General features: G+C 66.8%; 49 protein-coding genes, 1 tRNA gene and 2 riboswitches (2 of these 52 running past the window's edge). Of the genes, 16 read left to right on the top strand and 34 right to left on the bottom strand.

Going from position 1 to position 56,948, the window contains the following annotated elements; genetic code table 11:
• Together ACYVGE_RS01290 and ACYVGE_RS01285 are read left to right on the top strand one after the other, a co-directional pair.
• Positions 1-664, top strand: partial view of an NmrA family NAD(P)-binding protein gene (locus ACYVGE_RS01290; RefSeq protein ID WP_460726349.1) — the 3' portion only. The gene continues 254 nt to the left of window position 1, outside the view; the window shows 664 of its 918 coding nt (coding positions 255-918); its start codon lies beyond the left edge, outside the window; the stop codon is at positions 662-664.
• Positions 665-727: 63 nt separating this feature from the next.
• Positions 728-1,165 carry a hypothetical protein gene (locus ACYVGE_RS01285; protein WP_460726347.1) on the top strand — a complete coding sequence of 146 codons (438 nt, stop codon included), beginning with the start codon at positions 728-730 and terminating at the stop codon, positions 1,163-1,165.
• Between the two features lie 53 nt (positions 1,166-1,218).
• Here the strand turns inward: ACYVGE_RS01285 and ACYVGE_RS01280 are convergent.
• The 19 genes from ACYVGE_RS01280 to aspS all read right to left on the bottom strand — a co-directional run bounded on the left by ACYVGE_RS01280 (position 1,219) and on the right by aspS (position 17,118).
• Positions 1,219-1,294: transfer RNA gene (locus ACYVGE_RS01280), tRNA-Lys, on the bottom strand.
• Positions 1,295-1,393: 99 nt separating this feature from the next.
• Complete coding sequence (queC, locus tag ACYVGE_RS01275) at positions 1,394-2,092, bottom strand: 7-cyano-7-deazaguanine synthase QueC (RefSeq protein WP_460726345.1); 699 nt, start codon at positions 2,090-2,092, stop codon at positions 1,394-1,396.
• 49 nt (positions 2,093-2,141) lie between these two features.
• A complete protein-coding gene (gene queE, locus ACYVGE_RS01270; RefSeq protein WP_310050955.1) occupies positions 2,142-2,828 on the bottom strand; it encodes a 7-carboxy-7-deazaguanine synthase QueE in 687 nt (228 codons plus the stop codon).
• A gap of 59 nt (positions 2,829-2,887) precedes the next feature.
• Positions 2,888-3,703 carry a tol-pal system protein YbgF gene (gene ybgF / locus ACYVGE_RS01265; protein ID WP_460726343.1) on the bottom strand — a complete coding sequence of 272 codons (816 nt, stop codon included), beginning with the start codon at positions 3,701-3,703 and terminating at the stop codon, positions 2,888-2,890.
• 88 nt (positions 3,704-3,791) lie between these two features.
• Entirely contained in the window at positions 3,792-4,307 is a 516-nt protein-coding gene (pal, locus tag ACYVGE_RS01260; RefSeq protein WP_310050950.1) for a peptidoglycan-associated lipoprotein Pal, read from the bottom strand.
• A 193-nt stretch (positions 4,308-4,500) separates the two neighbouring features.
• On the bottom strand, positions 4,501-5,817 hold the full coding sequence (tolB, locus tag ACYVGE_RS01255; RefSeq protein ID WP_460726340.1) for a Tol-Pal system beta propeller repeat protein TolB: 1,317 nt from the start codon (positions 5,815-5,817) through the stop codon (positions 4,501-4,503).
• A 169-nt stretch (positions 5,818-5,986) separates the two neighbouring features.
• Positions 5,987-6,904 (bottom strand): cell envelope integrity protein TolA, encoded by a 918-nt coding sequence (gene tolA / locus ACYVGE_RS01250; protein ID WP_460726338.1) that lies wholly within the window; start codon positions 6,902-6,904, stop codon positions 5,987-5,989.
• A complete protein-coding gene (gene tolR, locus ACYVGE_RS01245) occupies positions 6,901-7,344 on the bottom strand; it encodes a protein TolR (protein WP_460726336.1) in 444 nt (147 codons plus the stop codon). Before tolR ends, tolA begins: the two co-directional genes overlap by 4 nt.
• A 78-nt stretch (positions 7,345-7,422) precedes the next feature.
• On the bottom strand, positions 7,423-8,220 hold the full coding sequence (gene tolQ, locus ACYVGE_RS01240) for a protein TolQ (protein ID WP_460726334.1): 798 nt from the start codon (positions 8,218-8,220) through the stop codon (positions 7,423-7,425).
• The gene (ybgC, locus tag ACYVGE_RS01235) at positions 8,217-8,624 is read right to left on the bottom strand and encodes a tol-pal system-associated acyl-CoA thioesterase (protein ID WP_460726332.1); all 408 of its coding nucleotides are present in this window, start codon (positions 8,622-8,624) and stop codon (positions 8,217-8,219) included. The genes tolQ and ybgC overlap by 4 nt, the downstream gene beginning before the upstream one ends.
• Before the next feature lie 152 nt (positions 8,625-8,776).
• Positions 8,777-9,820, bottom strand: a complete 1,044-nt coding sequence (ruvB, locus tag ACYVGE_RS01230; RefSeq protein ID WP_310050937.1) for a Holliday junction branch migration DNA helicase RuvB — start codon at positions 9,818-9,820, stop codon at positions 8,777-8,779.
• Between the two features lie 99 nt (positions 9,821-9,919).
• Positions 9,920-11,764, bottom strand: coding sequence for a potassium transporter Kup (locus tag ACYVGE_RS01225; protein ID WP_460727259.1), 1,845 nt, complete (start codon positions 11,762-11,764; stop codon positions 9,920-9,922).
• A gap of 112 nt (positions 11,765-11,876) precedes the next feature.
• On the bottom strand, positions 11,877-12,467 hold the full coding sequence (gene ruvA / locus ACYVGE_RS01220) for a Holliday junction branch migration protein RuvA (protein WP_310050935.1): 591 nt from the start codon (positions 12,465-12,467) through the stop codon (positions 11,877-11,879).
• A gap of 29 nt (positions 12,468-12,496) precedes the next feature.
• On the bottom strand, positions 12,497-13,018 hold the full coding sequence (gene ruvC / locus ACYVGE_RS01215) for a crossover junction endodeoxyribonuclease RuvC (protein WP_460726330.1): 522 nt from the start codon (positions 13,016-13,018) through the stop codon (positions 12,497-12,499).
• Positions 13,019-13,035: 17 nt separating this feature from the next.
• Entirely contained in the window at positions 13,036-13,767 is a 732-nt protein-coding gene (locus ACYVGE_RS01210) for a YebC/PmpR family DNA-binding transcriptional regulator (protein WP_460726328.1), read from the bottom strand.
• Between the two features lie 90 nt (positions 13,768-13,857).
• Positions 13,858-14,478, bottom strand: coding sequence for an esterase/lipase family protein (locus tag ACYVGE_RS01205; protein WP_460726326.1), 621 nt, complete (start codon positions 14,476-14,478; stop codon positions 13,858-13,860).
• A 58-nt stretch (positions 14,479-14,536) separates the two neighbouring features.
• On the bottom strand, positions 14,537-15,052 hold the full coding sequence (locus ACYVGE_RS01200) for a GNAT family N-acetyltransferase (protein ID WP_460726324.1): 516 nt from the start codon (positions 15,050-15,052) through the stop codon (positions 14,537-14,539).
• A 2-nt stretch (positions 15,053-15,054) separates the two neighbouring features.
• Entirely contained in the window at positions 15,055-15,336 is a 282-nt protein-coding gene (locus ACYVGE_RS01195) for a DNA primase (RefSeq protein ID WP_460726322.1), read from the bottom strand.
• 6 nt (positions 15,337-15,342) lie between these two features.
• The gene (aspS, locus tag ACYVGE_RS01190) at positions 15,343-17,118 is read right to left on the bottom strand and encodes an aspartate--tRNA ligase (RefSeq protein WP_460726320.1); all 1,776 of its coding nucleotides are present in this window, start codon (positions 17,116-17,118) and stop codon (positions 15,343-15,345) included.
• 192 nt (positions 17,119-17,310) lie between these two features.
• Between aspS and ACYVGE_RS01185 the strand changes: the two genes are divergently transcribed.
• Positions 17,311-18,258 (top strand): DUF3011 domain-containing protein, encoded by a 948-nt coding sequence (locus ACYVGE_RS01185; protein WP_460726318.1) that lies wholly within the window; start codon positions 17,311-17,313, stop codon positions 18,256-18,258.
• 87 nt (positions 18,259-18,345) lie between these two features.
• On the opposite strand, the gene ACYVGE_RS01180 is transcribed toward ACYVGE_RS01185, so the two are convergent.
• Together ACYVGE_RS01180 and ACYVGE_RS01175 are read right to left on the bottom strand one after the other, a co-directional pair.
• A complete protein-coding gene (locus ACYVGE_RS01180; protein ID WP_460726316.1) occupies positions 18,346-18,663 on the bottom strand; it encodes an FmdB family zinc ribbon protein in 318 nt (105 codons plus the stop codon).
• A gap of 90 nt (positions 18,664-18,753) precedes the next feature.
• The gene (locus tag ACYVGE_RS01175; protein ID WP_460726314.1) at positions 18,754-20,604 is read right to left on the bottom strand and encodes an ABC-F family ATP-binding cassette domain-containing protein; all 1,851 of its coding nucleotides are present in this window, start codon (positions 20,602-20,604) and stop codon (positions 18,754-18,756) included.
• A 170-nt stretch (positions 20,605-20,774) separates the two neighbouring features.
• On the opposite strand from ACYVGE_RS01175, the gene ybaL reads away from it, so the two are divergent.
• Positions 20,775-22,454, top strand: a complete 1,680-nt coding sequence (ybaL, locus tag ACYVGE_RS01170; protein ID WP_460726312.1) for a YbaL family putative K(+) efflux transporter — start codon at positions 20,775-20,777, stop codon at positions 22,452-22,454.
• Positions 22,455-22,521: 67 nt separating this feature from the next.
• Here the strand turns inward: ybaL and btuB are convergent, their stop codons facing one another.
• Positions 22,522-24,408: a TonB-dependent vitamin B12 receptor gene (gene btuB, locus ACYVGE_RS01165; protein WP_460726310.1), complete on the bottom strand. Its 1,887-nt coding sequence runs from the start codon at positions 24,406-24,408 to the stop codon at positions 22,522-22,524.
• Between the two features lie 112 nt (positions 24,409-24,520).
• A riboswitch (cobalamin riboswitch) is annotated at positions 24,521-24,761 on the bottom strand.
• 158 nt (positions 24,762-24,919) lie between these two features.
• Positions 24,920-27,505 (bottom strand): ATP-dependent chaperone ClpB, encoded by a 2,586-nt coding sequence (gene clpB / locus ACYVGE_RS01160; protein ID WP_460726308.1) that lies wholly within the window; start codon positions 27,503-27,505, stop codon positions 24,920-24,922.
• A 131-nt stretch (positions 27,506-27,636) separates the two neighbouring features.
• Here clpB and otsB point away from each other — a divergent pair, with 131 nt between their 5' ends.
• The 3 genes from otsB to otsA are packed head-to-tail and all read left to right on the top strand — an operon-like array spanning position 27,637 to position 31,606.
• A complete protein-coding gene (gene otsB / locus ACYVGE_RS01155; protein WP_460726306.1) occupies positions 27,637-28,401 on the top strand; it encodes a trehalose-phosphatase in 765 nt (254 codons plus the stop codon).
• 51 nt (positions 28,402-28,452) lie between these two features.
• Positions 28,453-30,225, top strand: coding sequence for a glycoside hydrolase family 15 protein (locus tag ACYVGE_RS01150; RefSeq protein WP_460726304.1), 1,773 nt, complete (start codon positions 28,453-28,455; stop codon positions 30,223-30,225).
• Positions 30,226-30,241: 16 nt separating this feature from the next.
• Complete coding sequence (otsA, locus tag ACYVGE_RS01145; RefSeq protein ID WP_460726302.1) at positions 30,242-31,606, top strand: alpha,alpha-trehalose-phosphate synthase (UDP-forming); 1,365 nt, start codon at positions 30,242-30,244, stop codon at positions 31,604-31,606.
• Between the two features lie 13 nt (positions 31,607-31,619).
• Here otsA and ACYVGE_RS01140 read toward each other — a convergent pair whose 3' ends face one another.
• Genes ACYVGE_RS01140 through rluD form a run of 4 tightly spaced genes read right to left on the bottom strand, consistent with a single transcriptional unit; the run spans position 31,620 to position 34,292 of the window.
• Positions 31,620-32,033 (bottom strand): thiol-disulfide oxidoreductase DCC family protein, encoded by a 414-nt coding sequence (locus ACYVGE_RS01140; RefSeq protein WP_460726301.1) that lies wholly within the window; start codon positions 32,031-32,033, stop codon positions 31,620-31,622.
• Positions 32,023-32,559: a DUF4166 domain-containing protein gene (locus tag ACYVGE_RS01135; RefSeq protein ID WP_460726299.1), complete on the bottom strand. Its 537-nt coding sequence runs from the start codon at positions 32,557-32,559 to the stop codon at positions 32,023-32,025. Before ACYVGE_RS01135 ends, ACYVGE_RS01140 begins: the two co-directional genes overlap by 11 nt.
• Positions 32,556-33,314: a peptidoglycan editing factor PgeF gene (gene pgeF, locus ACYVGE_RS01130; protein ID WP_460726297.1), complete on the bottom strand. Its 759-nt coding sequence runs from the start codon at positions 33,312-33,314 to the stop codon at positions 32,556-32,558. Before pgeF ends, ACYVGE_RS01135 begins: the two co-directional genes overlap by 4 nt.
• 3 nt (positions 33,315-33,317) lie before the next feature.
• Positions 33,318-34,292 carry a 23S rRNA pseudouridine(1911/1915/1917) synthase RluD gene (rluD, locus tag ACYVGE_RS01125; protein WP_457095446.1) on the bottom strand — a complete coding sequence of 325 codons (975 nt, stop codon included), beginning with the start codon at positions 34,290-34,292 and terminating at the stop codon, positions 33,318-33,320.
• Between the two features lie 80 nt (positions 34,293-34,372).
• Between rluD and ACYVGE_RS01120 the strand changes: the two genes are divergently transcribed.
• Positions 34,373-35,239, top strand: a complete 867-nt coding sequence (locus ACYVGE_RS01120) for an outer membrane protein assembly factor BamD (RefSeq protein WP_460726295.1) — start codon at positions 34,373-34,375, stop codon at positions 35,237-35,239.
• A 95-nt stretch (positions 35,240-35,334) separates the two neighbouring features.
• Here the strand turns inward: ACYVGE_RS01120 and ACYVGE_RS01115 are convergent, their stop codons facing one another.
• The 5 genes from ACYVGE_RS01115 to sucC form a co-directional block, all read right to left on the bottom strand.
• A complete protein-coding gene (locus tag ACYVGE_RS01115) occupies positions 35,335-36,963 on the bottom strand; it encodes an NAD+ synthase (RefSeq protein ID WP_460726293.1) in 1,629 nt (542 codons plus the stop codon).
• A 160-nt stretch (positions 36,964-37,123) separates the two neighbouring features.
• Positions 37,124-38,143 (bottom strand): ribonucleotide-diphosphate reductase subunit beta, encoded by a 1,020-nt coding sequence (locus ACYVGE_RS01110; protein ID WP_460726291.1) that lies wholly within the window; start codon positions 38,141-38,143, stop codon positions 37,124-37,126.
• Positions 38,144-38,387: 244 nt separating this feature from the next.
• Positions 38,388-40,721 (bottom strand): ribonucleoside-diphosphate reductase subunit alpha, encoded by a 2,334-nt coding sequence (locus ACYVGE_RS01105; RefSeq protein WP_460727257.1) that lies wholly within the window; start codon positions 40,719-40,721, stop codon positions 38,388-38,390.
• A gap of 376 nt (positions 40,722-41,097) precedes the next feature.
• Positions 41,098-41,352: riboswitch (cobalamin riboswitch) on the bottom strand.
• A gap of 256 nt (positions 41,353-41,608) precedes the next feature.
• Entirely contained in the window at positions 41,609-42,484 is an 876-nt protein-coding gene (gene sucD, locus ACYVGE_RS01100) for a succinate--CoA ligase subunit alpha (protein ID WP_460726289.1), read from the bottom strand.
• Between the two features lie 129 nt (positions 42,485-42,613).
• Positions 42,614-43,780: an ADP-forming succinate--CoA ligase subunit beta gene (sucC, locus tag ACYVGE_RS01095; RefSeq protein ID WP_460726287.1), complete on the bottom strand. Its 1,167-nt coding sequence runs from the start codon at positions 43,778-43,780 to the stop codon at positions 42,614-42,616.
• Positions 43,781-44,040: 260 nt separating this feature from the next.
• On the opposite strand from sucC, the gene ACYVGE_RS01090 reads away from it, so the two are divergent.
• The 8 genes from ACYVGE_RS01090 to coaE all read left to right on the top strand — a co-directional run bounded on the left by ACYVGE_RS01090 (position 44,041) and on the right by coaE (position 53,718).
• The gene (locus ACYVGE_RS01090; RefSeq protein WP_460726285.1) at positions 44,041-45,645 is read left to right on the top strand and encodes a sensor histidine kinase; all 1,605 of its coding nucleotides are present in this window, start codon (positions 44,041-44,043) and stop codon (positions 45,643-45,645) included.
• A gap of 270 nt (positions 45,646-45,915) precedes the next feature.
• Positions 45,916-47,394, top strand: a complete 1,479-nt coding sequence (locus ACYVGE_RS01085) for a sigma-54-dependent transcriptional regulator (RefSeq protein WP_460726283.1) — start codon at positions 45,916-45,918, stop codon at positions 47,392-47,394.
• A 139-nt stretch (positions 47,395-47,533) separates the two neighbouring features.
• Complete coding sequence (locus ACYVGE_RS01080; protein WP_460726281.1) at positions 47,534-48,283, top strand: hypothetical protein; 750 nt, start codon at positions 47,534-47,536, stop codon at positions 48,281-48,283.
• A 245-nt stretch (positions 48,284-48,528) separates the two neighbouring features.
• Entirely contained in the window at positions 48,529-48,945 is a 417-nt protein-coding gene (locus tag ACYVGE_RS01075; protein WP_460726279.1) for a pilin, read from the top strand.
• A 151-nt stretch (positions 48,946-49,096) separates the two neighbouring features.
• On the top strand, positions 49,097-50,812 hold the full coding sequence (pilB, locus tag ACYVGE_RS01070) for a type IV-A pilus assembly ATPase PilB (RefSeq protein ID WP_460726277.1): 1,716 nt from the start codon (positions 49,097-49,099) through the stop codon (positions 50,810-50,812).
• Positions 50,813-50,815: 3 nt separating this feature from the next.
• Positions 50,816-52,072, top strand: a complete 1,257-nt coding sequence (locus tag ACYVGE_RS01065; RefSeq protein WP_460726275.1) for a type II secretion system F family protein — start codon at positions 50,816-50,818, stop codon at positions 52,070-52,072.
• Positions 52,073-52,095: 23 nt separating this feature from the next.
• The gene (locus ACYVGE_RS01060; RefSeq protein WP_460726273.1) at positions 52,096-52,959 is read left to right on the top strand and encodes a prepilin peptidase; all 864 of its coding nucleotides are present in this window, start codon (positions 52,096-52,098) and stop codon (positions 52,957-52,959) included.
• Between the two features lie 135 nt (positions 52,960-53,094).
• Positions 53,095-53,718 carry a dephospho-CoA kinase gene (gene coaE, locus ACYVGE_RS01055; RefSeq protein ID WP_460726272.1) on the top strand — a complete coding sequence of 208 codons (624 nt, stop codon included), beginning with the start codon at positions 53,095-53,097 and terminating at the stop codon, positions 53,716-53,718.
• Between the two features lie 72 nt (positions 53,719-53,790).
• On the opposite strand, the gene ACYVGE_RS01050 is transcribed toward coaE, so the two are convergent.
• Both ACYVGE_RS01050 and secA read right to left on the bottom strand, forming a co-directional pair.
• A complete protein-coding gene (locus ACYVGE_RS01050) occupies positions 53,791-54,789 on the bottom strand; it encodes a Nudix family hydrolase (protein ID WP_460726270.1) in 999 nt (332 codons plus the stop codon).
• Between the two features lie 51 nt (positions 54,790-54,840).
• Positions 54,841-56,948: the 3' portion of a preprotein translocase subunit SecA gene (gene secA, locus ACYVGE_RS01045; protein ID WP_460726268.1), read on the bottom strand. 622 nt of this gene lie beyond the right edge of the window; only the last 2,108 of its 2,730 coding nucleotides appear in the window; the start codon falls outside the window, past its right edge; its stop codon occupies positions 54,841-54,843.

Genomic DNA, 56,948 nt, shown 5'->3' with positions numbered 1-56,948 from the left:
CGCAGCCTATCTGGAGGCGACGGTCAACGTGGCCGCGGTCGCCCGCCACCATGGCGTAGAGGCCCTCGTCAACATGTCGCAGATGACCGTGTCGCAGATGGGCATCAACGACACCACCGACAGTCCGCAACACAAGCTTCACTGGCTGGCAGAACAGGTGTTGGCGTGGTCGGGCCTCCCGGTCGTCAACGTGCGTCCGACCGTTTTCCTGGAAGGCTTCTTCCTGCGCCTGGGCGCCACGGGCGTCCGCGAGAACGACGAACTCGCACTTCCGCTCGGACATGCCAGGACCTCCCCCATCTCCGCATACGACGTGGCACGCGTCGTCGCGACGATCCTCGACAACCCGGCGCCGCACATCGGGCAGATCTACAACCTCACCGGCCCGGAATCGGTCGACGTGGACCAGCACGCTCGCGCGTTCTCCGAGGCGCTCGGCCGCACGATCCGCTATCGCGACGTACCGGTGGCGCCGTGGACCGAGAAGCTACGCGAGTTCGGCGTTCCGCAGCATTTGATCAGCCACCTGGCGGTGATGGCCGACCTGCACACGCAAGGCCGCTACGACCGGGCGACCGACGACGTATTCAAACTCACAGGCAAGCCGGCGATGAGCACGGGCGAGTTCGCCAAGCTACATGCGGCGGAGTTCACGCGAGGCTGACGGCGCGATACGGCCGCAACTAGCCACATCCCCTGTCAGCCGATATCCATCCTGGTTTGAATCATGAAATTCACCGAAACCGCCCCCACGCTGCCCCGCCCCTCCGGCCCGCCGCCGTGGCTCGGGAAGATCGCGCAGAACGCAACGCTCGAAGGCGCCGTCCTCAAACGCCCCGTTCACGGCAAGGACAACATCCTTACCCTCCTTTCGCATGCACGCACCCTTTACGAATTCCAGGACTACACGCACTACGGCGACTTCGGCAGCGGGTTCTTCATGGAGTCGTATCGATCGAGCATCAACGGAATGCCCGTGGAGTGCTCCATCATCGTGCATACGAACGAAGACGGTGAAGCGGATTCCCTGCTGATCCACCACTACCCGCTCGACGCCACTTTGGAGTTCTCCCGGCTGATGGGGGAGAAGTTCGGCGGTCAATTCCCCGATCTGTACCTCAACGCCCCACAGGCCGATGCCCTGACCGAGGCCTCGCGCAAATAGCGCGCGCATGAAAGGCGGTTTTTCTCAGGCTTGGCGATAGCCGTAAGACTGGATGGTGGGTCGTGTCGGAATCGAACCGACGACCAGCGGATTAAAAGTCCGATGCTCTACCGACTGAGCTAACGACCCACGTGTTGCAGAACGGCTTCTTCGCCGCATCCCGGCCTTGCGCCGGGGTGCGCATTCTAGCGCAGGCCCGCGCTTTCCTGCAGGACCCGATGCGCGGCTTCAGGCATAGCGGGTGGGATCGGCGACGCCGGCCGCGGCGAAGCCTTCGGCGCGCAGGCGGCAGGCGTCGCAGTGGCCGCAGGCACGTCCTTCGGCGTCGGCCAGGTAGCACGACACGGTTTCGCTGAAATCCACGCCCAGGCGCAGGCCTTCACGCACGATGTCGGCCTTGCTCAGGAACTGCAGCGGCGCATGCACGCGGATGCCCGCGCCTTCGACGCCCGCCTTGGTCGCGAGGTTGGCCAGGCTCTGGAATGCGGCGATGAATTCGGGGCGGCAATCGGGATAACCCGAGTAATCCACGGCGTTCACGCCGCAGAAGATGTCGCTGGCACCCAGGACTTCGGCCCAGCCCAGCGCCATCGACAGCATGATCGTGTTGCGTGCCGGGACATAGGTGACGGGAATGGCGTCCTTGGCCGCGGCGGCACCGATGGCATGGCCATCGACGTCGGTGGGTACCTGGATCGCTTCGTCGGTCAGCGCGGAGCCGCCGATGCTGCGCAGGTCGACATTGACGGTCTTGTGCGCCACCGCGCCCAACGTGCGCGACACGCGATCGGCCGCGTCGAGTTCGGATGTGTGGCGCTGGCCGTAGCGCACGCTCAGCGCGTGCACGGCGAAGCCCTGTTCGCGTGCCATGGCGATGACGACGGCGGAGTCCATGCCTCCGGAAACGAGGACGACGGCTTTTTTCATGGCGTGCTGGTGGAAGTGGATTCGTTTGGCCAGGAACGTTCGACGCGGCCTACCGCCCGCGTTCGTCATTCCACAGGAGCTTGTGCAACTGCATCTGGAAGCGCACCGGCAGGCGATCGGCGACGATCCAGTCGGCCAGTTCGCGTGGCGTCACCTGTGCATAGCTCGGCGAGAACAGCACGTCACAGATCCCGGCCAGGCGGTGCTCGGCAACGATCGCCTTGGCCCAGTCGTAGTCCTCGCGCGAGCAGATCACGAACTTGACCTGGTCGTGCGGCGTCAGCAATGCCACGTTGGACCATAGGTTGCGATGCACTTCCAGCGAGCCGGGTGTCTTGATGTCGAGCACACGCGACACCCGCGGGTCGACCTCGGCGATGTCGATGGCACCGGAGGTTTCCAGCGATACCGCATGACCTGCATCGCACAGCTTCTGCAGCAGCTGGATGCAGCGCTTCTGCGAGAGCGGCTCGCCGCCGGTGACGCAGACATGGCGGACGCCTTGCCTGGCGACTTCCGCCAGGATGGCGTCGATGGTCCACCACTCGCCGCCATGGAAGGCGTAGGCGGTATCGCAGTACTGGCAGCGCAGCGGGCAACCGGTCAGGCGCACGAAGACGGTCGGCCAGCCCGCCTCGCGGGCCTCGCCCTGCAGCGAGAGGAAGATTTCGGTGATCTTGAGGCGTTCCGCGGAGGCAGCCGCCTCGCCGGGAATTTCGCTGACAACGGCGTTCATGCCGCCATTGTAACGTGCGGCCCCCGCGGCTCCGCCGGGAGCGGCCGGCCAGGTCGGCCTTACTTGTTGTTGCCGATCTGGCCCAGCTGGATGGCGTTCAGGCGATCGGCGGCGGTGCGGGCGGCGTCGGTGCCGGGATAGCGGCGGGTCACCTCGCCCAGCGTGCGTTCGGCGGCTTCGTACTGGCGCGCGCCGTATTGCGCGAGCCCGACCTTGAGCAGGGCGCCCGGCGCCTTGTCGTGGGTCGGATAGCGGTCCAGCAGCGATTGGAACTGTTCCTGCGCCAGCGGGTAGTTCTGGGTGACGTAGTAGCTCTCGCCCAGCCAATAGAGGGCATTGGGGGTGTAGCTGCCGTTCGGGTACCGCTCGAGGAAATCCTGGAACAACCCGGCCGACTGCACATACTGGCCGGCCTTGAGGGCATTGAACGCAGCGTCGTAGGCCGCGCGTTCCTCGGCGACCGCGCCCTTGTCGCCATAGACGACAGGCACCTTGTCCTGCACGGCGGGCGCCGTCGCCGCAGCGGCGGGCTTGGTGGAAGCGGGGGGCTTGGTGACCGCCGGCACGGCCGGTTTCGTCGCGACCGGCGCCGGCGCTTCGAGCCGGTTGAGACGGTCGTCGAGGTCGAGGTACTGCGCTTTCGACGTCGTCTGCAGTTGCTGGTTCTGCTGCTGCAGTTCTTCCACCTGCGACCGCAGTGCCTGCACTTCCGTGCGCAACTGGGTGAGCTGGTTCAGCAGGTCGACATTGCCCTGGTTGTTGTTGGCGCGGGCTTCGAGTGCAGCCACGCGGTCCGCCAGGCTTGCGCGCTGGGCGACGGCGGGAGCCGAGGCGACGCATGCAGCGAGCAGCAGGAATAGGAGTCTGGGACGCATGGAGTATTTGACCGGAGGAAACGGGAAAGTTCAGGTCTCGCCGCGACCCTCCCCCGTGCTGGGGGAGGGCGCGAGAGCCTGTCGGCCCTTACTTCGCGGTGTAGACGATCTCGACGCGACGGTTCTTGGCCCAGCAGTCCTCGGTCGAATCGGTGCAGGTCGGGCGTTCCTCGCCGTAGCTGACGACGTTGACCTGGCTGCCGGAACCGCCATTGGCCTGGATGGCCGACGAGACGGCATTGCCGCGGCGTTCGCCCAGGCCCTGGTTGTATTCACGGCTGCCACGCTCGTCGGCGTTGCCTTCCAGGTTCATGCGCGAGGACGGACGGTCGCGCAGGTACTTGGCGTGGCAGGCGACGATGGCCTGGAATTCCGGACGCAGCGCGTCCTGGTCGAAATCGAAGTAGACGACGCGCTGGCGCAGGCAGGCATCGGTGTCGAGGTCTTCGGGACCGAAACCGGTCTTTGCGACCGGGGGCGGGGTGACCGGCGGCTGTTCGACAGGAGTGGGTTCGACCGGCGGAACTTCCTTCACTTTCTTCGAGCAGGCAACGGCCGTGGCGCACAGGAGTGCGGCAACAAGAATGCGGGTGGTGCTGTTCATCGGGTTTCCTCGTCTATGAGCTTTGGAGCGGGTGTGCGGGAGATGTCTCGAGCATCCGGGAGGGATTTGAAACGATGCTGCATTAGCCTACCAGTCAACATGAACAGGGGAGCGTGACCGGTGTTGCGGGGTCGCGCTTGCGTCCGGGCGGGCGCAGCGCTTCCAATCTTTCAATCGCTTTTTCGGCAACGAATTACCTGCGAATACGGTATGGGCCCCAAGCCGGCTCGCGCACGTCGCCATCGGCAAGCACCAGGCGCTGGCGCACGCGGCCATCGGAGGAAACGGCATAGAGCACGTCGCGGTGTCCTTCGCGTGCGGCGTAGAGGATCATCATTCCGTTAGGGGCGAAGCTGGGCGATTCGTCCAGCGAGCCCGGCGAGAGGTTCGTCCACGAGCCACCGACACTGCGGTCCATTATCGCGATGCGATACCCGCCCCCGCTCTGCTGCGTGGTGGCCAGTTTCTTGCCATCGCTGGAGACGGTCGGATCGGCGTTGTAGCTGCCCTGGAAGGTGACGCGCGTGGCACCGCCACCGGTAGCCGGCGCCTGGTAGATCTGCGGCTTGCCGCCGCGGTCCGAGGTGAAGTACAGGGTGCTGCCGTCTGCGCTCCACACCGCCGACGTATCGATCGCGAAATGGTTGGTGACCTGGGTCAGCGCGCGGCTGCCGAGGTCCATCACGTAGATCTCGGGATTGCCGCCCTTCGACAGCGTCAGCGCCAGCTTGCGGCCGTCCGGGGAGAACGACGGCGCACCATTGATGCCGCGGAACTTGGCGATGACTTCGCGCGCGCCCGACGCAATCGTCTGCAGGTAGATCGACGAGTTGCCGCCCTCATAGCTGACGTAAGCGAGCTTGCCGCCATCGGGACTCCACGACGGCGACAGCAGCGGCTCGGCGGAGCGCACCACGGTCTGCGGGTTGTAGCCGTCGCTGTCGGCGATCATCAGTGCATAGCGCGACGCCTTGCCGGTGCCGGTTGCGGTGACGTAGGCGATGCGGGTGAAGAAGGCGCCACGGACGCCGGTGACCTTCTCGTACACGGCATCGGCGATCTGGTGGCCGACGTCGCGCATGGCGTTGGCGCGCGCGCTCAGGGCGAAGCCGAGCAGGCGTTCCTGGCGGGCGACATCGAACAGTTCGTATTCGACGCGATAACCGCCATCACCGGCATCGAGCACGCGGCCAACCAGGATGTAGTCCTGGTTGAGCGCGGCCCAGGTCGGGAAGCTGATCTCGCTGCCGCGCGAGGGGCGATCGACGATGTCCTTGTCGGCGAGGCTGCGGAACGCACCGGAGCGGTTGAGGTCCGACGCCACGACCTTGGCGACGTCGGTCTCCAGGGCCGGGCCCTGCATGGGGATCACGGCGATGGGCGCGGCGGACGCGTTGCCGCCGACGATGTCGATCTCCAGGCCTTGTTGCGCGCTGGCGGCGAAGGGAAGCAGGAACGCGAGCAGCACGGCCAGCCAGCGCGTCGAGGAGTAGGGCGTGGATCGATTCATCAGCGCTCCAGGGCGTGGGGAAACAAGGCGTGGGGAATAAGGCTGGAGAAACAGGGCTTGCGAGCGGTCCGCGGCTGCGGCCCGATTCAGTTTCACCATTCTTAACAACAGTTTGGTTAACGCCACCTCAAGCAGGGGTTGAGAGGCCTGAACCGGCAAAAAAACGCGATCAGCGATCTTCGGCGCGGAAATTCAGGTTGACGTTACGCGAAAAGACTTCTTCGAAGCCGGCGTAGGGCAGCGGTTGTGCCTTCAGTACCGCCGCCTCGATCGAGCGGCGGCCCTGCTCGTCGTAGGCGCAGGGCGAAGTGACTTCGACCCCCATCACCTGGCCGCCGGGCAGCTGGCGGATGCTCAGGCGGCAGGTCGCGCCGAGCGGCACGCTGTCCGGACGGGTCCATTTGGCCAGGATCGCCGCCTGCAGCGCGGCGGCGTAACGGGCGCGCAGGCCAGTGTCGCTGCCTTGGGCGCCGCTCACCTGCGCATCCGTGGGCGCCGCGGCTTCGGCCGCGTTGCGTGCGCGGGCGTCGGCGAGTTGCGCCAGCTTCTGTTCGGCCAGGTCTGCTTCGCGCGAAGCCGCAGCGCGGCGACGGCGGATGTCTTCCAGCTGCTTCTGCCGCTGGATCTCCATCTCGGTGAGCTTCTGCTTGCGCTGCACGTCCTGCTGGCGCTCCAGTTCGGTCAGGTCGACCTGTTCCTGGCGCTGCTTCGCTTCCTGGACCTTCTTTTCTTCTGTTGGCGCCGGCGTCGGCTGCTCGGTGACGGCTTCCTGGTTGACCTCGTCGGGAACCGGAATGAAATCCTGCGCCTCGGGCTGCGGTTCGACCGGCTCGGGTACGGGCTCGGGCAGTGGTTCGGGCTCGGGCTCGACCTCCTCCACCGGCAGCTCAGGCTTGCGTTCCAGCGTGTGGCGCATCGCCGCCGACAGCTGGCTCACGTCCATGAGCTCGGCGGAAATCGCGCCGGCCGCCGCCGGTGTCGCGCTGCGCGTCCACCACAGGCCGAGGAACAGCACGGCGAACAGCGCCAGGTGCAGCAGCACGGCGAAAACGAAAGCCTGCGCGGTGTCGGCGCGGGTTTCCTTCATTTACGGCCGGCCTGCTTCGGGTCGCTCATCAGGCCGATCTTCTTGACGTTGGCGCGCTGGAGCAGCTCCATCACGTTCATCACGTCCTGGTACTTTCCCTGGCCCTGTGCCGCGACGAAGATCGACGCTTCCTTGTTCTGGCCAACGATGGCGCGGATGCGCGCTTCCAGCGCCTGCGCCGTCACCGCCTCGTTCTTGCCCGCCTTCACCGCCAGCGCGTACGTGCCGTCGGGATACACGCTGACCACGATCGGGTCTTCCTTGGCGTTGACGGACTTCGCGTTGCTCTGTGGCAGGTCGACGTCCACGCCCAGCGTGAGCAGCGGCGCGGTGACCATGAAGATCACCAGCAGCACCAGCATCACGTCGATGTAGGGCACGACGTTGATCTCGGCCTTGAGCTTGCGCTTGCGATGGCGGCGCATGGAAAGGACGGACATGGCTGCTCTCGTGGTGTGTTCTCAGGGTTGCCCCGCACCGGTCATCAACGCACCAGTGGGGCAAACGGGTTAATCGTCTTATTCGTCCGCGTGCGCCTGGCGCTGCAGGATCGAGGAGAACTCCTCGGCGAAGGCGTCGTAACGCACCGCCAGCCGCTCGACGCCGTTGGCGAAGCGGTTGTAGGCCCAGACCGCGGGAATCGCGACGAACAGGCCCATCGCGGTGGCGAGCAGCGCCTCGGAGATGCCCGGCGCCACGTCCTTGATGCCGACCTGGGCGCCGCTGGCGAGCAGGCCGTGCATGGTCACCATGATCCCGAACACGGTGCCGACCAGGCCGATGTACGGCGCGGTCGAACCGATGTTGGCGAGCAGCTCGAGGTTGTGTTCGAGGCCGTCGATCTCGCGCGAGCCGGTCGCACGCATCGCGCGCTGCGCGCCTTCCAGCTGCACGCGCGCATCGACCATGCGTGCGTCCGGCCCCTTGCGCTGGCGCAGCCGGCCGAACTCACGGAACCCAGCTTCGAAGATCGACTCCATGCCACCGACGGGGCCGCGGCCCTGGGTCGCACCGGCGTAGAGCTTGGTGAGCTCGGACCCGGACCAGAAGCGTTCTTCGAAACGTTCGGCTTCCTTCTGCGCGCGGGAGATCACGCTGCGCTTGCGGAAGATGATCACCCACGAAACGATCGAGGCGACGATCAGCAGCGCCATGATCAGCTGCACCGGCAGGCTGGCATCCAGCACGAGGCGCACCAGGTCGAGGTTGGCGCTGGCCGCGGCCGTGCCGTCGGCAAGCTTCGCGGCCTGCACCGGCGCGTCTTCGGGCAGGGCTTCGACGGTGGCCTGGATCGCCATGAAAGTTGCGGGGGTCATGCGTCTGTCTCCACCAAAGCGTTCAATTCGTCGTACAGCGGTTGCGGAATCGGGGTCGGCCTGAAGTCCGTGCCCAGGGCGGCGACGCGGACCGTGGCGGTGAGCAGGCGCTCGCCGCCGCGGCGGATCTCCTGCCGGAAGATCACGCTGGCGCGACGGCACTCCTGCAATGCCGCGGTGACGTCGAGCGCGTCGTCCAGCCGTGCCGGCCTGAGGAAGTCGAGCTGCATCGCGCGCACCGCGAACAGCAGACCGTGCTCGCTGCGCAGCAGCTCCTGCCCGTACCCCTGCGCACGCATCCATTCGCTGCGCGCGCGTTCGAGGAAGGCCAGGTACTGCGCGTGATACACGACGCCGCCTGCGTCGGTATCTTCCCAGTAAATGCGGACGGGATGGCTGAACATGCGTTAAGAAAACCCCGGTAGGGAAACCACGGAAAGCCGGTTGCGCGGCACGAAAGTCCGCCACGTCGCGCGCGAAACGCGGGTTGGATCATTGCGGGAACGGGCGGAGGACGCGGCGCTGGAAATGCGCTCGCACTCACACTCCGGCGTCGTCATTCCTCGGTCTCGGCGCGTTCCGCGTACAGGTCGCTCGCCCCCGCCTTCGGCTTGAAGCCCATGTGCCGGTACGCCTTGGAGGTGGCCATGCGGCCGCGTGCGGTACGCACGAGGTAGCCCTGCTGGATCAGGTAGGGCTCGATCACGTCCTCGAGCGTGCCGCGCTCCTCGCTCAGCGCCGCGGCCAGCGACTCCACGCCGACCGGGCCGCCATCGAAGGACTGGATGATCGTGTTGAGCATGCGCCGGTCGAGGTCGTCGAAGCCTTCCGGATCGACCTTGAGCATCTTCATCGCCGCATCCGCGACCTCGCGCGTGATCGCCCCGCTCGCCTTCACCTGCGCGTAATCGCGCACGCGGCGCAACAGGCGGTTGGCGATGCGCGGCGTGCCACGCGAACGCTTCGCGATCTCCGCCGCGCCTTCGGCATCGCAGTTGATGCCAAGGATCTGCGCCGAGCGGCGCACGATGCGGGTCAGTTCTTCCGCGCTGTAGAACTCCAGGCGCTGCACGATGCCGAAGCGGTCGCGCAGCGGCGCGGTCAGCAGGCCGGCGCGCGTGGTGGCGCCGATCAGGGTGAAGGGCGGCAGGTCGAGCTTGATCGACCGGGCCGCGGGGCCCTCGCCGATCATGATGTCGATCTGGTAGTCCTCCATCGCTGGATACAGCACTTCCTCCACGACGGGCGACAGGCGATGGATCTCGTCGATGAACAGCACGTCGTGCGGCTGCAGGTTGGTGAGCAGCGCCGCGAGGTCGCCCGCCTTCTCGATCACCGGACCGGACGTCTGGCGCAGGTTGACGCCGAGCTCGTTGGCGATGACGTGGCTGAGGGTGGTCTTGCCCAGGCCTGGCGGACCGAAGATCAGGACGTGGTCGAGCGCTTCGCCGCGCTGCTTCGCCGCCTCGATGTAGATCTGCATCTGCTCCCGCACGGGTGCCTGGCCGAGGTACTCGTCCAGGCGCTTGGGGCGAATGGAGGCCTCGATGGCGTCTTCTTCGCGCGTGGCGGCGGGGGAAACGATGCGGGAGTCATCCATGCCGGCATTATGGTGCGCGCCGCGATGAAATCCACATGCGGCAGCCCCAACGCGCCGCGGCGCGCGGGGAGCGGCTGCGGCGGGTCGTTGATCAACCCCTCAGATCTCGACCTGGGCGCCCAGTTCCACCAGCCGGTTGCCCGGGATGCGGAAGAACCCGGTCGCCGAGGCCGCATTGCGGTGCATGACCGCGAACAGCTTGTCGCGCCAGTACGGCATGCCGCGATGGCGGCTGGCGATCACGGTCTCGCGGCTGGCGAAATAGGTGGTTTCCATCGGATCGAAGTGGATGCCGCCCTTGTCGCAGCTGCGCATCAGCGCCAGCGGCACATCCGGGGTTTCCATGAAACCGAACTTGATGACCACGCGATAGAAGTCCGCGCCGCCGATCGAGTCGATCTTGAGCCGCTTCTCCTTGGGCGCGTATGGCACGTTCATCGTGTCCACGGTGAGGAACACGTTGCGCTCGTGCAGCACCTTGTTGTGCTTGAGGTTGTGCAGCAGCGCGTGCGGCACCACGCCGGTCTGCGCGGTCATGAAGATGGCCGTGCCCGGCACGCGCACCGGCGGCGCCAGCATCAGGCCGGGCAGGAAGGTGTCGATCTGGATGCCTTCCTTGCGGATCTCGGCGTGCAGCAGCTCGCGGCCGCGGCGCCAGGTACGCAGCACGGTGAATGCGATGATGGCCAACACCACCGGCACCCACGCGCCATCGAAGAACTTCACGCCATTCGCGATCAGGAAGGCGATCTCCACGACGGCGAACAGCACGCACAGCGGCAGTACCCAGCGGCGCGCCTTGGGCCACATCGTGCGCGCGACCAGCGCCAGCAGCAGGGTGTCGATCAGCATCGTGCCGGACACCGATACGCCGTACGCCGAGGCCAGCGCCGTGGACGTGCGGAAGGCCAGCACCAGCGCGATCACCAGCACCATCAGCGTCCAGTTGATGCCGGGAACGTAGATCTGGCCGATGGTGTCCTTCGACGTGTGCGTGATCGCCATGCGCGGGATGTACCCCAGCTGCATCGCCTGGCGCGCCACCGAATACGCGCCGGTGATCACCGCCTGCGACGCGATCACCGCGGCCGCGGTGGCCAGCCCGATCATCGGCACCATGGCCCAGTCGGGGACACCGATATAGAACGGGTTCTTGACGGCGGAGGGATCGGCCAGGACCAGCGCACCCTGTCCGAGGTAGTTCAGCATCAGCGCCGGCAGCACGAAGAAATACCAGGCGTAACGGATCGGCTTGGCGCCGAAGTGGCCCATGTCGGCGTACAGCGCCTCGCCGCCGGTCACCGCCAGCACCACGGCACCCAGGATGAAGATGCCGTGCCAGCCGTGGTCGATGAAGAAGCGCACGGCCCAGGACGGATTGAAGGCCTGCAGCACTTCCGGGTTGTGACCGATGTTGAACAGGCCCAACGCCGCCAGCGAAGCGAACCACAGGGCCGTGATGGGGCCGAAGACCTTGCCGACCTTCTCCGTCCCGAAGCGCTGGGTCATGAACAAGGCCAGCAGGATCAGTACCGCCAGCGGCACGATCCAGGTGTGCAGTTTCGGCGCGGCGACCTCGATGCCCTCGAGCGCGGACAACACCGACACCGCCGGCGTGATCACGCCGTCACCGAAGAACAGCGACGCGCCGAAGATGCCCAGGATGCCGACCGCGTAGGCCGAGCGCGAGCCTTTCGGCAACGTGCGCTGGGCCAGCGCCATCAGCGCCATGATGCCGCCCTCGCCTTCGTTGTCGGCGCGCATGATGATGCTCACGTACTTCAGCGTCACCACGATCACCAGCGCCCAGAACACCAGCGACAGCACCCCCAGCACGGTGGCGTGGTCCGGCGTCAGGCCGTAGTGCGGGATGAAGGCTTCCTTGATCGTGTACAGCGGGCTGGTGCCGATGTCGCCGAACACGACGCCGATCGCGCCAACCATGAGTCCGAACAGGCCCACGTTGCCATGGCCGTTGTGGCCATGCGCGTGGGTATTGGCGTTGCTGGAACTGGCCATGGGCCTTCCTGGATCTGTGACGCGAAGCAGCGGGGCGTCAGCGAAGCGCGGACTTTAGCGCTTTGCGGATGATGGTGGCGGCGTCATCGCCGGCAGTGACCGCGGCGGCGGCCATGCGGGAGGCTTCGGCGGGCTTGTAACCCAGCTGCTGCAGGGCGATGACGGCTTCGGATTGCGGATCTCCGGGCGCGCCGGAGGCGTTCAGGGTCGCGCCCACGCCGGCGAGGGCGGCGGCGCGGTCGCGCAGTTCGACGACCATGCGCTCGGCGGTCTTCTTGCCGATGCCGGGAATGCGCGTCAGCGCGGTGACGTCGCCGGCCTGCACCAGGCGCGCGAATTCGTCGACGCTCACGCCCGACAGCACGGCGAGGGCGATCTTCGCGCCGATGCCGGTGACCTTCTGCACGTCGCGGAACAGGCGGCGCTCGCCCTCGCGCAGGAAGCCGTACAGCGAAACGCTGTCTTCCTTCTGCGCGTAGTGGGTGAACAGCGAGACCTCGCGGCCCATTTCGGGCAGGTCGTAGAACGTGCTCATCGGCGCCTCGAGCTCGTAGCCGACGCCGTTGACGTCTACAACAAGCCACGGTGGCTGCTTGTGCACGAGGATGCCTTTCAAACGACCGATCATTTACGTCCCCACATCATTTCGACCCCAGGTCATTTCCGACCCCAGGCCTGTTTGGTGCTGACGCCCAGCCGCTGCGCGGTCGAGCGTACGTGTGCATGCGTGATCGCCACGGCGAGTGCGTCGGCGGCGTCGGCCTGCAGCTTGCCCTGCAGGCTCAGCATCACACCGACCATGTGCTGGACCTGCGACTTGTCCGCACCGCCCTGCCCGACCACGGCCAGCTTGATTTCCTTGGCCGCGTATTCGTGCACCGGCAGGTCGCGCAGCACCGCCGCGCACAGCGCCGCGCCGCGCGCCTGGCCCAGCTTCAGTGCCGAATCGGGATTCTTGGCCATGAAGACCTTCTCGATCGCCACTTCATCGGGCTTGTAGGTCTCGATGATGTCGCCGAGGCCATCCAGCAGGCGCTTGAGGCGCTGCGGGAATTCGCCCTCGCCGAGCAGCAGCAAGGGCGCATGGAACACATGCCGGGCGCGCCCGGTGCTGTCGGCATCAATGATGCCGACACCGGTGCGCTGCGAGCCGGGGTCGATGCCTAGGATTCTGGTCACGAAGTCAGCGTACGCCCTCAGGCGTAGGCATCCTCGCCGAGATCGGCGTTGGAATACACGTTCTGCACGTCGTCCATGTCTTCCAGCCAGCGCAGCAGCTTGGCCACCTGCTGCGCGGTGTCGCCGCTGACGGCGATGTCGTTGTCGGCGCGCAGGGTGACTTCGGCGAGGTCGGGCACCAGGCCCGCGCGCTCCATGGCTGCTTTCACGTCGGCGAAAGCGTCGGGCGCGGTGATGACGTCGATCGCGCCGTCCTCCGGGTACACGACGATGTCGTCGGCGCCGGCTTCGATCGCCGCCTCGGTGATCTTTTCTTCATCCGCGCCCGGCGCGTACGACAGCACGCCCAGCTTCCTGAACATGAAGGCGACCGAGCCGTCGGTGCCGAGGTTGCCGCCGAACTTGCCGAAGGCGTGGCGCACGTCGGCCACGGTGCGCACCTTGTTGTCGGTCAGGCAGTCGACGATCACGGCTACGCCGCCGGGGGCGTAGCCCTCGTAGCGGATTTCCTCGTAGACGACGCCTTCGAGTTCGCCGGTGGCCTTCTTGATCGCGCGCTCGATCACGTCCTTGGACATGTTGACCGACAACGCCTTGTCCACGGCCGTACGCAGGCGTGGATTGCCCGACGGATCGCCGCCGCCGGCACGCGCGGCCACGCTGATCTCGCGGATGATCTTGGTGAAGATCTTGCCGCGCTGTGCGTCGACCGCATTCTTGCGGGCCTCGATGGAAGGGCCTCTACCCATGGATGTTCCGTGCCGTGCCTTGTGACGAAGGCGGCAATTTTAGCGCGCCGCACGACTCCCCGTGGCGGTTCCCGCGGACGGCCGCCGGTTTCATTGCGGCTCCGGCCGGAACCGGCCCTGGCGGAAGAAATGGATGGCCAGCCGTGCGGCTTCGGCCGAAAACAGCATGCCGCTATGGCTGGCGGCAATGACGGCGTGGTCGGCCAGGCCCGGCAAGCGGGTTTCGGCCACGGCGACGGAGCCGTCGTGCTCGCCGTCGAACCCGCCAAAGACGTGCCCCAGTCCGCGCGGCAGCGTGCCGGCGATGACCCCGACCTCCGGATGCCCGTCCCACTGATCGAAGCCGCGTTCGAGCAGGTCGGCGGCGAGCCCGAGCGTGGCCGCGGTCCACGGACGCTGGCGCATGCCATGCACCGCGCCGCTCCCGCGCAGCGGGGAGCCTAGGCAGACCACGCGATGTACCGGCAGCGCCGGGTGATCGTGCAGCGCCTGCAGGGCGACCAGCCCGCCCAGGCTGTGCGCGAGCACATGCGTGGGGCCGCGCGCGAGGACTTCAGCCAGGTGCGCGCTGGCGTCTTCCGGCCCGCGGGTGACGCCGTGGTAGGCGAAGACCTCGCAGTCGAAGCCGGCCTCGCGCAACTGCGCCGCCTGCCAGGCCATGACGGCACCGGGCATCCAGATGCCGTGGATGAGGACTACGTGTTGGGCCATGTCAGCCGCGAAGGTAAAGCGATGCCGAGCGCGGTGCCACCACCGCGCGCGAGCTGCATCACGCCCGTGCCTTGCGCCGGTAGATGAATTCGTGGTCGTGCTGCTCGCCGACGATGAACTCGTACTCGCCCGCCTTTTCGAAGCCGTAGCGGCCGTAGAAGCGCTGCGCACCGTAGTTTTCGGACCACACGCTGATCCACAGCGTGCGCGGACCGTCACGCTCGAGCCAGGCCTGGGCCTCTTCGAACAACTTCGCGCCGATGCCGCCGCCCTGTGCCTTCCCGCTTATGTAGAGACGCTTGAGTTCGCCGTCTTCGGGTCGGGCATCTTCATGCGGCAGGCCACAGGGACCGGCCAGCGCATAACCCAGCGGCTCGTCGCCTTCCACCGCCAGCCAGATCGCATACAGCGGGCTGGCCAGCAGCTTGGCGTAGGCATCGACCGAATGCGATTCGTCGAGGAATGCCTGCAGGTCTTCCTGCGAATACAGGTGAGCGAAGGCGTCGATGAACGTGCGCGCGCCCAGCTCCGCGAGCACGGCGGCGTCGGTGGACTGGGCGCGGCGGATCAGCATGCTCAGGCGTCTTCTTCTTCGAACTCTTCGTCTTCCTCGTCCGACTCTTCGCCGTCCGATTCTTCCTCTTCGCCCTCTTCGTACTCGTAGTCGTCCTCGCCAAAGTCCTCGCCGTCCCAACGGCCTTCGCCGTCCGGAATGAACGTCAGGGCCATCGCGTTGGGCGCGCTGCCCACGCGCACCAGCCAACCACCGAACACGCGGGCGCGTTCGGTCACCAGGCCGGCGTCGGTGCCTTCATTGGCCAGTTTTTCCCACTGCAGGGCAAATGCGGTCTCGGTCATTCCGGTTTATTCCTTTGAAGAAGCCTTGGGTCGAATGGCGACGTGCACTTCGGCCAGCTGCGCGTCCGGCACCGGCGACGGTGCGCCGGTCATCAGGCACTGCGCCGTCGTGGTCTTCGGGAACGCGATGACGTCGCGGATCGATTCGGTGCCGGCCATCAGCGCGGCGATGCGGTCGATGCCGAAGGCGATGCCGCCGTGCGGCGGCGCGCCGTACTTGAGCGCGTCGAGCAGGAAGCCGAACTTGCCTTCCGCCTCTTCCGCGCCGATGCCGAGCAGCTCGAACACCGCGCTCTGCATCTTCGAATTGTGGATGCGGATCGAACCGCCGCCGATCTCATTGCCGTTGAGCACCATGTCGTAACCGCGCGACACCGCGGTCCGGGCATTCGCGCGCAGGTCCTCGATCGAATCGACCGCCGGCGCGGTGAACGGGTGATGCAGGGCAACGTAACGCTTTTCCTCGTCGTCCCACTCGAACATCGGGAAGTCGGTGACCCATAGCGGGGCCCAGGCATTGGCGACCAGGTTGAAGTCCTTGCCGGCCTTCAGGCGCACCGCGCCCATGAAGTCGCTTACCTTGTTGTAGGCGCCGGCGCCGAAGAACACGATGTCGCCATTGCCGGCGCCGACGTGCTTGAGCAGTGCGGCGAAGGCGTCTTCGCTGAAGAACTTGGCGACCGGCGAATTCACCGCGCCGGTTTCGTCGATCTTGGCGTAGGCCAGGCCCTTGGCGCCGAACTTGGCCGCGTGCGCGGCGTATTCGTCGATCTGCTTGCGCGACAGCGCCGCGCCACCGGGGATGCGCAGCGCGGCGACGCGACCATCCGGATCGTTGGCAGCCGCGGTGAACACGGCGAACTCGCTGGCCTTCACCAGCTCGGCGACGTCGACCAGTTCCAACGCGATGCGCAGGTCCGGCTTGTCCGAACCGTAGCGACGCATCGCCTCGGCGTAGGTCATGCGCGGGAACTCCGCAGCGAGTTCGACATCCATCACTTCGCGGAACACGAAGCGGATCATGTCCTCCACCGTGTCCTGCACGTCACGCTCGCTGACCCACGCGAATTCCATGTCGAGCTGGGTGAACTCGAGTTGGCGATCGGCGCGCAGCGCCTCGTCGCGGAAGCAGCGGGCGATCTGGTAGTAGCGGTCGAAGCCCGCCATCATCAGGATCTGCTTGAACAGCTGCGGCGACTGCGGCAGCGCGTAGAACTCGCCCGGGTGCATGCGCGCCGGAACGAGGAAGTCGCGCGCGCCTTCCGGCGTGGCCTTGGTCAGGATCGGGGTTTCCAGGTCCTGGAAGCCGCGCTCGTCGAGATAGCGGCGCAGCGCCGCCACCAGCTTGGTGCGGGTGCGCATCTTGCGCTGCATGTCCGGCGTACGCAGGTCGAGGTAGCGGTACTTGAGGCGGATGTCCTCGCCCGGATTCTCGTGGGCATGGAACGGCAGCGGCTCGGCCTTGTTGAGCAGCTCGATTTTCGTCGCGACGATTTCGACCTGGCCGGTGCGGATCTTGTCGTTGACGCTCTGGCGCTTGCGGACCGTGCCGGTGACACGCAGGCAATCCTCGTAGCCCACATGAGCGGCGGCTGAGAGAACCTCGGCGTTGCCCGGAATGTTGCTGTCGGGTTCAGCGACGATCTGCACGATGCCTTCATGGTCGCGAAGATCGATGAAGCACAGGCCGCCGAGGTTGCGGGCGACATCGGCCCAGCCGCAAAGCGTGACGGTCTGGCCGACCAGGGCCTCATCGATGAGGCCGCAGAAGTGGGTACGCATGGAAACTCCGGGAGGTACATTCGATCCGGCCGGGGCCGGAAGCTTCTTGCAACGGTCGCGCCTCGGCGCGGCCCCGGCCGTGGGCCGGAAAGACGGCATTTTAACGGCAGCAGCGACTTACTTGCTGCCAGGTTATGAACGGAAGCGGCGGACGCCCCGTCGCGGGATTCCCACCATCAATAGGGGTAGGTCATGAAGACATTGTTGAAACCGCTGCTCATGGCGTTGTGCCTGCTGGCCCTGTCCGCGCCCGCCATGGCCCAGTACCAGACCCGGGCCTATGCCCCGGAGGACCTGCGCAGCCTGTCCTACAACGACCAGGTCCGGGTCATCGGCCAGGAATACCAGGAGCAGTCCGGCGGCCGGCGCATCGCCGACGACCAGCTGCAGTTCTACCTGGACCAGGTGAACCGCTCCAACTGGCGCTTCAGCGACATCAAGCGCGATATCGCCACGTCCCTGCAGGGTTCTTCCGGTCCGGGTCCGGGCCCGGGCCCCTATCCCAGCCCGGGAGACACGATCCGCTGCGAGAGCCCCAACAACAACAGCCGCACCTGCAATACCCCGTGGCGCGGCAACTCACGCCTGGTACGGCAGTTGTCGAATACCAACTGCGTCGAAGGCCGTAACTGGAGCTCGCAGAGCGGCCAGGTCACGGTATGGAGTGGTTGCCGGGCCGAGTTCGCCAGGGGCTCGGGCGGCGGCCAGGCCGGCACCATCCGCTGCGAAAGTGCCGACAACCGCACCGCCAACTGCCGGACCCCCTGGCGGGGCCGATCCCAGGTGGTGCGCCAGATCTCCGACCGCGCCTGTCGCGAGAACCAGAACTGGAACAGCAGCAACGGCCAGGTGACCGTGTGGTCGGGCTGCCGCGCCGAGTTCGGACCCGCCGGCGGCGGCTGGAACGGCGGCAACGGCGGCAACAACGGCGGCGGCTGGAACGGCGGCGGCAATGGTTACACGGTGACCTGTTCCAGCAACGGCGGTTACTCCACCTGCAACTGGCCGCCGGGCCAGGGCATGCCACGCCTGGTCGAGCAGCTGTCGACGACACCCTGCATCCAGGGCCGGACCTGGGGCATGGACGGCAGCAACCGCATCTGGGTCAACGGCGGCTGCCGCGCCCGCTTCGGCAACTGATCGCAGTCAGGCGCGACTAGAAGGTCTGCAAACGAAAACGGCGGCTCCGCACAGGCGGGCCGCCGTTTTTTGTTGGGGCTGGCGGACTCAGGCCGGCTTGGTGTCGGACTTCGGCGCCGGCTCGGCCTTCTTTTCCGTGGGCTTGGCTTCCGCTGCAGGCTTGCTGTCCGCCGCAGGCGACGCGGCGGCGCCGTCCCCGGCCAGGTTGCGCTTCTTGTCGCCGTCCTTCTTGAAGTCGGTCTCATACCAGCCGCCGCCGGCCAGGCGGAACTGCGGCGCGGTCAGCTGGCGACGCACCTGCTCCGCGTGGCACGACGGGCACACTGTCGGATCCGGATCGGACATCTTCTGCAGGCGGTCGAAGCTATGGCCGCAAGCGGCGCATTCGAAGGCGTAGATCGGCATGGCAAGGGCACTTCTGGGATCGGATGAGCGCGGCGGGCGCCGCGAGCAGGAAACTGGAGGTCGGACCCCAGGGATTCAAGCGGCGCAGCCTCAGGCCGCGTCGTAAAGCGCCAGCAGGTCTTCCTCGGCCCGGGCGAGCTCCGCCGCCAGCGCATCGCGCTGGCGCGACAACTCGTTGGCGTTGGTAGCGCCATCGGCATAGACGTCCGGATCGGCCAGGTCCATGTCGATCGCATGCAGCTTCGATTCGAACTCGGCGACGCGGGCTTCCATCTGCGCCAGCTTGTGCGGGTTCGGCGGCTTCTTCTTCGTGGCGGCAGCGGCCGGTGCCGGCGCGGCCTTGGCCGCTGCCTTGGTCCTGCTGTCCGTCGCTTCGCGCGAGCGCAGCCATACCGCGTAGGCGTCGAGATCGCCGTCGAACGGCTGCGCCACGCCATCGGCGACGCGCCAGAAGGTCTCGCAGACCAGGCCGATCAGGTGACGGTCGTGCGAGACCAGCACGATCGCGCCATCGAACGTCGCCAGTGCTTCGGCCAGGGCCTCGCGCATGTCGAGGTCGAGGTGGTTGGTCGGTTCGTCGAGCAGCAGCACGTTGGGCTGGCGCCACGCGATCAAGGCCAGCGCGAGGCGCGCGCGTTCGCCGCCGGAGAACTTGTCGACCGATTCGAACGCGCGGTCGCCGGGGAAATTCCACTTGCCGAGGAAGTCGCGCAGCTGTTGCGTCGATACGCCCGGGGCGATGTCGCCGAGGTGATCGATCGGGCTGGTGCCTTCGCGCAGCGACTCCACCGTGTGCTGGGCGAAGTAGCCGATGCGCAGGTCGGGATGGCCGCCGCGTTCGCCGGTGAGCAACGGGATCTCGCCGACCAGCGATTTCACCAGCGTGGATTTGCCGGCACCGTTGGGACCCAGCAGGGCGACCCGGTCGCCGGCTTCGAGGATGAAGCCCACCTGGTCCAGCACGGTGTGATCCCCGTAGCCGCAATCGGCATGCATCAGGCGCAGCAAGGCGTGCGGCAGTTTCGCCGGCGCCGGGAATTCGATGCGCAGCGCGCGCTCGGCACGCACCGCCTCGGTATTGGCCATCTTGGCCAGGCGCTTGACCCGCGACTGCGCCTGCTTGGCCTTGGCGGCGCTGGCACTGAAGCGGTCGATGAAGCTCTGCAGGTGCGCGCGCTCGGCCTGCACCTTCTCGTGGGTGATCTGCTGCAGGCGCAGGTGTTCGGCGCGCTGGCGCTCGAAGGCGGTGTAGTCGCCGGTGTAGAGCTTGGCCTTGCCGTCGTGCAGGTGCAGTGTGTGCGTGGTGACTTCGTCGAGGAACTCGCGGTCGTGCGAGATCAGCAGCAGTGTGCCGGGGTACTTCAGCAGCCACTGCTCGAGCCACAGCACCGCATCGAGATCGAGGTGGTTGGTCGGTTCGTCGAGCAGCAGCAGGTCGCTGGGTGTCATCAGCGCGCGGGCGAGATTCAGGCGCACGCGCCAGCCGCCGGAGAATTCCTTCACCGCACGCGCATGGGTGTCGGCGGTGAAGCCCAGCCCGTGCAGCAGCTTGCCGGCGCGTGCGGTGGCGTCGTAGCCACCGAGTTCTTCGAGCTTGTGGTGGGCCTCGGCGACGGCCTCCCAGTCCTCGCGCTCCATGGCCGCGCGTTCGGCCTGGATGACCGCGTGCACCTTGGCGTCGCCGGACAGGACGAAATCGAGCGCGGGATCGTCCAGCGCCGGCGTTTCCTGGGCCACGCTGGCGATGCGCACGCGCGCGGGCACGTCGATGTCGCCGCGATCGGCCTCGACCTCGCCCTGGATCGCGGCGAACAGCGAGGACTTGCCGGTGCCGTTGCGGCCGATGACGCCCAGCCGCCAGCCGGCTTGCAGGGCCAGGTCGACGTTGGACAAAAGGAGGCGTTCGCCCCGGCGCAGGGCGAAATCACGAAAAGCAATCATGGGCGGTATTGTACGGTGGCAGCCGGGGTTTCCTGGCTGCCTGGGGGCACCCATCGGCCCTGAAGCCGGCAAATTCCGCCTTTGCGACATCGGTCCACTGCACATCCCGGCACTGGACGCAGCGCCGGATACCCCCATTGAGGATGGGTCCCCCGCCACATCGAGGCCGAATGCACCACACCTCCCTCATCGCCATCCTCGTCGCCGGCTTCGGCCTGGCCTTCATCTTCGGCGCGTTGGCGCAGCGGCTGCGCTTGTCGCCGCTGGTGGGATACCTGGTGGCCGGCATCATCGCCGGCCCGTTCACGCCGGGCTTCGTCGGCGACCCCACGCTGGCACCGCAGCTCGCCGAGATCGGCGTGATCCTGCTGATGTTCGGCGTCGGCCTGCACTTCTCGCTGCGCGACCTGCTCGAGGTGAGGTGGATAGCGGTACCCGGCGCGATCTTGCAGATCCTGTTCGTGTCGCTGCTGGGCTGGGGACTGGCCCGCTGGTTCGGCTGGGGCGACGGTGCGGGCCTGGTGTTCGGGCTGGCCTTGTCGGTCGCCAGCACCGTGGTCGTGCTGCGCGCGCTGGAGGAACGGCGCCTGCTCGAGACCGGTCGCGGCCGCATCGCGGTGGGTTGGTTGATCGTCGAAGACCTGGTGATGGTGCTCGTGCTGGTGCTGCTGCCGGCCATGGCCGGCATGTTCAAGGGCGATGGCGGCGACCGCGTGGAAGTGATGACCGCGCTGATCAAGACCCTGTTCAAGGTCGGCGGCTTCATCGCGGTGATGCTGCTCGTCGGGCGCCGCGTGGTGCCCTGGATCCTCGAACGCGTCGCCGGCACCGGCTCGCGCGAGCTGTTCACCCTGTGCATCCTGGCGATCGCGTTGGGCTTCGCATTCGGATCGGCGGAACTGTTCGGCGTGTCGTTCGCACTGGGCGCGTTCTTCGCCGGCCTGCTGCTCAACGAATCCGAGTTCAGCCACGAGGCCGCGACCGAAACCCTGCCGCTGCGCGACGCCTTCGCGGTGCTGTTCTTCGTTTCGGTCGGCATGCTGTTCAACCCGATGATCCTGGTCGAGCGCCCGCTGGAAGTGCTGGCGACGTTCGCGATCGTGGTGTTCGGCAACGGCCTCGCGGCGTGGACGGTCGCGCGCCTGTGGGGCAAGTCCGGCGCCACGGCGCTGCTGCTCGGGATCAGCCTGTCGCAGATCGGCGAGTTCTCTTTCATCCTCGCCGGCCTCGGCGTGCAGCTGGGCGTACTGCCGACCGCCGGCCAGGACCTGATCCTCGCCGGTGCCCTGCTCTCGATCACGTTCAACCCGTTGCTGATGGCATGGCTGGACCGCCGCACCGCCGCCGAAGCGCGCCTCACGCAGGAGGAGGCCGACCGCGCGGCGCCGATACCACCGGACATCCGCGACCACGTGCTGCTGGTCGGCTACGGCCGCGTCGGCCGCGAACTCGCCCGCGTGCTGCACGACCACGGCGTGCCGCTGGTGGTGATCGACGGCGAGGACCATCTCATCGCCCGCGCACGCGCAGACGGCCTGCCCGCCATCCGCGGCAATGCAGTCAACGAAGGCGTGCTGCGCGATGCCGTGCCGGAACGCGCGCACATGGCCCTGCTGGCAATCCCGAATGCGCTGGAAGCCGGCGAGATCATCGCCACGCTGCGCAAGTTGAACCCGGCACTGAGCATCGTCGCGCGCGGCCACAGCGACGCCGAGGTCAAGCACCTGCTCGAACACGGCGCGGACGCCACGGTCATGGCCGAACGCGAACTGGCGCACAGCTTCGCCGAAATGGTGATGGCGACGCCGCCGTATCGGGGCGAGCGGCACCTGCCGCCGGCAGCCACCTGAAAACAAAACCGCCGATGCCCTCGCGGACATCGGCGGCCTTGAACGCAGCAAGTGGTTGCTTCGGGAGTTACTTCGCGGCGTAACGCAGGCTCACGAACCAGTTGCGGCCCGCCTGCGGATAGAACATCGCGGTCTCATAGGTCTTGTCGAACACGTTGTTCGCGTTGACCTGCAGCGTCCACGCCTGCGCGAACGTGTAGCCGAAGCGCAGGTCGGTCGTGGCATAACCGCCCATGCGCAGCGTGTTGCCCGGATCGTCGTAGCGCTCGCCCGTGGCGACGACGCTGGCGCCGACGCTGAAGGCGCCGAAGCTGCGATCCGCATCCACGCGCGCGTTGGTGCGCGAACGGCGCGGCAGCAGGTTGCCGTCGTCGAAACCGCTGGTGCTGCGCGGATCCAGCCAGGTGATGTTGCCCTGCACCGCCCAGCCCAGCACTGTCGCGTCGACCGTCGCTTCGGTACCGCGGATGCGGGCCTCGTCGACATTGTTGGGCTGCCCGAACGGACGGTCCGGCGTCGGCGTGGGGTCGTAGCTGATCAGGTCGTCGATGCGCGTCTCGAACGCATTGACCGACCAGCCGCCCCAGCCGTGCTTGCCGCGCAGACCGAGCTCGAAACTGCGCGAGGTTTCCGGCGCCAGGTCGGGATTGCCGAAGAACGGGAAGTACAGATCGTTGAAGGTGGGCGCGCGGAACGCGGTGCCGTAGCTCGCGGTCAGGCGCAGGGCTTCGGTGAATTCCCAGCCCCAGCGGACGCTGCCGGTGGTTTCGCCGCCGAACTGGGTGTCGTCGTCGCGGCGCAGGCCCAGCTGCAGCGAGTGCGCGCCGAAGGTCTGCTGCCATTGTCCGAACACGCCGCGGGTGATGCGAGTGGTCTGGTCATACGGCGTGTCGCTGCCGACTTCATCGCGACGCCAGTCGTAACCCAGGGTCGCCAGGCCCTCGCCCACGCCGAAATCGCCCTGCAGCGAGCCGCTGGTGCGGTGCGAATCGAAGCGGCCATTCGGCACGCCCTGCGAGAAGTTGTCGCTGAGGTCGTCGTTGCGCCCGAGGTTGAGGCTCACCGTAACCTTGTCGCTGGGTGCATAGCGCAGGCGACCGCCCAGGACCTGCTGAACGATGTCGGATTCGTCATTGAAGCCGTCGTACTTGTTGTTGCCTTCCGCGCGCAGCGCGCGCGCCTCGACGTCCCACGCCTTGTTGAAACGGTGGCCGGCGCCCAGCGACAGCGACTGGTTGCGATAGCCGTCGCGGTCCGTATCCAGGGTGAAGTCATCGAAGGGGTTGCCGGGATTGTCGCGATAGCTGTCGAAGCCGTCGGTGCTTTCATACGCCGCGTGCACCTGGTACCAGCCGCCGCGGTCGCCGGACGTCTCGCCGCGGCCGCCAATGCCCGCGCCGTAACGCTGGGTGCCGTAGTTGCCGGCGCCGATGTTGAAGCTGGGATCGAAGGCATCGTGCGGACGGCGGGTGAAGATGTGGATCACGCCGCCGATCGCGTCGGAGCCGTACAGGCTGGAGAACGGACCCCGCACGATCTCGATGCGCTCGATCTGCTCGACCGGGATGTCCTGGAACGCGGCGCCGCCACTGGTGGTCGAGCCGATGCGCACGCCGTCGACCAGCACCAGCACATGGTCGGATTCGGTGCCGCGCAGGAAGGTGGAGGCCACCTTGCCCGGTCCGCCATTCGCGGCGATGGAAACACCCGGCAAGCCGCGCAGCAGTTCCGGCAGCGAGGCCGGAGCGCGGAGCTCGATGTCCTCGCGCGTGATCACGGTGACGGCGGCGAGCGCGGAATCCGGCGCCTGCGGCGTGCGCGAGGCGGTGACGATGACGTCGTCGAGCTCGGTGGCACCGCGTGCGGCATCGGCCGCGAATGCAGGGGCGATGCAGCCCAGCAGGCCGATCGCCAGCAGCGTGCGGCGCGGGGCATGGAAACAACGGTAATGCATGGAAACTCCTTGGCCGCGCCTGTCCCGCGCGGTGGTTCGGGATGGACGACAGGAGGCAAGGATTGAATGCGAGGCACGCGAAGCGCATGGCCCGCGACAAAAGCCCACCGCTTGTCGGGTCAGGCCTGGGGCCGGTCTCCGGGCTTGTGCGCGGACGCTCGCTCGCGTCCGGGAGCGGCGCCTTCCCGTGCAGTGCGCACAGTGGCATTCGCCGGTCCCGAGCCATCCTGGCTCAACACTTACCGTTGCGGGGGCAGCTCCGGAATTGCCTGTTTCGTCGACCAGACGAGGGCGCACCGGATTCCCGTTTCAACCGCCGCGTCGCGACGGTCACCTCAGGCGGCGCGAAGTCTAACGTGTTCCCCAGGCTCGCGCCTGGTGAACCCCAAAGTTTGCTGCGCAAACTTCGGGCCCCGACACGCGCTTCCACACCCCCATTCGCGCCTGCGGCGCGAATCGCCCCCTGACTCAGGGGGCTGCCTGCCTTGAGGGTATCGCCTGCGCTGCGGTGTCAACCCTTGTGGAACACCAACTGCCCGCCCGCCGCATCGACCTGCACCGTATCGCCCGCATTGAACTCGCCGGCCAGGATGCGTTGCGCCAGCGGATTCTCCAGCTGCTGCTGCACGGCGCGCTTGAGCGGACGCGCGCCGTAGACCGGATCGAAGCCGACGTTGCCCAGCAACGTCAGTGCGGCATCCGACAACGCCAGCTTCAAGCCACGTTCGTTCAGCCGCTTCTCCAGTCCGCGCAACTGGATGCGCGCGATCTCGCGGATCTGCGCCTTGTCGAGCGGATGGAACACGACGATGTCGTCGAGGCGGTTGATGAACTCCGGGCGGAAGTGCGCCTGCACCACACCCATCACCGCGGCCTTCATCTGCGTGTAGGCCTCGGGTGAATCGTCGCCGGCCATGTCCTGGATCATCTGGCTGCCGAGATTCGACGTCATGATGATCACGGTGTTGCGGAAGTCGACGGTGCGGCCCTGTCCGTCGGTGAGGCGGCCATCGTCGAGCACCTGCAGCAGGATGTTGAACACGTCCGGATGCGCCTTCTCGACCTCGTCGAGCAGGATCACGCTATACGGGCGGCGACGCACCGCTTCGGTGAGGTAACCGCCTTCCTCGTAGCCGACATAACCCGGAGGCGCGCCAACCAGGCGGCTGACCGCGTGCTTCTCCATGAACTCGCTCATGTCGATGCGCACCATCGCATCGGCCGAGTCGAACAGGAATTCGGCCAGCGCCTTGGAGAGCTCGGTCTTGCCCACGCCGGTGGGGCCGAGGAACAGGAACGAACCCGACGGGCGATTGGGATCGCTCAGTCCCGCGCGCGAACGCCGCACCGCATCGGACACGACCTTGATCGCCTCGTCCTGGCCGACCACGCGCGCATGCAGCTGGTCCTCCATCTTCAGCAGCTTCTCGCGCTCGCCTTCGAGCATCTTGCTGACCGGGATGCCGGTCCAGCGCGACACGACTTCGGCGATTTCCTCCTCGGTGACCTTGTCCTGCAACAGCGTGAAACCCTTGGTTTCGGCTTCCTGCGCGGCCTTGAGCTGCTTTTCCAGCTCGGGCAGCTTGCCGTACTGGATCTCGCTCATCGCGGCAAAGTCCTGCTTGCGCTGCGCGGCTTCGAGTTCGAGCTTGGCGGCCTCGATCTGCTCCTTGATCCGGGTCGCGCCCTGCAGCATGGCCTTCTCGGCCTTCCACACTTCCTCGAGGTCGTTGAACTCGCGTTCGAGCCGGGCGATCTCGTCCTCGAGGTCGGCCAGGCGCTGCCTGGAGGCGTCGTCCTTTTCCTTCTTCAAGGCCTCGCGCTGGATCTTGAGCTGGATCAGGCGGCGCTCCTTGCGGTCGAGTTCCTCCGGCTTGGAATCAATCTCCATGCGGATGCGCGACGCCGCTTCGTCCATCAGGTCGATGGCCTTGTCCGGCAGCTGGCGGTCGGCGATGTAACGATGGGACAGCGTCGCGGCGGCGACGATCGCGGGATCGGTGATCTCCACGCCATGGTGCACGGCGTATTTCTCCTTCAGCCCGCGCAGGATGGCGATGGTGTCTTCCACGCTGGGCTCGCCGACGAAGACCTTCTGGAAGCGCCGCTCCAGCGCGGCGTCTTTCTCTACGTACTTGCGGTACTCGTCGAGCGTGGTCGCGCCGATGCAATGCAGTTCGCCGCGGGCCAGGGCCGGTTTCAGCATGTTGCCGGCATCCATCGCGCCCTCGGCCTTGCCGGCGCCGACCATGGTGTGCAACTCGTCGATGAACAGGATCACCTGGCCTTCGTTCTTGGCCAGGTCGTTGAGCACGGCCTTGAGGCGCTCCTCGAATTCACCGCGGAACTTGGCGCCGGCGATCAGCGCGCCCATGTCGAGCGAGAGCACGCGCTTGCCGCGCAGGCCTTCGGGCACTTCGCCGTTGACGATGCGCTGGGCCAGGCCCTCCACTATCGCGGTCTTGCCGACACCGGGTTCACCGATCAGCACCGGGTTGTTCTTGGTCCGGCGCTGCAGCACCTGCACGGTACGGCGGATCTCCTCGTCGCGGCCGATCACCGGATCGAGCTTGCCGCTCTCGGCGCGCTCGGTGAGGTCGATGGTGTACTTGTCCAGCGCCTGGCGCTGGTCCTCGGCGTTCTCGGACTGCACGGTTTCGCCGCCGCGGACCTTGTCGATCGCGGTTTCGAGCTTCTGCTTCGTCGCTCCGGCCGCCTTGAGCGCGCGCCCGACTTCGCCGCCATCCTCCAGCGCGGCGAGCACGAACAGTTCCGAGGCGATGAACGCATCGCCACGCTGCTGCGCGTACTTGTCGGTGACATTGAGCAGGCGCGCCAGGTCGTTGCCGATGCTGACGTTGCCGGCCTGGCCGCTGACCTTGGGCAGCTTTTCCAGCGTCTCGCCCAGGCGCTCGCGCAGCAGCGGGACGTTGACGCCGGCCTGCGCCAGCAACGGGCGCGTGCTGCCGCCGCTTTGATCAAGCAGCGCGACCAGCAGGTGTGCGGGTTCGATGACGCTGTGGTCGCGGCCGACGGCGAGCGATTGCGCATCGCTCAGGGCCTGCTGGAAGCGCGACGTGAGTTTGTCCATCCGCATGGGGGAACCTCGGGAAATCGGGGCGGCCGTGCCGCAACTTCCCCGGAAATGCGGGCTCCCGGTGCGCTTTCAAGCACCAGGGGATGCCGCATGCACCTGATGCTTACATCCCGGCCATCACAATGCCGTGCATGAGCGCAGACCCCGCCCGCCTGCCGCCGCCCCCACCGCCCGCGCACGACTGGGCCCTGTTCCTCGATGTCGACGGCACCCTGCTGGATTTCGCGCCATCACCCGACGGCGTGCATGTACCCGCCGATCTCATCGATGACCTGCGCCGCCTGCACGATGCCTTCGGCGGCGCGCTCGCGCTGGTCAGCGGTCGCCAGCTGGAGACCCTCGACGCGCTGTTTGCGCCGTTGCGGCTGCCCGCGATCGGCCTGCACGGACTGCAGCGGCGCGATGGCGCCTTCGCCGGGCACGAGGCGCCGCGCCAAATCGCGTCCGTGCTCGCCGCGGCGCGCGCGCTCGCCGCGAAGTACCCCGGCGTCATCGTCGAGGACAAGGGCATCACCATCGCCCTGCATTGGCGCAACGCGCCGGTTGCCGAGGAGCCGCTGCATGAGTTCGCGAGCTCGGCGCTGATCGAACTCCCCGGCTATTGCCTGCAGCCCGGGCACGACGTACTGGAGCTGCGCCCGGATGGCCATGACAAGGGGGACGCGATCATCGCGCTGCTGCAGAGCGAGGTGTTCCACAACCGCTTCCCGGTGTTCATCGGCGACGACCTCACCGACGAGCACGGCTTCGAAGCCGTCAACGCGCGCCACGGCATCAGCGTGCTGGTCGGCACGCGCGCGAACAGCGTCGCCCACCATGGCCTGCACGACCCCGGCGCCGTACGCGCCTGGCTGCGCGAAGCCGCCAGGCTGCTCGCGCCCGAAGCGGTCCAGTGAGACCACTGCATCCACCCGCCGCGACAGGCGGCGCCTGAAGGGAATCCGCGCATGTCCACGCTCGACCTCGGCATCATCGGCAACGGCAGCATCGCGGCACTGATCGACAACCGCGCGCGCATCGTCTGGGCCTGCGTGCCTGCCTTCGACGGCGACCCCGCGTTCTGCGCCCTGCTCTCTCCCGTCAACGACGGTGGTGACTATACGATCGAGCTGCTGGGCTGCGTGGCTTCGGAGCAGCACTACATCCCCAATACCGCGGTGTTGCGGACGGTGTTGCGCGATGGCAACGGCGGGGCGGTGGAGATCACCGATTTCGCACCGCGCTGGCGCCAGCACGATCGCTACTTCCGGCCGGTGATGCTGATGCGCCGCGTGCGGCCGCTATCGGGCAGCCCACGCATCCGCGTGCTGCTGCGACCGCTTGCGGACTACGGCGCGCGCATTCCCGAAACCACCTGGGGCAGCAACCATGTGCGCTACCTGCTGTCCGACATCACCCTGCGCCTGACCAGCGACCTGCCGGTACGCATGCTCCGGGATGCATTGCCGTTCGTGCTCGATCGCGATGCGCACCTGTTGCTGGGCCCGGACGAGACCCTCACTGAGCCGGTCGGGATCTACGTGCGCCTCGCCGAGGAACGCACGACCGACTATTGGCGCGAGTGGAGCCGCTACCTGTCGATCCCGCTGGAGTGGCAGGACGCCGTGATCCGCAGTGCGATCACCCTGAAGTTGTGCCAGTACGAGGACACCGGCGCGATAGTCGCGGCGATCACCACCTCCATCCCGGAAGCACCGAACACCGTGCGCAACTGGGACTACCGCTACTGCTGGCTGCGGGATGCGGCGTTCGTGGTGCGCGCGCTCAACCGCCTGGGCGCGACGCGCACCATGGAGGACTATCTGCGCTATCTGTCCAACCTCGCCACGTTCGTATCCGATGCACTGCAGCCGCTGTACGGAATCGGCTTCGAGACCGAGCTAGCCGAGGAGGAAGTGCCGTCGCTGGCGGGCTATCGCGGCATGGGCCCGGTACGGCGCGGCAACCTGGCATGGCTGCAGAAGCAGCACGACGTGTACGGCAGCGTGGTGCTGGCGTCGACGCAGCTGTTCTTCGACCAGCGCCTGAATCGCCCCGGTGACGCCACCGTCTTCGCGCGGCTGGAACCCATCGGCGAGCGCGCGTACGAACTCTACGACCAGCCCGACGCCGGCCTGTGGGAATTCCGCGGCCGCGCCGAAACGCACACCTATTCCGCTGCGATGTGCTGGGCCGCGTGCGATCGCCTTTCCAGGATCGCCGCCCACCTGCACCTGCCCATCCGCGCCGACTACTGGCGCGTGCGTGCGGACGAGATGCACGCGAAGATCGTGGACGCCGCGCTGGACCGCGAACGCGGCCACTTCGTCGACGCCTTCGGCGGACACCGGCTCGACGCGTCGCTGCTGCTGCTGGCCGACCTGGGTTTCGTCGCCGCGGACGATCCGCGCTTCGTCGCCACCGTCGAAGCCATCGGTCGCGAGCTGCTGCACGGCGATGCACTGTTCCGCTACATCGCGCCGGACGACTTCGGCGTTCCGGAAACCAGCTTCACCATCTGCACCTTCTGGTACATCGACGCGCTCGCGGCGATAGGACGCCTGGAGGAAGCGCGCGGGATGTTCGAGCGCCTGCTCTCGCGCCGCAATCCGTTGGGCCTGTTGTCCGAGGACCTCGCCTTCGACGGCGAGCCATGGGGCAACTTCCCGCAGACGTACTCGCACGTCGGGCTGATCATCGCGGCGATGCGGCTGTCGCGGCCGTGGCGCGACGCAGTGTGAGCACGGGTCCTGGGCAATGAGCCGGCTGGTCATGGTGTCCAACCGCGTCGCCCTCCCCGGCGAATCGCGCGCGGGCGGGCTGGCGATCGCGTTGAAAGCGGCGATGGAGGAATCGGGCGGACTCTGGTTCGGCTGGAGCGGGCGCATCGCCGCCGAGTCCGGGCACATGCACGAAATCGACGCCGGCAACGTCCGCTACATCACCGTCGACCTGTCCGAACAGGACCGCGACGACTACTACAACGGCTTCGCCAATCGCACGCTCTGGCCGTTGCTGCACTTCCGCATGGACCTGGTCGATTACCGCCGCGAGATGTATGCCGGCTACCTGCGCGTCAACGCGCTGTTCGCCGAGCGCCTGGCACCGCTGCTCGACGAAGACGACGTGGTCTGGGTGCACGACTACCACCTGATCCCGCTGGCGCAGCTGTTGCGCGAGCGCGGCGCGCGGTGCCGGCTGGGCTTCTTCCTGCACGTGCCGATGCCGTCATCCGACCTGCTGGCGGCGTTGCCGGACCACAGCCGGCTGTTCGAGGGATTGTCGGCGTACGACCTGGTCGGTTTCCAGACCGAGCGCGACCTCGAACGCTTCCAGGATTACGTGCGCCTGTTCGGCCGCGGACGCGTGGTCGAACACGGTGTGCTGGAAACCGCAGGCGGCAGGCAGCTGCACGCGGGGGCGTTCCCGATCAGCATCGACACGAACCAGATCAGCACCCTGGCGGCCAAGGCGGTGGGCAAGGCGAGCGTGAAGCGGCTCGCGGCGAGCATGTCGGGCCGTTCCCTCGCGATCGGGGTGGACCGGCTGGACTATTCCAAGGGTTTGCCGGAGCGGTTCCGCGCCTTCGAGCGCTACCTGCAACGCCATCCGGAACAACGTGGACGCCTTACGTACCTGCAGATCGCCCCGGTCTCGCGCGACACGCTGCCCGAATACCGGACGCTGCGGCGCGAACTCGAACAACTGGCCGGCCACATCAACGGCACGCGTGCCGATGCCGACTGGACGCCGGTCCGCTACGTCAACCGCAACTATCCGCACGCCTCGCTGACCGGTTTCCTGCGCCTGGCGCGCGTGGCCCTGGTGACGCCCCTGCGTGATGGCATGAACCTCGTCGCGAAGGAGTTCGTCGCCGCGCAGGACGCCGAAGATCCAGGGGTGCTGGTGCTGTCGAGCTTCGCCGGTGCCGCGCGTGAGCTCACCCAGGCCCTGCTGGTGAACCCCTACGATCTCGACGGCGTGGCCGATGCCATCGCGATCGCGGTGGCGATGCCGCTGGAAGAGCGGCGCGAACGCTGGCAGGCGATGATGCGACGGCTCCGGCACCACGACATCACGGCGTGGCGGCAGCACTTCCTCGCCACGCTACGGGCGGCGTAGCGTCAGCAGGCCCCTAGGCGAGAAAGCGGTCGGACTGTTCCGGCGGTGGCAACAGGCAGCTGTCGCGACGACCGAACCAGCGATAGCGGTTGCGCGCCAACCAGCGATACATGCGATCGCGCAACGGGCGCGGCACGGCCCACAGCGCGGCTGTCAGGCGCCAGAGACCGCCCAGACCCGCGACCACGCGAACGATGGCGTCGGTGTCGCTCCATGCGTTGCCGGCTTCGACCAGCAGGAAGGAGACCGGGTCGTCGGGATCCATCCCGTGCTGCAACAGCAATGCGCGGCCTCTGGCCGTCTGCATCGGCGCGAAACGGAAGTGTGCGCGTCGGTCGTGGCGAAGCAGAAAGCGCACCCAGCCATTGCAGAGCACGCACACGCCGTCGAAGACGATCACTGGACGCGGATCGGTATCAGGGGACATGAAGCCACCCTCGGTAACGCACCAGCAGTCCCGCCAGGGGTAGCGCCGCGGCGACATCGAACCAGTAGCGTTCCGCCTGCTGCGATTCGCGTGCGTCGACTCCGCGGAACCAGCGCGCGGGCAAGGCCAGGCCGAAAACACGCACCCGTTCCACGCGCCAGACGATGGCTTCGTCCACGACATGGAGACGGAAACCAAACGTCACCAGCCCCAGCCGCTCGCACAACAGACCGTCGTGCGCCCACAGTCGCGACGGCATGGCGTGGCCGGCGACATGCCGCGTCCAACGCTCCTCGCCCGGCAGGGCGGTGATCTCTACTGCAATCGGCCCGTCGCCCGCGGGCGGGAGCCGCGTGGCCCACGCACATAGGCGCGAGAGCCAGACGTCACCGCGCTCGACGCGCACCTCGCCGTGCAGTCGTTGCATGCCAGCGCGCAGGTGCAACGCTCGCACCCGCGGCGGCAAGGCGTCGAAAGCCGCACCGAGCAGCGAGGGAAACAACAGCGGTGCGGAGGGAAGGTTCAAGCGGTCGGATCCATCCACAGCAGCGACGCCATCCGACCGGTGCGCTGGTCGCGGCGATGCGAGTAGAACGACTGCGGATCCGCGATCGTGCACAGCGCGCCGCCGTGGATGTCGTCGGCACGCAGCCCGGCCTTTTCGAGCCGGCGCCGGGCGAGCGCGTAGAGATCGACATTCCAGTGGTCGGGCCGTGTGGTCGTGAAGGCGCGCGCGGCGCCCCAGTCCTTGGCGACGAAGGCGTCGTAGACCTCGACGCCGACTTCGTATCTGCGCGGTCCGGCCGCCGGTCCCAGCCAGGCCACCAGCCGGTCGGCCGGCGTGTGCATCTTGTTCAGGGTGGCTTCCAGCACGCCGGCGGCCAGGCCTCGCCAGCCGGCGTGCGCGGCGCCGACTTCGCCGCCGTCCCTCGCCGCGAGCAGCACGGGCAGGCAATCGGCGGTCAGGATCGCGAGCACCACGCCCGGCGTGGAAGTCACCGCGGCATCGGCTTCGGGCTCGATCGACGTGGCGGCCGCGTCGACGCGCATGACCTCGACCCCGTGCACCTGCCGCAGCCAGTGCGGCGCCGATGGCAACTCCGCGTACTCGGTGAGCTGCTGGCGGTTGCGCTCCACCGCGGTTTCATCGTCGCCCGAGCGCAGCCCCTGGTTGAAGCTGTCGAACGGCGCCTGCGACACGCCGGCACCATGCCGCAGCGTGGTGAAGCCGTGCACCGACTTCGGCACGGGCCACGCGGCGGGCAGGAAGGCCGCGTGCATGACTCAGCGACCGTCCTGCTTCGCCGCCACGGCGTCGTTGTGCAACGCGCGCACCAGGCCACGCATGTCGTCGGGCACCGGGGCGCTGCAACGCACGGGTTCGCCGCTCACCGGATGCGCGAATTCCAGCACTTCGGCATGCAGTGCCTGGCGGCGGAAGCCGCGCAGCGCCTCGATCAGCTCCGGCGTGGCGCCCTTGGGCAGCTTCAACGGGCCGCCGTAGAGCGGGTCGCCCACGATGGGGTGCTTGAGGTGGGCCATGTGCACGCGGATCTGGTGTGTGCGACCGGTTTCCAGGCGGCACTCGAGCAAGGTGTGGGCACGGAAGCGCTCGCGCAGGCGGAAATGCGTGACCGCATCCTTGCCGTCGTCGCGCACGGCCATGCGGATGCGGTCGCGCGGGTGGCGTTCGATCGGCGCGTTGGCGGTGCCGCCGGACACCAGCGCGCCGACCACGACCGCGAGGTACTGGCGGTGCACCTCGCGCGAAGACAGCTGCTCGATCAGCGCGGTATGCGCCGGCAGCGTGCGCGCGATGACCATGACACCGGAGGTGTCCTTGTCGAGGCGATGGACGATGCCCGCCCGCGGTAGCGCATTGAGCGCCGGGTCGCGATGCAGCAGCGCATTCACCAGGGTGCCGGCCGGGTTGCCCGCGCCCGGATGCACCACCAGCCCGGCCGGCTTGTTGATCACGAAGACGTGTTCGTCTTCGTGCAACACGTCCAGGGCGATGTCCTCGGGCTCGGAGTGGGTCTGGACGTCCAGGACCACGGTCAGGGTCACGGCTTCGCCGCCGCGGACCGGATCGCGCGGCCGGACTTCCCTGCCATCGAGGCGGGCGTCGCCGGACTTGATCCAGGCGGACAGCCGGGAACGCGAGTAGTCGGGGAAGAGTTCGGCCAGCACGGCATCGAAGCGGCGACCGGCGCTGCTGTCGGGAACGGTGGCGGAGAGGAGGTTAGCGGAGCCGCTCATGGGGGGACTTGGTTCAGGGGGCGGATCGCCGGGCTGCTATTATCCGGGTTTCGTGCCTCCGGCGTCCGTCCAAGCCTCCCATGACCCCCAGCTGTAACCGCATCGCTCCGCGCGTCCTGCTTTCGCTGCTGCTGATCGCCGTCCTCGCCGGTTCCGGCTGTAGCAAGGGCTTGTTCAAGGACAAGGAAGCCGATGAAGGCCAGCCGGTCGAAGAGCTCTATGCCAAGGCCCACGGCCTGATGAAGCACGGCAACTGGAACGGCGCCGAAACGACCTACCGCCGCCTCGTCGCCCAGTACCCGTACGGTCCCTACACCGAGCAGGCGCTGATCGAAACCGCCTACGCCCAGTACAAGGCGGGCAAGCAGGATGACGCGGTCAGCAGCATCGACCGCTTCCTGCGCACCTACCCGACCCACCGCAACACCTCGTACATGTACTACCTGCGCGGACTGGTGGATTCGAGCCGCGACACCGTGTTCCTGCAGCAGGTATGGCGCCTCGACCCGAGCCGTCGCGACCTGGCTACCCCGCAGCAGGCGTACAACGACTTCCAGATCGTCGCCGAGCGCTATCCGAACAGCCGTTACGCCGAGGACGCCCGCGCGCGCATGGCCAACCTGCGCAACGTCTTCGCCCGCCACGATCTCGACGTCGCCCTGTACTACCTGCGCCGCACCGCCTACGTGGCCGCGGCCGATCGTGCCAAGCGCGTGCTCGAGACCTACCCGCAGAGCAAGTACCAGAACGACGCCGTGGCGACGCTGGCCGCCGCCTACACCGGCCTGGGCAACCAGGTGCTGGCCGACGACGCCAAGCGCGTGCTGCAGCAGAACGAACCCAACCATCCGTACCTGCGCGGCGACTGGCCGGACTATCCGAGCAACCTGCGCAAGCTCAACCCGTTCGCGGGCGAGAAGTCGGCGCTGGACAACGAGAAGCACTGACAGCGCGCTGCTCCGCACCAGCGAAAACGCCGCCCTTGGGGCGGCGTTTTTGTTTTGTCGCAGCGCCAGGGGAATGACCCTGCGCCCTGCGCCTATCAGTCGCCCGTATACCCATTGCTGATCGGATAACGCCGCTCGCGCCCGAACGCACGCCGCGAAACCTTCGGTCCAGGCGCGGCCTGGTGCCGCTTCCATTCACTGATCCGTACCAGCCGCAGCACCCGCTCCACCGTTGCGGCATCGAATCCGGCCGCGACGATGTCCTGGTGCGACTGCTCCAGGTCGACGTGGCGATACAGGATCGCATCCAGCACGTCGTAGGGCGGCAGCGAATCCTGGTCCTTCTGGTTCTCGCGCAGTTCCGCCGAGGGCGGGCGGTCGATCACGCCCTGCGGGATGACGATGTCGCCCACGGTGTTGCGCCAGCGCGCCAGCGCGAACACCTCGGTCTTGTACAGGTCCTTCAGCGGCGCGTAGCCGCCGCACATGTCGCCATAGATCGTGGCATAGCCCACCGCATACTCGCTCTTGTTGCCGGTGGTCAGCAGCAGCCCGCCGAACTTGTTGCTCAGCGCCATCATGATCGCGCCGCGGCTGCGCGACTGCAGGTTCTCTTCGGTCGTATCGACCGGATGTCCCGCGAACTGATCGCCCAGGGCCTCGAGGAACCCCTGGAACGGTTTCTCGATCGGGACGGTGATCATGCGCACGCCCTGCCTGCGGCACTGCTCCTGCGCGAGGTCGTTGGAGATGCCCGCCGTGTAACGCGACGGCATGCGCACCGCGGTGACGTTGTCCGCGCCCAGCGCGTCGACCGCGATCGCCAGCACCAGCGCGGAATCGATGCCGCCGGACAAGCCGATCCAGGCCTGCTTGAATCCGTTCTTGGCGAAGTAGTCGCGCGTGCCGCGCACCACCGCGCGCCAAGCCAGGGCATCGCGGCTCTCGTCGCCATCCTCCATCCACTGCAGCGGGGTGAAGCGGCGCGCTTCCGCATCGAAATCGACCACCAGCCACTGGTCGGCGAAGGCCGCCGCCGGGTGCACGGTGCCGTCGCCGTCGGCGACCACGGAGCCGCCGTCGAACACCACAGCGTCCTGGCCGCCCACGGTGTTGAGATAGGCGATCGCGGCACCGGTCTCCTGCGCGCGCTGCATCAGCAGGCCGTCGCGCTGCGCATGCTTGTCGCGCTCGAACGGCGAGGCATTCGGCACCAGGACCAGCTGCGCGCCGGCGGCCACCGTCTCCGCGATCGGCTCGGGAAACCACAGGTCCTCGCAGATGACTAATCCGACCTGCACGCCGCCGAGCTCGAACACGCAGGTATCGCGGTCCGGATCGACATCGAAGTAGCGGCGCTCGTCGAACACCGCGTAGTTGGGCAGCTCGCGCTTGCGGTAGGTGTGGGCGATGCGGCCGTCGCGCATCACGCTGGCCGCGTTGTACACGATCGCTCCGGCCGCCTGCGGCCAGCCGACGATGGCCACGATGCCGGTGGCGGCGCGGGCGATGCGTTCGATCGCCGCCTCGCAATCGGCAAGGAAGGCCGGGCGCAGCAGCAGGTCCTCGGGCGGATAGCCGCTGAGTGCCAGCTCGGGGAAAAGCACGACGTCGGCGCCGTATTCGTCCCGCGCCACGGCGATCATCTCGATGAGGCGGTCGGCGTTCTTCGCCACCGCACCGACCGGGAAATCGAACTGCGCCATCGCGATCCGCAACGTCATGCCCTGCTCCAGCCCACGCCTGCGCGCATTCTACTGCGCGTGGCAACTCGGCTTGCGGCGGGCCCGTTCCTTCTCCTGCACTGCCCTCACCCCAACCCTCTCACCCTTGGACACCCTTCGGGCGCCGTAAACGGGAGAGGGAGCAATGGCGGCCGCGCCGTCAGAATGCATCGTCAAAGCCGACCGCGCCGCTGATGCCGACCTGGTAGGCCGAGACGCGGCGCTCGAAGAAATTGGTCAGCTCCTGCACGTCCTGCAGGTCCATGAACGGGAACGGGTTCTTCGCGCCGAATTCCGGCGCCAGGCCCAGCGCGGACAGGCGCAGGTCGGCGACGTATTCCAGGTACTGGCGCATCTCGCGCGGCGACAGGCCATTGACGCCGCCCGAGAGTACGTCGTCGGCGAAGCCGGCTTCGACCTCGATCGCCTCGCGCAGCATGGCGCGCACATCGCGCTCCATGCCGGCATCGAACAGGCCGGGATCCTCGCTGCGCACGGTATGGATCACTTCCAGCGCGAAGGCCATGTGGCCGGATTCGTCGCGGAACACCCAGTTGGTGCCGCTGGCCAGGCCCGGCAGCAGGCCGCGCGACCGCAGGAACCAGACGTAGGCGAATGCGGCGAAGAAGAACAGTCCCTCGATGCAGCAGGCGAAGCAGATCAGGTTGAGCAGGAAGGCGCGGCGCTGCTCGCGTGTCTCCAGCTGCCGCAGCGACTGGATCGAATCCATCCACTTGAAGCAGAACGCGGCCTTGGCGCGGATCGAGGGAATGTTCTCGATCGCGGCGAAGGCCTCCGCGCGGCGCGCCGGATCGGGAATATAGGCATCGAGCAGCGTGAGGTAGAACTGCACGTGCAGCGCCTCCTCGTACAACTGGCGCGACAGGTACATACGTGCCTCGGGCGCGTTGATGTGCTGGTACAGGTTCAGCACCAGGTTGTTCGCCACGATCGAGTCACCGGTGGCGAAGAAGGCAACCAGGCGTTCGATCAGGTGGCGGTCGGCGGCGCTGAGCTTGTGGCGCAGGTCGTTGAGATCGATCCCGAAATCGATTTCCTCCACCGTCCAGGTGTTGCGGATCGCGTCCTTGTACATCTCGTAGAACGCGGGGTAGCGCATCGGCCGCAAGGTGAGGGCGAAGCCGGGGTCGAGCAGATGCTGGTTTGTCACAGCAGACATGGAGTGCTCCAGGTGCATGGGCTTCCCCGCTCGCGCGGGTAAGGTTGGGACACGAGGCCCCCTCCCCCGCTTTGCGGGGGAGGGTTGGGGCGGGGGCACGCGGGGGACACGATGGCCCCCATCCCAGCCTTCCCCCGCCATGCGGGAGAAGGGGCAGGAGAGCAGGTGCGGCGGCGACCGCCACAGCTTCCATGCAGCGCCACGTCCTGTGGCGACCACGGCGCCGTCGCACCTGCATGAAGCGTTACTGGCAGGCCTCGCAGGCCTCCGGGTTCTCCAGCGAACAGGCCAGGGCCTGCTGTTCGGAATAGGTCGGTGCCGGCGCCGCGGCGACGGTCGCCTTGGCAATCCGCGTGGCCGGTCGCGAGCGCAGGTAATAGGTGGTCTTCAATCCCGCCTTCCACGCGTACATGTACATGGACGACAGCCGGCCGATGTTCGGGCTCTCCATGAACAGGTTCAGCGACTGCGACTGGTCGAGATACGGACCGCGCGCCGCGGCGAGATCGATCAGCGCCTTCTGTGGCAGTTCCCACGCGGTGCGGTACACCACCTTGAGCGCATCCGGCAGCCCGGCCACGTTCTGCACCGAGCCTTCGGCGAGCTTGATCGCGTCGCGCGTTTCCGCGGTCCACAGGCCGAGCTTCTTCAGCTCGTCGACCAGGTAGCGGTTGATCTGCAGGAAATCCCCCGACAGCGTCTCGCGCTTGAACAGGTTGGACACCTGCGGCTCGATGCATTCGTAACAGCCGGCGATCGAGGCGATGGTCGCCGTTGGCGCGATGGCGATCAGCAGCGAATTGCGCAGTCCGTGCTCGGCGATGCGCTGCTTCAACGCGTCCCACGCCGCGGTGTCGCTGGGCGTGATGCCCCAGAGGTCGAACTGCAGCGCGCCGCCGGCGGCGCGCGTCTCGGCGTAGCTCGGATGCGCGCCATGCTGCTCGGCGATCTCGCACGAGGCCTCGAGCGCGTGCAGGTAGATGCGTTCGGCGATCTTCGTCGACAGTTGCAGCGCCTCGGCCGAATCAAACGGCAGGCGCAGCTTGAAGAACACGTCCTGCAGGCCCATCACGCCCAGCCCGACCGGGCGCCAGCGCAGGTTGGAGCGGCGTGCGGATTCGATCGGATAGAAATTGAGGTCGATCACGCGGTCGAGCTGGCGCACCGCCACGCGCACGGTTTCGGCCAGCTTGTCGAAGTCGAACACCGGCTTGCCGTCGTCGAACAGGGCGACATGCTGCGCGAGGTTGATCGAGCCCAGGTTGCACACCGCGGTTTCCTCGGCGGAGGTCACCTCGAGGATCTCCGTGCACAGGTTCGACAGGTGCACGGTGCGCCCCGGCCCGACCTGGTTGCAGGTGCGGTTGGAGGCATCCTTGAACGTCATCCAGCCGTTGCCGGTCTCGCCCAGCACTTTCATCATCCGCGCGTACAGCTCGCGCGCCTTGATCGTCTTCGCCGCGAGCCCCTGCTGCTCGGCCTGCACATAGGCGCGCTCGAAGGCCTCGCCCCACAGGTCGACGAAGTCCGGCACCGCGTATGGGTCGAACAGCGACCAGTCGCCATCCACCTCCACGCGCTGCATGAACAGGTCGGGCACCCAGTTGGCGAGGTTGAGGTTGTGCGTGCGCCGCGCCTCGTCGCCGGTGTTCTCGCGCAGCTCGAGGAATTCCTCGATGTCGGCGTGCCAGGTTTCCAGGTAGATGCAGGCCGCGCCCTTGCGCTTGCCGCCCTGGTTCACCGCGGCGACCGAGGCATCGAGGGTCTTCAGCCACGGCACGATGCCGTTGCTGCGGCCGTTGGTGGAACGGATCAGCGAACCGCGCGAACGGATGCGCGAATAGGCCTGGCCGATGCCGCCACTGAACTTCGACAACTGGGCGACGTCGCCGTAGCGCGCATAGATGTCGGTGAGCGAGTCCTGCGGCGAATCCAGCAGGAAGCAGGACGACAGCTGCTCGTGGCGCGTACCGGAGTTGAACAGCGTCGGCGAACTGGGGATGTAGTCGAGCGACGCCATCAGGCGGTACAGCTCCAGCGCCGCGGCCGGGTTTTCGGTCAGCGACACCGCGATGCGCATGAAGAACTGCTGCGGTGTCTCGATCACGCTGCGGCGCTGCGGATGCTTGAGCAGGTAGCGGTCGTACAGCGTGCGCAGGCCGAAGTACTCGAAGCGCTGGGTCTGCGCCGTATCGATCGCATCGTTGAACTTGCGCGCGTTGGCCTCGACGGTATCGCGCACGCGGTCGTTGATCAGGCCGAGCTCGTGGCCGAGCACGATCGATTGCGAGAACGAATGCACGCCCAGGCCCGACACTTCCTTGTCGATGTAGCCGGCGAGCAGGCGCGCGGCGAGGCGGGCGTACTGCGGCTCCTCGGCGGTGAAGGCAGCGGCGGTACGGATCGACAGTTCATCGAGCTCGCGCGTGGTCGCGCCGTCGAAGATGCCGGCGATGGTCTTGAGCGCGACCCGCATCGGGTCGATGTCGTTGAGGCCGTCGCCACAGCGCGTCACCGCGCGCACGATCTTGCCGACGTCGACCGGTTCCTTGCGGCCGTCGCGCTTGGTGATGGTCATGGTCGCCGGCGCATGCGGCGGGGTCAGGGCGAAGCTGCTTTGCGCGGCGTTGTTCGCAGACGCTGTGGAAAGCGCGGTTGAAGGCGTGTCGCCATCGCGTACCGGCGTTTCGGTGGCTGCTTCGGCCAGGGTTTCGATGTGCATGGCTGTCCTCTCCGGTGGATGTGGAGAAGAAGCGAAAGCGGTCGCACGCATTGCGATTGGGCGCTTCGACCCGGATCGCTGCTGCGCACGTGCCAGCCCCCGCCCCCTCGGGCGAGCCGGCTTCAACGCGGGGATGCTGTCCAACAGCATGGAGACGGTGCGACGGCACGGGACGGACTCCCGGCATGGTCGACCGTCGCTCCCCGCGGAGACGCCTGGCCAAACGGAGGCATCGCTGCATCCGGTCGTGGCAGGTTTTCGGGCTTCTGGTCGGGCGGCGGGCCGGGGCTCGCCGTCTTCCTACTGCGCGTCGCTTCCCAGCTGCATCCCGTTACGGGATCGGGCCAGTGCCATTGACGCGGGTCGTTACCAGTTACCGCTGCGGGGCAGCTCCGGAATCGGTCCGAACATGCTCGGATCGGGCCTCACCGGATTCCCTTTAAGCCTTCCCCGGGCGGGGTCGGCACCATCGACAACCACAAGATAATGGGGGCGACTTGATTGGTCAACGCTAAATATTGATTGAGCGCCCCCATCCCAGCCTTCCCCCGCGGGCGGGGGAAGGGGCGCGGGCTCGGCCCTTCATTCTTGCCCGTCGGTGGTGGCGCCTCGGTCGCCGCGCATCGCACTCTCCCTCCCCCGCTTGCGGGGGAGGGTTGGGGTGGGGGCACTGGCTGGGGTGGGGGCACACGCAACAACAAAAAAGCCGCCCGGAGGCGGCTTTCTGCAAACGCAATGCGTCGTTACTTGGCGAGGCGCTTCGCGATCGCCGCACCGAGGTCGCCCGGCGACTTCACCGTGGTGACGCCGGCCTTTTCCATCGCGGCGAACTTGCCTTCGGCCGTGCCCGATCCGCCCGAGGCGATCGCACCGGCGTGGCCCATGCGCTTGCCCTTCGGCGCCGAGGCGCCGGCGATGAAGCCGACCACCGGCTTGGTCACGTACTTGCTGATGAATTCGGCCGCTTCTTCCTCGGCCGAACCGCCGATCTCGCCGACCATGATGATGCCTTCGGTCTGCGGGTCGTCCTGGAACATCTTGAGCGCGTCGATGAAGCTCGTGCCGTTGATGGGGTCGCCGCCGATGCCGATGCAGGTCGACTGGCCGAGGCCCACGTCGGTGGTCTGCTTGACGGCTTCATAGGTCAGCGTGCCCGAACGCGACACGATGCCGATCTTGCCCGGCAGGTGGATGTGGCCCGGCATGATGCCGATCTTGCACTCGCCCGGCGTGATCACGCCCGGGCAGTTGGGACCGACCAGCACGACGTCGTCGTAACCGTTGAGGGTGTTCTTCACGCGCAGCATGTCGAGGACCGGGATGCCCTCGGTGATGCAGACGATGACCTTGATGCCGGCATCGGCCGCTTCGAGGATCGCGTCGGCCGCGAACGGCGGCGGCACGTAGATGACGGAGGCATCGGCGCCGGTTTCGTTGACCGCATCGGCAACGGTGTTGAACACCGGCAGGCCGAGGTGCTGGGTGCCGCCCTTGCCGGGGGTCACGCCACCGACGACCTTGGTGCCGTAGTCGAGCATCTGCTCGGCGTGGAAGGTGCCCTGCGAGCCGGTGAAGCCCTGGACGATGACCTTGGTGTTCTTGTTGATCAGAACGGACATGTGATTCGAATCCTAGGTTTTTGACCCCTTCCCCCGCTTGCGGGGGAAGGTTGGGATGGGGGCGCTTTTGCGAAAAGCCTCACCCCCACCCTAGCCCTCCCCCGCAAGCGGTGGAGGGGATTAAAAGGATCAGGCGTTGGCGACGGCCGCAACCGCCTTCTTCGCGCCGTCGTTGATGTCGTCGGCCGGAGTGATGGCCAGACCCGAGTTCTTCAGCAGTTCCTTGCCGGCTTCCACGTTCGTGCCTTCGAGGCGGACGATGACGGGAACCTTGACGTCGACTTCCTTGACCGCGGCGATGATGCCGTCGGCGATCATGTCGCAGCGGACGATGCCGCCGAAGATGTTGACGAAGATCGCCTTCACCTTGTCGCTCGACAGGATCAGCTTGAAGGCTTCGGTCACGCGTTCCTTGGTGGCGCCGCCGCCGACGTCGAGGAAGTTGGCCGGCGAACCGCCATTGAGCGAGATGACGTCCATCGTCGCCATCGCGAGACCGGCGCCGTTGACCATGCAGCCGATGTTGCCGTCCATGGTGACGTAGTTGAGGTCGTGCTGGCTGGCCTTGACCTCGGTCTCGTCTTCCTGGCGGATGTCGCGCATCGCGGCCAGTTCCGGATGGCGGAAGGTCGCGTTGTCGTCGGAGTTGATCTTGCCGTCGAGCACGGCGAGGTCTCCGTTGGTCATGATGGCGAGCGGGTTGAGCTCGACCAGCGCCAGGTCCTTGTCGTTGAACAGCTTGTACAGGCCCAGCATGATCTTCGACAGCTGGCCCACCTGCTTGGCGTTGAGGCCGAGGGCGAAGCCGAGGTCGCGGGTCTGGTAGGGCTGCAGGCCCTGCACGTAGTTCACGTGCAGCGTCTTGATCGCTTCGGGCTTCTCGTGCGCGACCTGCTCGATGTCCATGCCGCCTTCGGCGGACGCGATGAACGTGATCGACTTGCTGTCGCGGTCGACGAGCACCGAGAGGTACAGCTCCTTGGCGATGTCGGTGGCCTGGGTCACCAGCACGCTGTCGACGGGCAGTTCCACGCCGGCGGTCTGGTAGGTGGCCATCTTCGTGCCGAGCATGCCCTTGGCGTACTCGCGCACTTCATCGAAGGTCTTGGCGAGCTTCACGCCGCCGGCCTTGCCGCGGCCGCCCGCATGGATCTGGGCCTTGACTACCCAGAAGTCGCCGCCGATGGCCTTGGCTGCATCGACAGCCTCTTCCGGCGTGCGCGCTACGCGCCCGGCCGGCACCGAAATGCCGTAATCGGCAAAGAGCTGCTTTGCCTGGTATTCGTGGAAATTCATGCGTCACCGAGGGGAAGGAAAGAACCCGCGCCAGAACTCGCGGCCAGGGTGGCCGCCGCGCGAGGGGCAGCATTGTCGCGCATTTCATGCTGCGCATGAAATCCCAAGCTGCCCTGCACCTTGGGCCCCGCTACGCGCTCCAATCCCCGCCCCTGCGGGACGCCCCTTACCAAGGGGCTGCGCTGCAAGTGGATTTTCCGGCTCGGCCGGCCTCTGGCGCCCCCCTATACTCAGCCCGCGCCATCACCAGGGACTTCCGCTTGACTACTCGCCCCGCCGCCCAAGCCGACAGCGCGCTGCGCCGCGAGTTGCACTTCTTCACCCTGTTCCGGCTGTTCGAAGCCGCGCTGCTGACCTTCCTCTTGTTCGGCCCGGTGCGCGATTACGTCACCGAGCCGCGCGACGAGGGCGTCGCCAAGGCCACGGTGGTCAGCTACCTGTTCGTCGCGCTGGTGCTGTTCGTGATCCGCAAGCGCGGCGACCTGCAGTTGCAGGCACTGACCGGGATCGCGTTCGACCTGTTCTTCTGCATCCTCGCCGTGTATGCGTTGCCGGGGACGCGGGCGGGCATCGTCCTCATGCTGATGTTCAACGTCGGCGCGGCAGCGCTGCTGCTGCCGACGCGCTTCGGCCTGGGCGTCGCCACGCTCGCCGCCGGCGCGCTGGTCCTCGAATACTTCTGGAACGCAAGTACCGGCGACACCTCGCGCGGGATCGCCGAACCACTGCTGTTCGCGACCGGCTACATGGCCACCGCCACGCTGACCAACGTGCTGGGCCGGCAGATGCGCGAAAGCGTCGACCTGGCCGCGCGCCACGGCGAGGACGCAGCGTCGCTCGCCGAAGTCAACGAACTGATCATCCGCCGCCTGCGCACGGGCGTGCTGCTGGTCGACAAACACGGCCACCTGCGCCTCGCCAACGAAGCGGCGATGCTGCTGTTGAGCGACAGCGGCGACCACCCGGGCGAAGGCCGCAATCTGCAGGTGGCCGCACCGGCATTGGCCAAGCGGCTGGAGGTCTGGCGCGAGAGCAGCCGTGCCGACGACACGCCACTGCAGCTCGCCCCCGACCTGCCCGAAGTCGTGCCGCGCTTCACTCGCCTGCGCGCGGGCAGCGAGCAGGTCCTGGTCTTCCTCGACGACACCAGCATCGTTTCGCGCCAGGTCGAATCGATGACGCTGGCCACGCTGGGCCGTTTTTCGGCCAGTCTCGCCCACGAGATCCGCAATCCGCTGGCGGCGATCAATTACGCCGTGCAGTTGCTCGAAGAATCGAAGGAACTGCCCACGGCCGACCTGCGCCTACTCGAGATCGTGCGCCAGCAGGGGCAGCGCATGAACGGCATCGTCGAAAACGTCCTCGGCCTCGCCCGCCGCGAGCCCGCCAAACCCGAGCACGTCGACCTGGTCGCCTTCACCCGCCGCTTCGTCGAGGACTACGCCGGCAGCCATCCCCTGGAGCACGACACGCTGCTGGCCACCGGCAAGCCGACCGCGCTGTTCACCCTGATCGATCCGCGCCAGTTGCACCAGGTCCTGACCGCACTGGTCTACAACGCCCTCACCTATGGCCGAATGCCGGGCCAGCCAGCGCGCGTCTACGTCCATGTCTCCGTCGACGACGACGGGATCCCAGCCATCGATGTCCGCGACCGCGGACCGGGCGTGCCCGAATCCGTGGTGCGCCAGCTGTTCCGCCCGTTCTTCACCACCTCGGGCCATGGCACCGGCCTGGGCCTGTACATCGCACGCGAGCTCTGCCGCGCCAACCAGGCCACGCTCGAACACGTGTCCCTGCCCGGCGGCGGTGCCTGCTTCCGGATCGGGCTGTCGGCGCCCAGTCCCCTGATGGGCGGTAGCTGACCCCGCCCCGTGCCGCGCGCGAGGCCCCGACCCCCCGCGCATCGCCTTCACGGCCATCGCCCGTCACGGCCGTTGGACCTCACGCACCAACGCTCCTGGCCTCAGTACCATGTCCGCTTGCCTGAACGCCGTTCACCTGCGCACGCCCCCCGGAAAGCGCCGCAGCGCACAGTTCCTGCCCCAACGGTTCAGGTGCCCGCCATCCCCTCCTTCCCGCGCTTGGCCTCAGCGGCGCCATTCCGCTATCGTGTCGCCGGCGCGGAGGAGCGGATGACTGAAACACGCAGTGCATTGATAGTCGACGACGAGCGCGATATCCGCGAACTGCTCGTCATGACCCTGGGCCGCATGGGCCTGCGATGCGATACCGCCGCTACCCTGGCCGATGCGCGAGCCCAGCTCGCCGCGAATTCCTATGACCTGTGCCTGACCGACATGCGCCTGCCGGACGGTTCGGGCATGGAGCTGGTGGCCGAGATCAGCCACAAGTGCCCCAACACCCCGGTCGCCATGATCACCGCCTTCGGCAACGTCGAAGCCGCGGTGGAAGCGCTCAGGGCCGGCGCTTTCGACTTCGTTGCCAAGCCGGTCGACCTGTCGGTGCTGCGCGACCTCGTGCGCCACGCCCTGGACCTGCGCGAGAAGCGCCGCACCATCGCCGCGGCCGACCCGGTCGCCGCCCGCTTCTTCGGCGACTCCCCGGCCATCGCGACCCTGCGCCAGACCATCGCCAAGGTCGCGCGCAGCCAGGCCCCGGTCTACATCGCCGGCGAGTCCGGCGTCGGCAAGGAACTGACCGCGCGCACCATCCACGACCAAGGCCCCCGCGCCAACGGCCCCTTCGTGCCGGTGAACTGCGGCGCGATCCCCGCCGAACTGATGGAAAGCGAGTTCTTCGGCCACAAGAAGGGCAGCTTCACCGGCGCCCACGCCGACAAGCCCGGCCTGTTCCAGGCGGCCGACGGCGGCACGCTGTTCCTGGATGAAGTCGCCGAGCTGCCGCTGGCGATGCAGGTCAAGCTGCTGCGCGCGATCCAGGAAAAGTCGATCCGCCCGGTCGGCGCCAATGCCGAAGTCAATGTCGACGTCCGCATCCTCTCGGCGACGCACAAGAACCTGGCCGCCCTGACCGAGGATGGCCGCTTCCGCCATGACCTCTACTACCGCATCAACGTCATCGAGCTGCGCGTCCCGCCGCTGCGCGAGCGCCTCGAAGACCTGCCCGGCCTGGCCCAGCGCGTCCTGAACCGCCTCGCCGGCGCACAGGGCCGCCCCGTCCCCACGCTGTCCGCGGCCGCCCTCGACGCGCTGCGTGCGCACCCGTTCCCCGGCAACGTCCGCGAGCTCGAAAACGTCCTCGAACGCGCGCTGGCCATGGCCGACGATGACCGCATCGAAGCCTCCGACCTGCGCCTGCCGCAGCCGCAGACCGCTGTCTCGGCCGCCATCGCCGCCGGCCACTCGACCGTGTTCGGCGCCCCGCCCGGCGCGCTTGCGCGCGCCCCCGCCAACGTGCCCCCGCCGACCGACCCCCGCGCCACCGGCACCCACGCCGCCTTCGACCCCCGCCAACTCAGCGCGCGCGAAACCGCCAGCAGCCGCCTGCCCGAATACATCGAGCAGATGGAGCGCCAGGCCATCGAACAGGCGTTGCAGGAAAACCGCTTCAACAAGACGCGGACGGCAGCGGCGCTGGGGATCACGTTCCGGGCGTTGCGCTACAAGCTGAAGAAGCTGGGGATCGACTGATCTGCGCGAAGCGCGTCGCCGCTGTTCCAAACTGCATCACACGAAGGGCCGCCACAAATCGCGGCCCTTTGTCTATGTTACTGGCCGTACAACGCGCGCCCCGTCAGGGGCTTCCATCCACCTGCCTGCCAAACAAGCCATGACCCGCTGGAAAGCCTCCGCCATCCATCTCACCCTGAGCGTCCTCGTCCTGTGCACCATCGCCGCCGTGCTGGTCTGGCGCTGGTATCCACCCGGCCTGTTCCACATGGCCAATGCCGACAAGCTGCTGCTGATCATCGCCGGCGTCGACGTGGTGATAGGCCCGCTGCTGACCCTGATCATCTACAAGCAGGGCAAAAAGAGCCTCAAATTCGACCTGACCGTGATCGCACTTCTCCAGGTCGCGGCATTGGGTTTCGGTCTGCGCACCCTGTGGGAATCGCGCCCCATCTATTTTGTCGATTCGGGCAAGTACTTCGATCTGGTCTTCGCCAACGAAATCGACCCGGCGGACCTGCCGGCCGCCAAACCACAATTCCGCACCCTGCCTATGTTTGGTGCGCGCGCCGTGGGCATCGTGATACCCACGGACCCGAAGGAGCGCGAAAAGGCCCTGGAGCTCGCCCTCGCCGGCAAGGACATGCAGTTCGTACCCGCCAATTACCTGCCGCACGAAAAGGTCGTCGCCACCCTGCTGGCGAACACGCCGCCGATCACGCTGACACTGGAAAAACTTTCCGCCCAGGATCGCGGGACCCTGCAGGCCATGGCCCGCTCCACCGGCCTGCCCATCTCCGACCTGGCCCTGGTTCCCCTCTACTCCTCTCGCGGTGGCGCCGCGCTGCTGCTTGACGCGCGCACCGGCCAGATCATCCGCCCGGTCGCGGTTGCAATTCCCTCGGGCTGAACCCGACCTGACGCCCTGGGTCAGTCCAAAGCGAGATGGGTGACGCAGAGCGTCACCCAATCGTTCAGCCCAGGTGAAGGTACGTGATGGGGTGGGCAATTTGCATCGAAAGTCGGGGCTGAACGGCATTGGCACGCCCCGTGCGTACTACTCTGGGCACGTGCAGCCAAGCACGGCAAGGCCGACGGACCGGAACAGCCGGACCTGCAGGCACGTGAAGTACAACCACTCCTAGGGGATACACCATGAAGAAGCAGCAAGGCTTTACCCTCATCGAACTGATGATCGTCGTGGCCATCATCGCCATCCTGGCCGCGATCGCCATCCCGCAGTACAACGACTACACCGCCCGCTCGCAGCTGGCCGAAGCCGTGACCCTGGCCGGCGGCCTGAAGACCCCGGTCGCCGAAGCGTTCGCCAACGACGCCACTGCCGCTAACTCCTGCGTTATCCCGGGCGGTACCGTGACCACCGGCAAGTACGTTTCCGGGATCACTGCCAATGGCGCCGATCCGTGCGCCATCGTCGCGACCATGGCCGCTGCCGGCGTTGCCACCAAGGCTGCTGGCAAGACGGTCACCATGACCTACACCTCGGCCACCGGCCAGTGGGTGTGCACCTCCAACGCCAACGTCGAAGTGAAGCCGAAGGCCTGCACCTAAGCCACGTTCGCTTCTGAACGCGCTTCAGGGACCCCGGCTCTGGCCGGGGTCTTTTTTTGCCCGGAAACCTCGAAAACGTGCGCAAATTCCGTACGCCGCAGCTGCCGTTTTGCGCTACATTCGCCTTGGGGATGTATTGCGGGAGAATCCAATGAGTGCCGTTACCACCAACCTGGTGGGCATCACCGGCATTGCCCGGCGCCTGGTGCTGGATGGCGCCCTGGAAGAACAGCCGGCCCGCGAGGCCATGGCCAGCGCCGCGGCTGAGCGCAAGCCGCTTCCACTGTATTTGTCCGAAAAGCGACTGGTGTCGATGGCGCAGCTGGCGGCCGCCAATTCGTTTGAATTCGGCGTGCCCTTGTTCGACGTCTCCGCCCTCGACCCCAATCAGTCCGCGATCAAGCTGGTCAATGAAGAACTGATCCGCAAGCACAACGTGTTGCCGATGTTCAAGCGTGGCAACCGCTTGTTCGTCGGCATTGCCGACCCGACCAACACGGTGGCGCTGGACGAGATCAAGTTCCAGAGCAACCTGGTGGTCGAAGCCATCCTGGTCGATGAGGACAAGATCCATCGCACCATCGAGCAGTGGCTGGCCACGGCCGACGTGCTCGCCAGCGACGACGACGAGGGGATGGAAAACCTCTCCTCCACCGGCGGTGACGAGGACCTCGCCAATGACAGCGGCGTCGATGCCAAGGGCGACGATACCCCGGTCGTCAAGTTCATCAACAAGGTGCTGGTCGACGCCATTCGCCGCGGCGCGTCCGACATACATTTCGAACCCTACGAAACCGAATACCGCGTGCGCCTGCGCATCGATGGCCTGCTGAAGCAGGTCGCCAAAGTGCCGGTGAAATTGCAGGCGCGTATCGCCGCACGCCTCAAGGTCATGGCCCAGCTGGACATCGCCGAAAAGCGCATCCCGCAGGACGGACGCATCAAGCTGAACCTGTCCAAGACCAAGCAGATCGACTTCCGCGTCAGCACGCTGCCGACGCTGTTCGGCGAGAAGATCGTGTTGCGTATCCTCGATGCCAGCGCCGCCCGGCTGGGCATCGACAAGCTCGGCTATGAAGAGCAGCAGAAGGAACTGTTCCTCGCGGCCATAAAAAAGCCTTATGGCATGGTGCTGGTCACCGGCCCCACCGGCTCCGGCAAGACCGTATCGCTCTACACCGCGCTCAACATCCTCAACGACGAGCAGCGCAATATCTCGACGGTAGAGGACCCGGTCGAAATCCGCGTCCCTGGCATCAACCAGGTGCAGATGAACGTCAAGCGCGGCATGACCTTCGCCGCCGCGCTGCGCAGCTTCCTGCGCCAGGACCCGGACGTGATCATGGTCGGCGAAATCCGCGACCTGGAGACGGCGGAGATCGGTGTCAAGGCCGCCCAGACAGGCCACATGGTGCTGTCCACGCTGCACACCAATGACGCACCGCAGACCATCGCCCGCCTCATGAACATGGGCGTCGCCCCATTCAACATCACCTCATCGGTGACGCTGGTGATCGCCCAGCGCCTGGCGCGCCGCCTGCACGACTGCAAACGGGTAGCTACGGTGCCCGAACACGCCCTGCTGGCCGAAGGCTTTACCCATGAGGAAATTGCCGCCGGGATGAAGATCTATGAGCCCGTCGGCTGTCCGGACTGTACCGAAGGCTACAAGGGTCGTACCGGCATCTACCAGGTGATGCCGATGTCCGACGAAATCCAGCGCATCGTTCTGGAGGGTGGCGGGGCCTTGAAGATCGCCGAGGCCGCCCGCGCGGCCGGCATCCCGGATCTCCGCGACTCCGCCCTGCTCAAGGTCAAGAACGGCGTCACCAGCCTCGCTGAAATCAACCGCGTCACCAAGGACTAAGCCATGTCCGCTACCCGCACCGCCGCCAAGCCCGCGACTGTCCGTCGCACCGACTCCATTCCCACCTTTGTCTGGGAGGGGACAGACAAACGCGGCATAAAGATGAAGGGCGAGCAGGCCGCGAGGAACGCGAATGTCGTTCGCGCCGAGCTGCGCCGCCAGGGCATAACGCCCGGGACGATCAAGACCAAGGGCAAGCCCCTTTTTGGCGGGGCCGGCAAGCGCATCACTCCCGGCGACATCGCCGTGTTTGCCCGCCAGCTGGCGACCATGATCAAGTCGGGCGTGCCGATCGTGCAGGCGCTGGAGATCATGGGCGGGGGGCAGAAGAATCCCAAGATGCGTGACCTGGTCAACGGCCTGCGTACCGAAATCGAAGGCGGCTCGTCCCTGCACGAGGCACTGAGCAAGTATCCCGTGCAGTTCGATGAGCTGTTTCGCAACCTGGTGAAGGCTGGCGAAGCGGCGGGTGTGCTGGAAACCGTGCTCGACACGGTGGCCACGTACAAGGAAAACATCGAGAGCATCAAGAGCAAGATCAAGAAGGCGATGTTCTATCCCACGATGGTCGTCGCCGTCGCCATCATCGTCAGCGCCATCCTGCTGATCTTCGTCGTACCCACCTTCAAGGATGTGTTCGCGCAGTTTGGTGCGGACTTGCCGGCGCCCACGGCGTTCGTGGTTGCGATCAGCGAGTTCACGGTCCAATGGTGGTGGCTGGGCCTGCTGGTGGCGGTGGCCACAGCCGTCGCGCTCATCATGGCCAAGAATCGATCCACCACCTTCGCCCGGTTTCTCGATCGGGCGCTGCTCAAGATCCCCGTCATCGGGCAGATCATGCACAACTCGGCGATTTCGCGATTCTCGCGGACATTGGCCGTGACCTTCCGCGCGGGCGTCCCCCTGGTGGAAGCACTGGAATCCGTGGCCGGTGCGACCGGCAGCGGCGTGTATGAGACCGCAGTCCTCCGCATCCGCGATGACGTGTCGGTGGGTTACCAGCTCAACATGGCGATGAAGCAGGTCAATCTCTTCCCACACATGGTCGTGCAGATGACGGCGATCGGCGAAGAAGCCGGCGCTCTGGATACGATGTTGTTCAAGGTCGCCGAGTTCTACGAGGAAGAAGTGAACAACGCGGTGGACGCACTATCCAGCCTGCTCGAGCCGATGATCATGGTGTTCCTCGGCGTGGTGGTCGGCGGCATGGTCATCGCCATGTACCTCCCGATCTTCAAGCTCGGCGCCGTCGTCGGCTGATACTCAGACAGGCTCCCTGATAGATGGCATTCCTGGACCAGAACCCCGCCATCGGCTATCCGCTGGTGGCGGGCTTCGGGCTGCTCGTGGGCAGCTTTCTCAATGTGGTGATCCTGCGCCTGCCCAAGCGGCTGGAGTGGGAATGGAAGCGCGAGGCGCGCGAAGTGCTGGAGGAGCCGGAGGTCTATGACCCGCCGCCCCCAGGCATCGTGGTCGAGCCTTCGCACTGCCCGCACTGCAAGCACCAGCTGAGCTGGTACGAAAACATCCCGGTCTTCAGCTGGCTGGTGTTGCGCGGCAAATGCCGCCACTGCAAGGCGCCGATCTCTGCGCAGTATCCGCTGGTCGAACTGCTGACGATGCTGCTGTTCGTGGCGGCGGTGTGGCGATTCGGCTTTGGCTGGCAGGGCTTCGGGGCGATCGTGTTCACCGGCTTCCTGGTTGCGATGTCGGGGATCGACCTGCGCACGCAACTGCTGCCCGACAGCCTGACGTTGCCGCTGATGTGGCTGGGCCTGATCGCAGCCTCCGACAATCTGTACATGCCGGTGAAACCGGCGCTACTCGGCGCGGTGGCGGGCTACATCAGCCTGTGGTCGGTGTGGTGGTTGTTCAAACAGCTCACCGGCAAGGAGGGCATGGGGCACGGCGACTTCAAGCTGCTGGCGGCGATCGGCGCGTGGACCGGATTGAAGGGCATATTGCCGACGATCCTGCTGTCCTCGCTGGTGGGCGCGGTGATCGGTTCGATCTGGCTGGCCATGAAGGGGCGCGACCGCTCGGTGCCGATTCCGTTCGGTCCCTACCTGGCGATTGCCGGCTGGATCGTGTTCTTCTGGGGACAGAAGATGATCGACGCCTATCTGCGCATTTCCGGGTTGGGCTGAGCCAGCCCTTCGGCGAAGCCCTGGTCGACGGCACTGTGCCCCTGCCCTGCCCACACACCGAGGCAGGGTGTCTGGCGATTGGCATCAGGCCTGCGAGCGCGCGCAAAGCCCGCGTCGTTCGGCGAGAATCCCGGCATGAGCGATTGCATCATCGGCGTTACCGGCGGCGTCGCCTCCGGCAAGAGTGAGGTCACGCGGCGCTTCGAGGCGCTGGGCGTCCTCGTCGCCGACGCGGATGTCGCGGCACGCACGGCGGTCGCGCCGGGCTCCCCGGGATTGGCCGCCATCGTGGCGGCATTTGGCCCGTCCGTGCTCACGGCGGATGGCGGCCTGGACCGTGCCGGCATGCGCCAGCGCGTATTCGGCGACGAAGCCGCGCGCAGGCACCTGGAGTCGATCATCCATCCCCTGGTGCGCGCGCAACTGCAACACCAGTGCGAGGCCGCGCAGGGTCCCTACGCCATCGCCGCGATCCCGCTCCTCGCGGAAGGCGGTGGTCGCGCAGCCTATCCGTGGTTGCAACGCATCCTGGTCGTCGACGTCGCGACGGAGATCCAGCGGGCCCGGCTGATGCAGCGCGACGGTATCGATGCAACGCTGGCGGAGCGCATGATCAATGCACAGGCGTCACGCGCGCAGCGGCTGGCAATCGCAGACGACGTGATCGTCAACGCCGGCGGACTGGAGCTGCTGGACGAGCAGGTGGCCGCGCTCGACCGCCGATACCGGGCGCTGGCTCTGCAGGCCGAATCCTCCTGAGCACTCACGCCAGGCCCATACCGCGAATTCGATGCATTACTGACGCCGCTGCCGAGTGAGGCCGACGCTCGATCAGTGCGGCCACAGCCCGCGAATCGCCGCGATGCCTTGGGCGCCGTGGTGCCTCGCCTCGCCGATATCGTCCGGTACCAGCCCACCGATTGCATAGATCGGCAACGACACGGCTTCGCGCAATCCGGCAAAACCTTCCCAACCCAGCGGTGCGGTTCCCGGGTGGCTCGCGGTCGGCCTGATCGCCCCGACCACGGCGAAGTCGCAACCGATGGCCTGTGCGGCGAGCAGTTCCTCGAGCGTGTGGCACGAAGCCGCGACCACGCCTCCATCGGGAAGCGGCCGCTTCGTGAGGCCAGCCAACTGCGATGCGCGCAGATGCAGTCCCATGCCCAGTGATTGCGCGAGCTCGATATCCGCATTGACCAGCACTTGCGCTCCGACTTCCCGGCAGCGCGCGACGGCTTGCGTGACGAGCGATCGCCAGCGTTGTGGCTCGCATGCGGGTGCACGCAGTTGCACGCGGCGAATGCCGTTGGCCAGCGCGCGCTCCAGCGTGGCCAGCCACACGTCGTCGTCGTTGCCCGGTTCGGGGGTGACGAGATAGCGATCCGGCTGGGTCAGCGCCGCCACCACCGGGATATCGGCGGGCGGCATCGGGTAGTCGGCCAGCTTGTGCGGCGGCACCCAGGCCAGCGCCTGGCCCTCGAGGCCACGCACGGTGCCACGCCACGCCTGCACGCCGTACACATCCAGGCACAGGCGCTTATGCGGATAGGCTTGCGGCACGCGGATCAGGGGCGCGCCGATTTCGATCTCGATGCCGAGCTCCTCGCGCAGCTCGCGCGCCAGGGCGGTTTCGGCGCTTTCATCGACCTCATGCTTGCCGCCGGGAAATTCCCACAGGCCGGCGAGATCACGGCCTTCGGTTCGACGGGCGAGAAGGATGCGTCCGCGGAGGTCGCGGATCACCCCGGCGACGACTTCGACGGGTTTCGTCCCCTCCCCCGCTTGCGGGGGAGGGTTGGGGCGGGGGTATGGCGACGAGGTTGATGGCAAACCACTTACCCCCATCCCGGCCTTCCCCCGCAAGCAGGGGAAGGAGCTGAATCAGGCCAGCTGGCCGTGGCAGTGCTTGTATTTCTTGCCGCTGCCGCACGGGCACGGATCGTTGCGGCCGACATTGGCGAACGCGGCGTTCGCCTTGGCGGCCTGGACCTGCGCGGCCTCTTCATCGGCACCGAAGCCGCCCATGTCCGGATGCTGGAACTGCATCTGCCGCGCCTGCGCCTCGGCCGCTGCACGTTCCTGCGCTTCCATCGCGGCGATTTCCTCTTCGCTGCGGATGCGCACGCGCGCCAGCAGCGTGACCACTTCGCGCTTCACCTTCTCCAGCATGTCGCTGAAGAGCTCGAAGGCTTCCTTCTTGTATTCCTGCTTCGGCTGCTTCTGCGCGTAGCCGCGCAGGTGGATGCCCTGGCGCAGGTAATCCATGCGGGCCAGGTGCTCCTTCCAGTTCTGGTCGAGCACGTTGAGCATGATGTGTTTTTCGAGCATGCGCATGGTTTCCGGACCGAGCTGCTGCTCGCGATCCGAGAAATGCGCGGCGACCGCTTCCTGCACGCGCGCGGTGATCGTCTCCGCGTCGATTTCCTTCGCGTCATGCACCATCTGCACGACGGGTACCTGCAGGCCGAATTCCTGCTCGATCGTCGACTGCAGGCCCGGCAGGTCCCACTGCTCATCCACGGATTCCGCGGGCACGTGGCGCTGGACGATCTCGGCCACCACGTCTTCGCGGATGCCTTCGATGTTCTCCTGCACGCTCTCGGCTTCGAGCAGCTCGTCGCGCTGGCCGTAGATGACCTTGCGCTGGTCGTTGTTGACGTCGTCGAAATCGAGCAGGTTCTTGCGGATGTCGAAGTTGTGCGCTTCCACCTTGCGCTGCGCGCCGGCGATCTGCTTGGTGACGAGCCCGCTTTCGATGACGTCGTCTTCCTTCAGGCCCATGCGCGCCATCGCCTTCTGCACCCAGTCGGCCGCGAAGATGCGCATCAGGTTGTCTTCGAGCGACAGGTAGAAGCGCGAGGAGCCCGGATCGCCCTGGCGACCGGAACGGCCACGCAGCTGGTTGTCGATGCGGCGCGACTCGTGGCGCTCGGTGCCGACGATGTGCAGGCCGCCGGCCTGCTTGACCGCCTCGTGGCGCGCCGACCATTCGGATTTCATGCGCTGCTTGGTTACTTCGTCGACTTCACCGCCGTTGGCGGTTTCAAGCGCGGCGAGCTCGGCCTCGAGCGAACCGCCCAGCACGATGTCGGTACCGCGACCTGCCATGTTGGTGGCGATGGTGACCGCGCCCGGACGGCCCGCCTGCGCGACGATGTGCGCTTCGCGCTCGTGCTGCTTTGCGTTGAGCACTTCGTGCGGGATGCCGGCTTCCTTGAGCTGGTCGCTGAGCATTTCCGACACTTCGATCGAGGTCGTGCCCACCAGCACCGGCTGGTTGCGCTTGTTCGCCTCGCGGATCTCGTTGAGCACCGCGCGGTACTTGCCGTTGCGGTTGAGGAACACCGCATCCGAATGATCCTTGCGCACCATCGGACGGTGGGTCGGAATCACGATGACTTCCAGACCATAGATGCTCTGGAACTCGTAGGCTTCCGTGTCCGCCGTACCGGTCATGCCGGACAGCTTCTTGTACATGCGGAACAGGTTCTGGAAGGTGATGCTGGCGAGCGTCTGGTTCTCGCGCTGCACCGGCACGCCTTCCTTCGCTTCCACGGCCTGGTGCAGGCCGTCGGACCAGCGGCGGCCGGCGAGCGTGCGGCCGGTGAATTCGTCGACGATGATCACTTCGCCGTCGCGCACGATGTAATCCACGTCGCGCTGGTAGATGGCATGCGCGCGCAGCGCGGCGTTGAGGTGGTGCACGACGCTCAGGTTCTGCGCGCCGTACAGGCTGTCTTCATCGCCCTGCAGGATGCCGGCCTTGCGCAGCAGGTCTTCGGCATGTTCCTGACCGGCTTCGGACAGGTGGACCTGCTTGCCCTTCTCGTCGACCCAGTAATCGCCCTCGCCTTCTTCGGTTTCCTGCTTGGTCAGCGAAGGAACGATGCGGTTGACCTTGATGTACAGCTCCGGCGATTCGTCCGCCGGACCCGAGATGATCAGCGGCGTGCGCGCCTCGTCGATCAGGATCGAGTCGACTTCGTCGA

It is taken from the genome of Lysobacter rhizosphaerae (assembly GCF_054779795.1).
The sequence above is the reverse complement of the archived record's forward strand: the minus strand, read 5'-3'. Positions and strand labels throughout refer to the sequence as shown.

Bases quoted from the DNA above. Each gene is read 5' to 3' on its own strand.
- ACYVGE_RS01080 (WP_460726281.1), top strand. From the start codon at position 47,534: ATGACCCGCTGGAAAGCCTCCGCCATCCATCTCACCCTGAGCGTCCTC.
- ACYVGE_RS01200 (WP_460726324.1), bottom strand. From the start codon at position 15,052: ATGCTGATCCGCCGCGCCCAGTCCACCGACGCCGCCGTGCTCGCGGAG.
- tolQ (WP_460726334.1), bottom strand. From the start codon at position 8,220: ATGACCCCCGCAACTTTCATGGCGATCCAGGCCACCGTCGAAGCCCTG.
- coaE (WP_460726272.1), top strand. From the start codon at position 53,095: ATGAGCGATTGCATCATCGGCGTTACCGGCGGCGTCGCCTCCGGCAAG.
- tolR (WP_460726336.1), bottom strand. From the start codon at position 7,344: ATGTCCGTCCTTTCCATGCGCCGCCATCGCAAGCGCAAGCTCAAGGCC.
- ACYVGE_RS01205 (WP_460726326.1), bottom strand. From the start codon at position 14,478: ATGGCCCAACACGTAGTCCTCATCCACGGCATCTGGATGCCCGGTGCC.
- ACYVGE_RS01115 (WP_460726293.1), bottom strand. From the start codon at position 36,963: ATGACGTTGCGGATCGCGATGGCGCAGTTCGATTTCCCGGTCGGTGCG.
- ACYVGE_RS01185 (WP_460726318.1), top strand. From the start codon at position 17,311: ATGAAGACATTGTTGAAACCGCTGCTCATGGCGTTGTGCCTGCTGGCC.
- tolB (WP_460726340.1), bottom strand. From the start codon at position 5,817: ATGAATCGATCCACGCCCTACTCCTCGACGCGCTGGCTGGCCGTGCTG.
- rluD (WP_457095446.1), bottom strand. From the start codon at position 34,292: ATGAGCGGCTCCGCTAACCTCCTCTCCGCCACCGTTCCCGACAGCAGC.
- otsB (WP_460726306.1), top strand. From the start codon at position 27,637: ATGAGCGCAGACCCCGCCCGCCTGCCGCCGCCCCCACCGCCCGCGCAC.
- btuB (WP_460726310.1), bottom strand. From the start codon at position 24,408: ATGCATTACCGTTGTTTCCATGCCCCGCGCCGCACGCTGCTGGCGATC.
- ACYVGE_RS01085 (WP_460726283.1), top strand. From the start codon at position 45,916: ATGACTGAAACACGCAGTGCATTGATAGTCGACGACGAGCGCGATATC.
- ACYVGE_RS01065 (WP_460726275.1), top strand. From the start codon at position 50,816: ATGTCCGCTACCCGCACCGCCGCCAAGCCCGCGACTGTCCGTCGCACC.
- pgeF (WP_460726297.1), bottom strand. From the start codon at position 33,314: ATGCACGCGGCCTTCCTGCCCGCCGCGTGGCCCGTGCCGAAGTCGGTG.
- tolA (WP_460726338.1), bottom strand. From the start codon at position 6,904: ATGAAGGAAACCCGCGCCGACACCGCGCAGGCTTTCGTTTTCGCCGTG.
- ybaL (WP_460726312.1), top strand. From the start codon at position 20,775: ATGCACCACACCTCCCTCATCGCCATCCTCGTCGCCGGCTTCGGCCTG.
- ACYVGE_RS01175 (WP_460726314.1), bottom strand. From the start codon at position 20,604: ATGATTGCTTTTCGTGATTTCGCCCTGCGCCGGGGCGAACGCCTCCTT.
- pilB (WP_460726277.1), top strand. From the start codon at position 49,097: ATGAGTGCCGTTACCACCAACCTGGTGGGCATCACCGGCATTGCCCGG.
- sucD (WP_460726289.1), bottom strand. From the start codon at position 42,484: ATGTCCGTTCTGATCAACAAGAACACCAAGGTCATCGTCCAGGGCTTC.
- aspS (WP_460726320.1), bottom strand. From the start codon at position 17,118: ATGCGTACCCACTTCTGCGGCCTCATCGATGAGGCCCTGGTCGGCCAG.
- ybgC (WP_460726332.1), bottom strand. From the start codon at position 8,624: ATGTTCAGCCATCCCGTCCGCATTTACTGGGAAGATACCGACGCAGGC.
- otsA (WP_460726302.1), top strand. From the start codon at position 30,242: ATGAGCCGGCTGGTCATGGTGTCCAACCGCGTCGCCCTCCCCGGCGAA.
- ACYVGE_RS01180 (WP_460726316.1), bottom strand. From the start codon at position 18,663: ATGCCGATCTACGCCTTCGAATGCGCCGCTTGCGGCCATAGCTTCGAC.
- ybgF (WP_460726343.1), bottom strand. From the start codon at position 3,703: ATGCGTCCCAGACTCCTATTCCTGCTGCTCGCTGCATGCGTCGCCTCG.
- ACYVGE_RS01105 (WP_460727257.1), bottom strand. From the start codon at position 40,721: ATGACCATCACCAAGCGCGACGGCCGCAAGGAACCGGTCGACGTCGGC.
- ACYVGE_RS01075 (WP_460726279.1), top strand. From the start codon at position 48,529: ATGAAGAAGCAGCAAGGCTTTACCCTCATCGAACTGATGATCGTCGTG.
- ruvB (WP_310050937.1), bottom strand. From the start codon at position 9,820: ATGGATGACTCCCGCATCGTTTCCCCCGCCGCCACGCGCGAAGAAGAC.
- ACYVGE_RS01140 (WP_460726301.1), bottom strand. From the start codon at position 32,033: ATGTCCCCTGATACCGATCCGCGTCCAGTGATCGTCTTCGACGGCGTG.
- ACYVGE_RS01225 (WP_460727259.1), bottom strand. From the start codon at position 11,764: ATGGTTGGCGCGATCGGCGTCGTGTTCGGCGACATCGGCACCAGCCCG.
- ACYVGE_RS01120 (WP_460726295.1), top strand. From the start codon at position 34,373: ATGACCCCCAGCTGTAACCGCATCGCTCCGCGCGTCCTGCTTTCGCTG.
- ACYVGE_RS01285 (WP_460726347.1), top strand. From the start codon at position 728: ATGAAATTCACCGAAACCGCCCCCACGCTGCCCCGCCCCTCCGGCCCG.
- queE (WP_310050955.1), bottom strand. From the start codon at position 2,828: ATGAACGCCGTTGTCAGCGAAATTCCCGGCGAGGCGGCTGCCTCCGCG.
- clpB (WP_460726308.1), bottom strand. From the start codon at position 27,505: ATGCGGATGGACAAACTCACGTCGCGCTTCCAGCAGGCCCTGAGCGAT.
- sucC (WP_460726287.1), bottom strand. From the start codon at position 43,780: ATGAATTTCCACGAATACCAGGCAAAGCAGCTCTTTGCCGATTACGGC.
- queC (WP_460726345.1), bottom strand. From the start codon at position 2,092: ATGAAAAAAGCCGTCGTCCTCGTTTCCGGAGGCATGGACTCCGCCGTC.
- ACYVGE_RS01150 (WP_460726304.1), top strand. From the start codon at position 28,453: ATGTCCACGCTCGACCTCGGCATCATCGGCAACGGCAGCATCGCGGCA.
- ACYVGE_RS01210 (WP_460726328.1), bottom strand. From the start codon at position 13,767: ATGGGTAGAGGCCCTTCCATCGAGGCCCGCAAGAATGCGGTCGACGCA.
- pal (WP_310050950.1), bottom strand. From the start codon at position 4,307: ATGAACAGCACCACCCGCATTCTTGTTGCCGCACTCCTGTGCGCCACG.
- ACYVGE_RS01060 (WP_460726273.1), top strand. From the start codon at position 52,096: ATGGCATTCCTGGACCAGAACCCCGCCATCGGCTATCCGCTGGTGGCG.
- ACYVGE_RS01110 (WP_460726291.1), bottom strand. From the start codon at position 38,143: ATGTCTGCTGTGACAAACCAGCATCTGCTCGACCCCGGCTTCGCCCTC.
- ACYVGE_RS01195 (WP_460726322.1), bottom strand. From the start codon at position 15,336: ATGACCGAGACCGCATTTGCCCTGCAGTGGGAAAAACTGGCCAATGAA.
- ruvA (WP_310050935.1), bottom strand. From the start codon at position 12,467: ATGATCGGTCGTTTGAAAGGCATCCTCGTGCACAAGCAGCCACCGTGG.